The organism is Streptococcus sp. E29BA (assembly GCF_041807805.1).
Taxonomy (GTDB): Bacteria; Bacillota; Bacilli; order Lactobacillales; family Streptococcaceae; genus Streptococcus; species Streptococcus entericus.
Map to the genome: position 1 here is coordinate 1 of NZ_JBGTZA010000012.1, position 56,820 is coordinate 56,820.

General features: G+C 43.4%; 60 protein-coding genes and 2 pseudogenes (1 of these 62 only partly in view). 45 read left to right on the forward strand and 17 right to left on the reverse strand.

Annotated features, from left to right (window positions below):
* Nucleotides 1–137 precede the first annotated feature (137 nt).
* The 8 genes from ACERC8_RS04030 (at nt 138) to ACERC8_RS04065 (ending at nt 7,620) form a co-directional block, all read left to right on the forward strand.
* On the forward strand, nt 138–1,451 hold the full coding sequence (locus ACERC8_RS04030; protein WP_373658610.1) for an ABC transporter substrate-binding protein: 1,314 nt from the start codon (nt 138–140) through the stop codon (nt 1,449–1,451).
* Between the two features lie 104 nt (nt 1,452–1,555).
* A complete protein-coding gene (locus ACERC8_RS04035) occupies nt 1,556–2,422 on the forward strand; it encodes a carbohydrate ABC transporter permease (RefSeq protein WP_040798436.1) in 867 nt (288 codons plus the stop codon).
* Between the two features lie 10 nt (nt 2,423–2,432).
* Nucleotides 2,433–3,266: a carbohydrate ABC transporter permease gene (locus tag ACERC8_RS04040; RefSeq protein ID WP_373658611.1), complete on the forward strand. Its 834-nt coding sequence runs from the start codon at nt 2,433–2,435 to the stop codon at nt 3,264–3,266.
* An 89-nt stretch (nt 3,267–3,355) separates the two neighbouring features.
* Nucleotides 3,356–3,808: a YhcH/YjgK/YiaL family protein gene (locus ACERC8_RS04045; protein WP_373658612.1), complete on the forward strand. Its 453-nt coding sequence runs from the start codon at nt 3,356–3,358 to the stop codon at nt 3,806–3,808.
* 58 nt (nt 3,809–3,866) lie between these two features.
* Nucleotides 3,867–4,511 carry a DUF624 domain-containing protein gene (locus ACERC8_RS04050; RefSeq protein ID WP_373658613.1) on the forward strand — a complete coding sequence of 215 codons (645 nt, stop codon included), beginning with the start codon at nt 3,867–3,869 and terminating at the stop codon, nt 4,509–4,511.
* Between the two features lie 225 nt (nt 4,512–4,736).
* Nucleotides 4,737–5,651: a dihydrodipicolinate synthase family protein gene (locus ACERC8_RS04055; protein WP_373658614.1), complete on the forward strand. Its 915-nt coding sequence runs from the start codon at nt 4,737–4,739 to the stop codon at nt 5,649–5,651.
* 66 nt (nt 5,652–5,717) lie between these two features.
* Nucleotides 5,718–6,602, forward strand: coding sequence for an ROK family protein (locus ACERC8_RS04060; protein WP_373658615.1), 885 nt, complete (start codon nt 5,718–5,720; stop codon nt 6,600–6,602).
* Between the two features lie 49 nt (nt 6,603–6,651).
* Nucleotides 6,652–7,620, forward strand: a complete 969-nt coding sequence (locus ACERC8_RS04065) for an acetylxylan esterase (RefSeq protein WP_373658616.1) — start codon at nt 6,652–6,654, stop codon at nt 7,618–7,620.
* A 20-nt stretch (nt 7,621–7,640) separates the two neighbouring features.
* Here the strand turns inward: ACERC8_RS04065 and ACERC8_RS04070 are convergent, their stop codons facing one another.
* Nucleotides 7,641–8,459 (reverse strand): MurR/RpiR family transcriptional regulator, encoded by an 819-nt coding sequence (locus ACERC8_RS04070; protein WP_373658617.1) that lies wholly within the window; start codon nt 8,457–8,459, stop codon nt 7,641–7,643.
* A 108-nt stretch (nt 8,460–8,567) separates the two neighbouring features.
* On the opposite strand from ACERC8_RS04070, the gene ACERC8_RS04075 reads away from it, so the two are divergent.
* The 3 genes from ACERC8_RS04075 to ACERC8_RS04085 are packed head-to-tail and all read left to right on the forward strand — an operon-like array spanning nt 8,568 to nt 10,155.
* Complete coding sequence (locus ACERC8_RS04075) at nt 8,568–8,783, forward strand: YqgQ family protein (protein ID WP_373658618.1); 216 nt, start codon at nt 8,568–8,570, stop codon at nt 8,781–8,783.
* The gene (locus ACERC8_RS04080; RefSeq protein WP_373658619.1) at nt 8,776–9,747 is read left to right on the forward strand and encodes an ROK family glucokinase; all 972 of its coding nucleotides are present in this window, start codon (nt 8,776–8,778) and stop codon (nt 9,745–9,747) included. The genes ACERC8_RS04075 and ACERC8_RS04080 overlap by 8 nt, the downstream gene beginning before the upstream one ends.
* Nucleotides 9,748–9,768: 21 nt before the next feature.
* Nucleotides 9,769–10,155 (forward strand): rhodanese-like domain-containing protein, encoded by a 387-nt coding sequence (locus tag ACERC8_RS04085; protein ID WP_373658664.1) that lies wholly within the window; start codon nt 9,769–9,771, stop codon nt 10,153–10,155.
* Between the two features lie 53 nt (nt 10,156–10,208).
* Here ACERC8_RS04085 and ACERC8_RS04090 read toward each other — a convergent pair whose 3' ends face one another.
* Entirely contained in the window at nt 10,209–11,069 is an 861-nt protein-coding gene (locus tag ACERC8_RS04090) for a helix-turn-helix domain-containing protein (protein WP_373658620.1), read from the reverse strand.
* 190 nt (nt 11,070–11,259) lie between these two features.
* On the opposite strand from ACERC8_RS04090, the gene ACERC8_RS04095 reads away from it, so the two are divergent.
* The 10 genes and pseudogenes from ACERC8_RS04095 to ACERC8_RS04140 all read left to right on the forward strand — a co-directional run bounded on the left by ACERC8_RS04095 (nt 11,260) and on the right by ACERC8_RS04140 (nt 19,538).
* Entirely contained in the window at nt 11,260–11,427 is a 168-nt protein-coding gene (locus ACERC8_RS04095) for a hypothetical protein (RefSeq protein WP_373658621.1), read from the forward strand.
* 39 nt (nt 11,428–11,466) lie between these two features.
* Complete coding sequence (locus ACERC8_RS04100; protein WP_373658623.1) at nt 11,467–13,686, forward strand: peptidase domain-containing ABC transporter; 2,220 nt, start codon at nt 11,467–11,469, stop codon at nt 13,684–13,686.
* A complete protein-coding gene (locus ACERC8_RS04105) occupies nt 13,679–14,146 on the forward strand; it encodes an AraC family transcriptional regulator (RefSeq protein WP_373658624.1) in 468 nt (155 codons plus the stop codon). Before ACERC8_RS04100 ends, ACERC8_RS04105 begins: the two co-directional genes overlap by 8 nt.
* Nucleotides 14,143–14,937 (forward strand): hypothetical protein, encoded by a 795-nt coding sequence (locus ACERC8_RS04110; RefSeq protein ID WP_373658625.1) that lies wholly within the window; start codon nt 14,143–14,145, stop codon nt 14,935–14,937. The genes ACERC8_RS04105 and ACERC8_RS04110 overlap by 4 nt, the downstream gene beginning before the upstream one ends.
* A 99-nt stretch (nt 14,938–15,036) precedes the next feature.
* Complete coding sequence (locus ACERC8_RS04115) at nt 15,037–15,483, forward strand: hypothetical protein (RefSeq protein ID WP_373658626.1); 447 nt, start codon at nt 15,037–15,039, stop codon at nt 15,481–15,483.
* Between the two features lie 251 nt (nt 15,484–15,734).
* A complete protein-coding gene (locus ACERC8_RS04120; RefSeq protein WP_373658627.1) occupies nt 15,735–16,001 on the forward strand; it encodes a hypothetical protein in 267 nt (88 codons plus the stop codon).
* Between the two features lie 563 nt (nt 16,002–16,564).
* Nucleotides 16,565–16,633 (forward strand): annotated as a pseudogene (locus ACERC8_RS04125) (argininosuccinate lyase); the annotation flags it as partial.
* Nucleotides 16,616–16,834 (forward strand): hypothetical protein, encoded by a 219-nt coding sequence (locus ACERC8_RS04130; protein ID WP_373658665.1) that lies wholly within the window; start codon nt 16,616–16,618, stop codon nt 16,832–16,834. The pseudogene ACERC8_RS04125 and the gene ACERC8_RS04130, both read left to right, overlap by 18 nt.
* Before the next feature lie 595 nt (nt 16,835–17,429).
* A complete protein-coding gene (typA, locus tag ACERC8_RS04135; protein ID WP_373658628.1) occupies nt 17,430–19,274 on the forward strand; it encodes a translational GTPase TypA in 1,845 nt (614 codons plus the stop codon).
* Between the two features lie 15 nt (nt 19,275–19,289).
* Nucleotides 19,290–19,538, forward strand: a complete 249-nt coding sequence (locus ACERC8_RS04140; protein WP_373658629.1) for a DUF3165 family protein — start codon at nt 19,290–19,292, stop codon at nt 19,536–19,538.
* Between the two features lie 308 nt (nt 19,539–19,846).
* Here ACERC8_RS04140 and ACERC8_RS04145 read toward each other — a convergent pair whose 3' ends face one another.
* The 3 genes from ACERC8_RS04145 to ACERC8_RS04155 form a co-directional block, all read right to left on the reverse strand.
* On the reverse strand, nt 19,847–20,401 hold the full coding sequence (locus tag ACERC8_RS04145; protein WP_373658631.1) for a cysteine hydrolase family protein: 555 nt from the start codon (nt 20,399–20,401) through the stop codon (nt 19,847–19,849).
* A 5-nt stretch (nt 20,402–20,406) separates the two neighbouring features.
* Entirely contained in the window at nt 20,407–21,186 is a 780-nt protein-coding gene (codY, locus tag ACERC8_RS04150) for a GTP-sensing pleiotropic transcriptional regulator CodY (protein ID WP_373658666.1), read from the reverse strand.
* A 301-nt stretch (nt 21,187–21,487) separates the two neighbouring features.
* On the reverse strand, nt 21,488–22,702 hold the full coding sequence (locus ACERC8_RS04155; RefSeq protein ID WP_373658632.1) for a pyridoxal phosphate-dependent aminotransferase: 1,215 nt from the start codon (nt 22,700–22,702) through the stop codon (nt 21,488–21,490).
* 283 nt (nt 22,703–22,985) lie between these two features.
* Here ACERC8_RS04155 and ACERC8_RS04160 point away from each other — a divergent pair, with 283 nt between their 5' ends.
* Both ACERC8_RS04160 and ACERC8_RS04165 read left to right on the forward strand, forming a co-directional pair.
* Nucleotides 22,986–23,117, forward strand: a complete 132-nt coding sequence (locus ACERC8_RS04160; protein WP_373658633.1) for a hypothetical protein — start codon at nt 22,986–22,988, stop codon at nt 23,115–23,117.
* A gap of 10 nt (nt 23,118–23,127) precedes the next feature.
* Nucleotides 23,128–23,610, forward strand: a complete 483-nt coding sequence (locus ACERC8_RS04165; protein ID WP_373658634.1) for a hypothetical protein — start codon at nt 23,128–23,130, stop codon at nt 23,608–23,610.
* Between the two features lie 267 nt (nt 23,611–23,877).
* Here the strand turns inward: ACERC8_RS04165 and ACERC8_RS04170 are convergent, their stop codons facing one another.
* Nucleotides 23,878–25,626 (reverse strand): glycerophosphoryl diester phosphodiesterase membrane domain-containing protein, encoded by a 1,749-nt coding sequence (locus ACERC8_RS04170; RefSeq protein ID WP_373658635.1) that lies wholly within the window; start codon nt 25,624–25,626, stop codon nt 23,878–23,880.
* Nucleotides 25,627–25,779: 153 nt separating this feature from the next.
* Here ACERC8_RS04170 and ACERC8_RS04175 point away from each other — a divergent pair, with 153 nt between their 5' ends.
* Together ACERC8_RS04175 and ACERC8_RS04180 are read left to right on the forward strand one after the other, a co-directional pair.
* Complete coding sequence (locus tag ACERC8_RS04175; RefSeq protein ID WP_373658636.1) at nt 25,780–27,690, forward strand: DUF2207 domain-containing protein; 1,911 nt, start codon at nt 25,780–25,782, stop codon at nt 27,688–27,690.
* A gap of 34 nt (nt 27,691–27,724) precedes the next feature.
* Nucleotides 27,725–28,576, forward strand: coding sequence for an undecaprenyl-diphosphate phosphatase (locus ACERC8_RS04180; RefSeq protein ID WP_373658667.1), 852 nt, complete (start codon nt 27,725–27,727; stop codon nt 28,574–28,576).
* 57 nt (nt 28,577–28,633) lie between these two features.
* On the opposite strand, the pseudogene ACERC8_RS04185 reads toward ACERC8_RS04180, so the two are convergent.
* Nucleotides 28,634–29,151, reverse strand: a pseudogene (locus ACERC8_RS04185) (ECF transporter S component).
* A 71-nt stretch (nt 29,152–29,222) separates the two neighbouring features.
* The gene (gene cysK / locus ACERC8_RS04190; protein ID WP_373658638.1) at nt 29,223–30,152 is read right to left on the reverse strand and encodes a cysteine synthase A; all 930 of its coding nucleotides are present in this window, start codon (nt 30,150–30,152) and stop codon (nt 29,223–29,225) included.
* Nucleotides 30,153–30,702: 550 nt separating this feature from the next.
* Between cysK and ACERC8_RS04195 the strand changes: the two genes are divergently transcribed.
* Nucleotides 30,703–31,317 (forward strand): hypothetical protein, encoded by a 615-nt coding sequence (locus ACERC8_RS04195; RefSeq protein WP_373658639.1) that lies wholly within the window; start codon nt 30,703–30,705, stop codon nt 31,315–31,317.
* Between the two features lie 87 nt (nt 31,318–31,404).
* On the opposite strand, the gene ACERC8_RS04200 is transcribed toward ACERC8_RS04195, so the two are convergent.
* Nucleotides 31,405–32,034 carry a YigZ family protein gene (locus ACERC8_RS04200; protein ID WP_373658640.1) on the reverse strand — a complete coding sequence of 210 codons (630 nt, stop codon included), beginning with the start codon at nt 32,032–32,034 and terminating at the stop codon, nt 31,405–31,407.
* Between the two features lie 56 nt (nt 32,035–32,090).
* Here ACERC8_RS04200 and ACERC8_RS04205 point away from each other — a divergent pair, with 56 nt between their 5' ends.
* From ACERC8_RS04205 to tpiA, 8 genes are all read left to right on the forward strand, one after another.
* Nucleotides 32,091–33,386: a DEAD/DEAH box helicase gene (locus ACERC8_RS04205; protein ID WP_373658641.1), complete on the forward strand. Its 1,296-nt coding sequence runs from the start codon at nt 32,091–32,093 to the stop codon at nt 33,384–33,386.
* Nucleotides 33,383–34,045, forward strand: a complete 663-nt coding sequence (locus ACERC8_RS04210) for a ComF family protein (RefSeq protein WP_373658642.1) — start codon at nt 33,383–33,385, stop codon at nt 34,043–34,045. The genes ACERC8_RS04205 and ACERC8_RS04210 overlap by 4 nt, the downstream gene beginning before the upstream one ends.
* A gap of 80 nt (nt 34,046–34,125) precedes the next feature.
* Nucleotides 34,126–34,674 (forward strand): ribosome hibernation-promoting factor, HPF/YfiA family, encoded by a 549-nt coding sequence (hpf, locus tag ACERC8_RS04215; RefSeq protein ID WP_373658643.1) that lies wholly within the window; start codon nt 34,126–34,128, stop codon nt 34,672–34,674.
* Between the two features lie 449 nt (nt 34,675–35,123).
* Nucleotides 35,124–36,332 carry a cell division peptidoglycan polymerase FtsW gene (gene ftsW, locus ACERC8_RS04220; protein WP_373658644.1) on the forward strand — a complete coding sequence of 403 codons (1,209 nt, stop codon included), beginning with the start codon at nt 35,124–35,126 and terminating at the stop codon, nt 36,330–36,332.
* Between the two features lie 193 nt (nt 36,333–36,525).
* A complete protein-coding gene (locus ACERC8_RS04225; RefSeq protein WP_373658668.1) occupies nt 36,526–37,035 on the forward strand; it encodes an RNA polymerase sigma factor in 510 nt (169 codons plus the stop codon).
* Nucleotides 37,036–37,049: 14 nt separating this feature from the next.
* Nucleotides 37,050–38,126, forward strand: coding sequence for an anti sigma factor C-terminal domain-containing protein (locus ACERC8_RS04230; RefSeq protein WP_373658645.1), 1,077 nt, complete (start codon nt 37,050–37,052; stop codon nt 38,124–38,126).
* Between the two features lie 124 nt (nt 38,127–38,250).
* The gene (gene tuf, locus ACERC8_RS04235; protein WP_018367994.1) at nt 38,251–39,447 is read left to right on the forward strand and encodes an elongation factor Tu; all 1,197 of its coding nucleotides are present in this window, start codon (nt 38,251–38,253) and stop codon (nt 39,445–39,447) included.
* A gap of 182 nt (nt 39,448–39,629) precedes the next feature.
* On the forward strand, nt 39,630–40,394 hold the full coding sequence (tpiA, locus tag ACERC8_RS04240; protein ID WP_373658646.1) for a triose-phosphate isomerase: 765 nt from the start codon (nt 39,630–39,632) through the stop codon (nt 40,392–40,394).
* A 55-nt stretch (nt 40,395–40,449) separates the two neighbouring features.
* Here the strand turns inward: tpiA and yidA are convergent, their stop codons facing one another.
* The 6 genes from yidA to ACERC8_RS04270 all read right to left on the reverse strand — a co-directional run bounded on the left by yidA (nt 40,450) and on the right by ACERC8_RS04270 (nt 45,950).
* Nucleotides 40,450–41,262: a sugar-phosphatase gene (yidA, locus tag ACERC8_RS04245; protein ID WP_373658647.1), complete on the reverse strand. Its 813-nt coding sequence runs from the start codon at nt 41,260–41,262 to the stop codon at nt 40,450–40,452.
* Between the two features lie 41 nt (nt 41,263–41,303).
* The gene (locus ACERC8_RS04250; protein WP_018367997.1) at nt 41,304–41,609 is read right to left on the reverse strand and encodes a DUF1827 family protein; all 306 of its coding nucleotides are present in this window, start codon (nt 41,607–41,609) and stop codon (nt 41,304–41,306) included.
* A 79-nt stretch (nt 41,610–41,688) separates the two neighbouring features.
* Nucleotides 41,689–42,135 (reverse strand): NUDIX domain-containing protein, encoded by a 447-nt coding sequence (locus ACERC8_RS04255; protein ID WP_373658648.1) that lies wholly within the window; start codon nt 42,133–42,135, stop codon nt 41,689–41,691.
* 102 nt (nt 42,136–42,237) lie between these two features.
* Complete coding sequence (locus ACERC8_RS04260; RefSeq protein WP_373658649.1) at nt 42,238–44,493, reverse strand: AAA family ATPase; 2,256 nt, start codon at nt 44,491–44,493, stop codon at nt 42,238–42,240.
* A 198-nt stretch (nt 44,494–44,691) separates the two neighbouring features.
* A complete protein-coding gene (locus ACERC8_RS04265; protein WP_373658650.1) occupies nt 44,692–44,943 on the reverse strand; it encodes a hypothetical protein in 252 nt (83 codons plus the stop codon).
* Between the two features lie 29 nt (nt 44,944–44,972).
* Nucleotides 44,973–45,950: a beta-propeller fold lactonase family protein gene (locus ACERC8_RS04270; protein WP_373658651.1), complete on the reverse strand. Its 978-nt coding sequence runs from the start codon at nt 45,948–45,950 to the stop codon at nt 44,973–44,975.
* Between the two features lie 109 nt (nt 45,951–46,059).
* On the opposite strand from ACERC8_RS04270, the gene ACERC8_RS04275 reads away from it, so the two are divergent.
* The 11 genes from ACERC8_RS04275 to comGG all read left to right on the forward strand — a co-directional run bounded on the left by ACERC8_RS04275 (nt 46,060) and on the right by comGG (nt 53,208).
* Nucleotides 46,060–46,545, forward strand: a complete 486-nt coding sequence (locus ACERC8_RS04275; protein WP_373658652.1) for an NUDIX domain-containing protein — start codon at nt 46,060–46,062, stop codon at nt 46,543–46,545.
* A gap of 14 nt (nt 46,546–46,559) precedes the next feature.
* Nucleotides 46,560–47,717 carry an AI-2E family transporter gene (locus ACERC8_RS04280; protein WP_373658653.1) on the forward strand — a complete coding sequence of 386 codons (1,158 nt, stop codon included), beginning with the start codon at nt 46,560–46,562 and terminating at the stop codon, nt 47,715–47,717.
* Nucleotides 47,707–48,948 (forward strand): tetratricopeptide repeat protein, encoded by a 1,242-nt coding sequence (locus ACERC8_RS04285; protein WP_373658654.1) that lies wholly within the window; start codon nt 47,707–47,709, stop codon nt 48,946–48,948. Before ACERC8_RS04280 ends, ACERC8_RS04285 begins: the two co-directional genes overlap by 11 nt.
* A 101-nt stretch (nt 48,949–49,049) precedes the next feature.
* Nucleotides 49,050–49,421, forward strand: a complete 372-nt coding sequence (locus ACERC8_RS04290; protein ID WP_373658655.1) for a DUF1033 family protein — start codon at nt 49,050–49,052, stop codon at nt 49,419–49,421.
* Between the two features lie 47 nt (nt 49,422–49,468).
* Nucleotides 49,469–50,410: a competence type IV pilus ATPase ComGA gene (gene comGA, locus ACERC8_RS04295; RefSeq protein WP_373658656.1), complete on the forward strand. Its 942-nt coding sequence runs from the start codon at nt 49,469–49,471 to the stop codon at nt 50,408–50,410.
* On the forward strand, nt 50,346–51,374 hold the full coding sequence (gene comGB / locus ACERC8_RS04300) for a competence type IV pilus assembly protein ComGB (RefSeq protein WP_373658669.1): 1,029 nt from the start codon (nt 50,346–50,348) through the stop codon (nt 51,372–51,374). The genes comGA and comGB overlap by 65 nt, the downstream gene beginning before the upstream one ends.
* A 24-nt stretch (nt 51,375–51,398) precedes the next feature.
* Nucleotides 51,399–51,710, forward strand: a complete 312-nt coding sequence (comGC, locus tag ACERC8_RS04305; protein ID WP_373658670.1) for a competence type IV pilus major pilin ComGC — start codon at nt 51,399–51,401, stop codon at nt 51,708–51,710.
* A 37-nt stretch (nt 51,711–51,747) separates the two neighbouring features.
* Complete coding sequence (gene comGD / locus ACERC8_RS04310) at nt 51,748–52,113, forward strand: competence type IV pilus minor pilin ComGD (protein WP_373658657.1); 366 nt, start codon at nt 51,748–51,750, stop codon at nt 52,111–52,113.
* Nucleotides 52,070–52,360: a competence type IV pilus minor pilin ComGE gene (gene comGE, locus ACERC8_RS04315; protein WP_373658658.1), complete on the forward strand. Its 291-nt coding sequence runs from the start codon at nt 52,070–52,072 to the stop codon at nt 52,358–52,360. Before comGD ends, comGE begins: the two co-directional genes overlap by 44 nt.
* On the forward strand, nt 52,347–52,781 hold the full coding sequence (comGF, locus tag ACERC8_RS04320) for a competence type IV pilus minor pilin ComGF (protein WP_373658659.1): 435 nt from the start codon (nt 52,347–52,349) through the stop codon (nt 52,779–52,781). Before comGE ends, comGF begins: the two co-directional genes overlap by 14 nt.
* Nucleotides 52,759–53,208 (forward strand): competence type IV pilus minor pilin ComGG, encoded by a 450-nt coding sequence (gene comGG / locus ACERC8_RS04325; protein ID WP_373658660.1) that lies wholly within the window; start codon nt 52,759–52,761, stop codon nt 53,206–53,208. The genes comGF and comGG overlap by 23 nt, the downstream gene beginning before the upstream one ends.
* A 2-nt stretch (nt 53,209–53,210) precedes the next feature.
* Here comGG and tkt read toward each other — a convergent pair whose 3' ends face one another.
* Nucleotides 53,211–55,187, reverse strand: coding sequence for a transketolase (gene tkt / locus ACERC8_RS04330; RefSeq protein WP_373658661.1), 1,977 nt, complete (start codon nt 55,185–55,187; stop codon nt 53,211–53,213).
* A 125-nt stretch (nt 55,188–55,312) separates the two neighbouring features.
* A protein-coding gene (locus tag ACERC8_RS04335; RefSeq protein ID WP_373658662.1) for an LTA synthase family protein crosses the window boundary here: on the reverse strand, nt 55,313–56,820 show its 3' portion. Its footprint extends 673 nt past the window's final position; only the last 1,508 of its 2,181 coding nucleotides appear in the window; the start codon falls outside the window, past its right edge; it ends in the stop codon at nt 55,313–55,315.

The window sequence follows — 56,820 nt, forward strand, 5'->3', positions numbered from 1 at the left end:
CAGGCTCAACTGTCGAGTTAGCACTCAATGTGTCTAAGGGGCATTTCTTTGACCTTGAGACCGGCAAACGGATTAAACTATAATCCCTTATCATTATCGTTGTAAAAAAATAAAAAAATTTTTAAGGAGAATTTCTCATGAAAATGAAAAAATTGATGGCGTCATTGTTGACTGGTACTGCTGTTTTGGCTTTGGCTGCATGTGGTTCTAAGTCTGCAGAAACACCAGCTTCGTCTGAAGCAGCATCAGGTGGTGCAAAAACAGAAATCACTTGGTGGGCATTCCCAGTCTTTACTCAAGAAAATGCAAGCGATGGTGCTGGTACTTACGAGCAAAAAATCATTGATGCATTTGAAAAAGCTAACCCAGATATTGATGTGAAGTTGGAAACCATCGACTTTGCTTCAGGTCCAGAAAAAATCACAACAGCTATCGAAGCAGGTACTGCGCCTGATGTTCTCTTTGACGCACCAGGACGTATCATCACTTACGGAAAAAATGGTAAGTTGGCTGAATTGAACGACCTCTTTACAGCAGATTTTGAAAAAGACGTTGACCCTAACATTGTTAAAGCGTCTAAGGCTGGAGATACAGCTTACATGTACCCAATTTCATCTGCACCATTCTATATGGCCTTTAACAAGGCAATGTTAGAAGACGCTGGTGTAGCTGACTTGGTAAAAGATGGTTGGACAACAGCAGACTTTGAAAAAGTTATCAAAGCCCTCAAAGATAAAGGCTACAATGCTGGTTCACTCTTTGCCAATGGTCAAGGTGGTGACCAAGGAACACGTGCTTTCCTTGCTAACCTCTACAGTGGATCAATCACTGACCCTGAAGTCACTAAATACACAACTGACTCTGAACAATTCATCAAGGCTCTCTCTAGCGTGAAAGACTGGATGGATAAAGGTTACATCCTCAATGGTTCACAATACAACGGTGGTGATGATATCCAAAACTTTGCTAACGGACAAACATCATACACTATCCTTTGGGCACCAGCTCAAAATGGTTTGCAAGCTAAATTGCTTGAATCATCTAAGGTTGAAGTTGTAGAAGTACCGTTCCCATCAGAAGATGGTAAAGCAGACCTCGAGTACCTTGTAAATGGTTTTGCAATCTTTAACAATGACGATGCTAAAGTTGCTGCATCTAAGAAATTTATCCAATTCATCGCTGATGATGCTGAGTGGGGACCTAAGAACGTTGTTCGCACAGGAGCATTCCCTGTTCGTACATCATTTGGTAGCCTCTACAACGATGATCGTATGGCAAAAATCAGTGAGTGGACTAAGTACTACTCTCCATACTACAACACTATTGATGGCTTTGCAGAAATGAGAACATTGTGGTTCCCAACTCTTCAAGCTGTATCTAATGGTGATAAAGAGCCAGTAGCTGCTTTGAAAGAATTTACAGAGCAAGCTAATGCGACAATTAAGAAATAATTGAAATTGTAAATCCCCCGCTTTTTCAGCCCCAAAAGACAGAAAAAATGGGGGATTTTACAGTTCTTAGTAGAGGAGTTTCTATGCAAGTTAATAAATTAAAAATGCGAGAAACCATTGTATCCTATACCTTTCTCGCACCGATATTGGTCTTCTTTACAGTATTTGTGTTAGCTCCAATGATTATGGGCTTTGTGACGAGCTTTTTCCGTTATACACAAACTGAGTTTACCTTTATTGGTTTAGATAACTACATTCGTTTATTTAATGATGAAGTTTTTATTAAATCCTTGATCAACACGCTCATCATCGTGGTGGGGTCTGTACCAATTGTTGTCTTTTTCTCTCTCTTTGTGGCCTCACAGACTTATGAGAAAAATGTCATCTCTCGCTCATTCTATCGGTTTGTTTTCTTCTTGCCTGTCGTTACTGGTTCAGTAGCTGTAACGGTCGTTTGGAAATGGATTTACGACCCGCTATCAGGTATCCTAAACTTTGTTTTGAAGAGCGGTGGCATCATTGAACAGAACATCAGCTGGCTGGGTGATAAGCAGTGGGCCCTGTTGGCCATTATGATTATTTTGTTGACAACATCAGTTGGTCAACCAATCATTCTCTATATCGCTGCTATGGGTAACATTGATAACTCTTTAGTGGAAGCTGCTCGTATCGACGGAGCAAATGAGTTTCAGGTTTTCTGGCAGATTAAATGGCCAAGCCTCTTGCCGACTACCCTATATATTACAGTTATCACAACGATTAACTCCTTCCAGATTTTTGCGCTGATTCAGCTGTTGACATCTGGTGGACCGAACTACTCAACCAGTACCTTGATGTACTACCTTTACGAGAAAGCCTTCAAGCTGACTGAGTTTGGCTATGCCAACACCATCGGTGTCTTCTTGGCGGTCTTGATTGCCATCATCAGTTTTGCTCAGTTCAAGTTCTTGGGTAATGATGTGGAATATTAGGAGGTCAAGTATGAAACAGAAAAAAGCATTCACACCTTTTGGTATTATTTCAAGTATTATCTTGTTGCTCTTGACGGTTCTGTTTATTTTCCCATTTTACTGGATTATGACAGGGGCGTTCAAGTCACAACCTGATACCATCGTTATTCCGCCGCAATGGTGGCCAGCTGCGCCAACTTTTGAAAACTTTGAGAAACTGATCGTTCAAAACCCTGCCTTGCAATGGCTATGGAACTCTGTGTTCATCTCTTTGGTAACCATGATTTTGGTCTGTGTGACCTCGTCTTTAGCAGGTTATGTACTGGCGAAAAAACGTTTCTATGGACAAAAGCTACTCTTCTCTCTCTTTGTAGCAGCCATGGCTTTGCCGAAACAAGTTGTCTTGGTGCCTTTGGTTCGTATCATCAACTTTATGGGGATTCACGATACGCCAGCTGCTGTCATCTTGCCGCTTGTTGGTTGGCCGTTCGGTGTCTTCTTGATGAAGCAGTTTAGTGAAAATATCCCAACTGAGCTCTTAGAATCTGCCAAAATTGATGGCTGTGGTGAGATCAGAACCTTCGTCAGCGTCGCTTTCCCAATTGTAAAACCAGGTTTTGCAGCGCTAGCAATTTTCACCTTTATCAACTCATGGAACGATTACTTCATGCAGTTGGTTATGCTGACCTCTCGTCAGAATTTGACCATTTCACTCGGTGTTGCCACATTGCAAGCAGAACTGGCAACCAACTATGGTTTAATCATGGCTGGTGCTGCTCTGGCTGCAGTGCCGATTGTGGCGGTCTTCCTCATCTTCCAGAAATCCTTCACTCAGGGGATTACCATGGGAGCTGTTAAAGGTTAAACCTAATGAGTTATGGCTGGTTTGGACGCTTTGCATAATAGCAGAGCGGCTAGCCAGCTTTCATTCTGTCAAAAAGCGAGGAATTTGAAATGATTTATGATGATTTGAGCAAGCTAGACCGCTATAAAGGCTTGCATACTAATATTGATACGGCGATTGACTATTTGCTTAAAACCGACCTCAGCCAGTTGGAAATTGGTCGCCATACCATTGATGGGGACAAGGTATTCTTGCTCTTGCAAGACAACACACTGAACAGCGAGCCTAGCGAGAGTTTTGAGTACCACGCCAAGTATATGGACTTGCAATTACTGGTCTCAGGAAATGAGAACTTCCGTTACACTCGGACGATCGACGCAGATCTTCAACCATTTAATGAAGCAGACGATTTTGGTTTGATTCGCTCATCAGTGGGTCTTGACTTTGAATTAGATGGGCAAACCTTTATTATGGTTTATCCTGGCGAGTACCATCAGCCTAGTCAATTAGGTAAGGCTGGTTACCAGGTCAAAAAAGGCGTGATTAAAATTTTGATTGACTAATCACTGAGTTTGTTGCATGGACATCGAACAAAAAATAGTAGCAATGTAGGAGGAAAACATGAGTAAATCTAGGGAAATGATGAAAGCTGTTTTTGGCTTGGATAATGGGTTTATGCGAGCGGCAGAACGTCTCTTCGATTTACTCTTGTTGAACATTCTTTTTGTCTTGACCTGTTTACCTATCGTTACACTAGGAATTGGAAAACTGGCTCTTTATGCCACTGCAACAGAACTAAGGGAAAGAGGGCGCTTGTCACTTCTGTCTAGTTATTGGAAGCATGTCCGTCAAAACTGGAAACAAGGGCTGTTCCTTGGTCTAGTCGAAATTTTGGTGACAAGTATGGCACTTGTGGATTTGTGGCTCATTCAAGGGTTCGAAGGCTTTCCGGTTACCCTGATGACCATTGTTGCCTATGCGGTACTTTTTCTATCAGTGATGCTCCATCTATACGTCTATCCCGTGGCAGCCCAGTATGAACTTAGGATGAAAGACCTTTACATCAAAAGTTTCCTGCTAGCGGGTATCAATGGCCAGTGGAGTCTACTCCTCTTGGTGGTACTTGGGCTACTAGGACTTCTGATGACAAGTTCAGCCTATGGCTTGGTATTTGGGTGTGCTTTCCTTCTTATTATTGGTTGCTCTAGTCTGGTTTACGGGCACATGTTAATCATGACAAAGATTTTTGAGCGCTCAGTTCGTTAGATGATATGAAATTCTTTTCAGAAACTGATGAAATGGCTTAAATCGAGAAACTATAATCTAAATAGGGAAATACTCTTGAAAAACCTCCTAAAAGGGATAAAATGAAAGTAAGCTGGTTAACAGCCTGATTATTAAACAACATATTTGAATTGCTACCCAGAGTAGTAGAATAACACTAAATTTGGTTGTGGCTCTGCCATGACCTGAAAAGAAAAGGAGACAGTTATGTCAGATTTGAGCAAATACTACGGTATTATTCCTGCATTCTACGCCGCTTACGATGAAGCTGGTGAGGTCAGTCCCGAGGGTGTGCGTGCTTTGACCCAGTACTTTATTGACAAGGGTGTCAAAGGACTGTACGTGAACGGTTCATCTGGCGAATGTATCTACCAAAGTGTGGCCGATCGTAAGCTGGTGCTGGAAAATGTAATGGCTGTTGCAAAAGGCAAGCTGACCATCATCAACCATGTGGCTTGCAATAGTACTAAAGATTCTATTGAATTAGCTAAGCATTCAGAAGAATTGGGGGTTGATGCCATTGCAGCTATTCCACCGATTTATTTCCGTTTGCCGGATCATGCTATCGCTGCTTATTGGAATGCCATTAGTGATGCAGCGCCTAACACAGACTTCATCATCTACAATATTCCACAACTGGCTGGTGTAGCTTTGATGCCAACCTTGTACCGTACCATGCTTGACAATCCTCGTGTCATCGGTGTGAAGAACTCTTCTATGCCTGTTCAAGATATTGAAATCTTTAACAGCTTAGCTCCAGGTAAATTGGTCTTTAACGGTCCAGATGAGCAGTTCCTTGGCGGTCGTCTGATGGGTGCTGCTGGTGGTATTGGCGGTACCTACGGTGCTATGCCAGAACTTTTCTTGAAACTTGATGAGTTAATTGCTCAAGGCGACCTTGAAACAGCTAAGTCATTGCAGTATGAGATTAACAATATTATCGGTCATTTAGTTGTCGGACGTGGTAGCATGTATGCTGTTATTAAAGCTGTTCTGAAAGAACTTGAGGGTCTAGAGCTGGGTTCAGTACGCTCACCGCTAGCTCCTGTTGTTGAAGAGGACAAAGATCTTGTTCACAAAGCAGCCGAGTTAATTCGTGCTGCGAAGGCAAAATTTTGTTAAGATAAGGTAATAAAGCAGGGTCGGAGGTCGGTAGCATCTTCGTCCCTTTTTAGATGGAGGGATATTATGGCAAAATATGTAGCCATTGATATTGGTGGCACTCAGATAAAGTATGGGCTAGTTGATGATATCGGAACGATTTTGGAACAACACAAGATTGATACCGAAGCTCATTTAGGTGGGCCAGCTATTCTTGATAAGGTCAGACAGATTGTCGCCACTTATCAAGCGGAACACCAATTGGTAGGTGTTGGGATTTCGTCAGCTGGCATGATTGACCCTGATAAGGGAGAGGTGTTCTATGCAGGACCTCAGATTCCAAACTATGCTGGCACAGCCTTTAAAGCGACAATTGAACGTGAATTTGGCCTACCATGCGAAGCAGAAAATGATGTTAACTGTGCCGGTTTGGCAGAGGCCAATAGCGGAGCTGCTAAGGGCGCAAAGATTGCTGCTTGCCTGACGATTGGAACAGGTATTGGGGGAAGTTTGCTGATTGATGGCAAAATTTTCCACGGCTTTAGCAATTCTGCCTGTGAGATTGGTTACCTACATATCTCTGATGGTGCTTTTCAAGATTTAGCATCAACGACAGCCTTGATTGCGGACGTCGCAAAGTCCACAGGAGATGATATTAGCCAGTGGAACGGTCTTCGTATCTTTGAAGAAGCTAAAAGTGGTCACCCGATCTGCCTTGCAGCCATTGATCGATTAGTTGACTATTTGGGTCAAGGCATTGCTAATCTCTGCTATGTGGTTAATCCAGAGGTCGTTGTTCTGGGTGGGGGCATTATGGCTCAGAGAGCGTTTTTACAAGACAAAATTGCTGCTGCCTTGAAGAAACATCTTGTGCCAAGTATTGCAGATAAGACCAGACTGGCTTTTGCAGAACATGAAAATGCTGCAGGCATGTTAGGTGCTTACTATCATTTTAGGCAAAAACAAGGGTAAGATTGCTTTCTCTACCCAATAACAAAATGAACGATACAGGAGAGACAACATGATTGATAATATGAGTTTGCAGGAAATGCAGACTTATCGTGGTCGCCATGAGGTGCCAAGTGATTTTGATGAGTTTTGGCAAGCTGAGTTAGATAGATTACCAGAGTTGCCTAACTACCGATTGGTGGAGCAGGATTTTGCCTTGCCGTCTGCTACCTGCTATGAACTCTGGTTTGATGGGACAAATGGTGGTCAGGTCTTTGCCAAATGTATTTTTCCAAAGACAGATAAAAAAGTGCCTATCCTCTTTTACTTCCACGGCTATCAGGGACAAAGTCCTGACTGGACAGAAAGTTTGAAATTTGTTGCTGCTGGTTATGGTGTGGTCTATATGGACGTCCGCGGGCAAGCTGGACGGTCTGTTGACTATGGTCAATTCGACGGCATGACGGTCAAAGGTCAGGTGATTCGAGGAGCTTTGGAAGGACCGCACAAACTCTTTTATAAAGACATCTACCTGGATGTTTACCAACTGGTCAACATCATTGCGGCTCAGGAATTTGTTGATGACTCAACTCTTGTTAGCTATGGAGCGTCTCAGGGTGGGGCATTGGCGCTTGTTGCAGCAGCTCTCAATCCTAAAATCACAAAAACAGCCTCAATTTACCCATTCTTATCTGATTTTAAACGGATTTTAGAGTTAGGTGATAACAGCGAACCTTACAATGAACTTTTCCGTTACTTCAAGTTTTCAGATCCATTCCATGAGACAGAGCATGATTTCTTAGCTAACTTATCTTACATCGACATCAAAAACTTAGCTCATCGAATCACCTGCCCAGTAGCCTTTGTTGTTGGTTTGGAAGATGAAATCTGCCCACCATCCACCCAATTTGCGATTTATAATCGGTTGCCTTGCCAAAAAGAGATGAAAATCTTGCCTGAGTATGGTCACGAAGCTTTGAACGTCAAAGTTAACGATTACATCTATGATTTTATCTTTGGCTCAAGGATTATTCGGCGATAAAATAAGTCTCCGCTAGAAAACTAGCGGAGATTGTTATCGTCTACCAAAGTATCCTTAAAGATAGTCTCTTTGGTTGTCTTATCAATAGACAGGTAGTAAGCATAGATGATGTCGATCATCATCAGTAGAGGCAACTGCGGTGAAATACGGTTGCCGTAGTTAAGGTGTCGTACAGAAGCAACGGCAACGTGTTCGTCAAAGACAAAACCATCAGGATTTTGTGTGGAAATGAGCACAGTCTTAGCTCCCTTTTTGGCAGCAATCTCCAAAGAATTGAGGATAGACTGAGTTTGTCCGGTCAAGGACAGGGCAAAGACTAGACACGTTTCATCTAAGATGCTGTTCGTCCAGACCATGTTATCGGCATCCGTTATCGCATCGCAGACGAGTCCTAGACGAGTGAACCGTAGTTTGGTCTCGCGCGCTACTAAACCAGAGCTACCGATGCCGTAAAAATAAACACGGCTAGCCTTGTCCAAAAGATGAGCTACTCGTTCCAACTTATCCTCGTCAACCAAGGCATTTGTCATGTCGACAATCTCTTTGTAGTCGACCAGCACGCGTTTGGTTAAGTCACGGTGAATATGTTGGAACTGGCTATCCAGATGCTTTTGCGAATTTTCGTATTCAAAAATAAATTCACGATAGCCCTTAAAGCCACACTTTTGAGCAAATCTGGTGAGAGCTGCAGGAGAGACGTGGAGCTGCTGACTAACAGCAGCTGAGCTAAGGTCGTAATGTTTGTTTTGAGCATCTAAAAAATAAGAGGCAATGTCTTGTTCGAGACGAGTCATGTCATCGAGACAAGATTCGATTTGAGCGATGATATGCTGTGGCATGATGTGTCCTTTAACTCCTTTTTTCTATTGTACCATAAAATGGCAGAATAGGTTGTAAACTCCTTATCTACTCTTGAAAAATAGCCGTATTTTTGCTACAATAGCCCTATGAAAACACTCTACGATGTGCAGCAATTGCTCAAACGTTTTGGGCTGATTATCTACATGGGTAAACGTCTTTATGACATTGAGGTCATGCAGATTGAGCTCAAACGGCTTTATGATCAGGAGTTAGTGGCGCGTGAGGAGTATCTGCTGGCTCAGTTGATTTTACGACGAGAACACAAGATCGAGATAGAACGTGAGGAGAACAAACATGGCTAAGAAATTGATTGGGATTGACCTTGGTGGTACAACGGTGAAGTTTGGTATTCTGACCTTAGACGGTCAGGTACAGGAAAAATGGGCCATTGAGACCAATATTCTGGAGGAAGGGCGCCATATTGTCCCTGACATTATCGCGTCTATCAAGCACCGTTTGGAACTGTACGGGATGAAACCCTCAGACATCGCAGGCATTGGCATGGGATCCCCAGGTGCAGTGGATCGTGAACAAAAAACGGTGACAGGAGCCTTTAACCTCAACTGGGCTAAAACTCAGGCGGTGGGGGCTGCTATTGCCCAAGAACTGGGTATCCCCTTTGCCATCGACAATGATGCCAATGTGGCGGCCTTGGGCGAGCGCTGGGTTGGTGCGGGAGATAATAAGCCAGATGTGGTTTTTGTGACGCTGGGAACTGGTGTTGGCGGTGGGATTATTGCTGATGGCAACCTGATTCACGGTGTGGCTGGTGCTGGTGGCGAGATTGGGCACATCATTGTTGAACCGGACGGAGGCTTTGCTTGTACTTGTGGCAATAGTGGCTGTCTGGAAACGGTGGCTTCAGCGACAGGAGTTGTTCGGGTCGCTCGTCTTTTGGCAGAGAGTTATGAGGGTGACTCCAGTATTAAAGCGGCGATTGACAACGGAGACGAGGTAACCAGCAAGGATATTTTTGTGGCAGCTGAGGCTGGAGATGCTTTCGCAGATAGCGTGGTGGAGCAGGTCGGCTTCTATCTAGGGCTGGCAGCGGCCAACATCTCTAACATTTTAAACCCTGATGCCGTGGTCTTCGGTGGTGGGGTATCTGCTGCTGGTGAGTTCTTGCGCGCTCGGATTGAGAAGTATTTTGTGTGCTTTACCTTCCCACAGGTACGTCAGTCAACTGTTTTGAAAATAGCAGAGCTGGGTAACGATGCGGGCATTATCGGGGCAGCCAGCTTGGCTAGTCAGTTTGTAACAGCATAAGGAGGAGCTATGTCTGATGTTATGATAACGGTAGCTGCATGGTTACTTGTTCTTGTCTTGATTGCCTACATTATTTGGAACTACTTCCGACTAAAAAAGGCAGCTAACTATGTATCGAATGCTACCTTTCAGGAGCTGATTCGTGCAGGCGGGCAACTGATTGATATACGTGACCCAAAACTTTTCCAACAAAAGCATATTTTAGGGGCGAGAAATTTTCCAATGCTGCCAAAAGCTCAGTTTGAAGCTTCTTTACCAGCTCTTCGTAAAAACAAGCCTGTCCTCATCTATGAGGGGGCCAGAGGGCAAGCGGCAGGTCGTGCGGTTCTTATCCTTAAAAAATCAGGCTTCACAGATATTTATGTGCTCAGCGAAGGCTTTGAGAGCTGGGAGGGGAAAGTGAAATAGATTTTTTTGAAGAGGGATTAAGTTAAAAGGAGAAGGAATAGTTTCCCCTCCTTTTACTTATTCTGTTGATTGAGATAGGTTTCAATTGTCATCAGTAGTTGAGGGTGATCATATATTTTGCAGAGCTCCCTGGCTTGGAGATAGTAGTGGTGAGCTTGTTCTTTATCTAAGAAACTGAGCCCAGCATTTCCCACAAGAATTAGCAGGGGTGCCAGTTGATAGCTGGTTTGTTTTTCTTTGCAAAGGGCAATGGTTTCTAAAGCCTCATTAACTGCTTCTAGGTTTTTATCCTTTTCTAGGAGATGATAAACATGATTGTGCCTGGCTCGGATATAGCCCCAAAGCAATTCTTGATGATTTAAATCTTTTCCTTGGTAAGCAGCTAGTAATTTTTTGTAGTTATCTTCATAATCTTGATTTTTTCCGACTGTGGAGTAGAAATTACAGAGAGTGTTGAGAACTTTTAGGTAGAGGGCTGTTTTAGGCGATATGAAGGGCAAAATTCTTTCGACTGCCTCGATAGCTAACTCTTGTTTGTCGTAGAGGTAAAAATCTAATAATGCCTGTATCCAGTCAAGATAGGTCCTATCTTCGGTGGAGAGAAAGGCTTTTTTTTGTTTTTCTAAATCAAGGATGTAGGCCAAATCTTTGTAGTTGCGATTGTCTAGGAAACGCTGGGCTACCTGTTTAAACTGGCTGAGGCTAGAACTAACTTCAAACTGGTCATTAAAAAAATAGTCTAACGGGACTTTTAATCGTTGAGCGATTTTATAAAGCAAGTCAGCGGAAGGCATATAGTTACCTCGTTCAATTTTGCTAATTTGACTTTGTTCACAGATATTTTCAGCCAACTGTTTTTGTGACAAACCTCTTTCTTTTCGCTTGCTTTTTAGTTTTTCTGAAATGCTGTTCATTCTTAACTTGTCTTTCTAGAAGTTTTGATGTGATGAACTTTATTATATCAGTTTTATGGATAAAAGGCAAAAACAAACCAAGGTATATTCTTTTTAGAATTTTTTTTTTAAAAAAATCAAATAACACTTAAAAATAATTGACAGTTTCACAGGTATATGATAGAATCAACTCAGAAAGGGGTTACAATTTATGAAGAAAAAAGTGTCTTTTTGGAAACTTACAGCAGTGTTACTGGCAAGTTTTCTTGTTTGGGGAATGAAACCAACGGGATCTTCTAAGCCCGATAGAGGCGTGGATTATGAAACCGTCAAAACAACATCAAGTGACAAGGGAATTGATGTTGGGAGGGCTAACTAGCAATTCATCTCCCTAATCCTTGTTTTTTGAGAGGTCACTATGTTTAAAAATTATTCGTGTACTATGCAACACGATCAGTCTGATTGTGCAGCGGCGGTGGTTTCTACCATCTTGCGAACTTATAAAAAAGAGTTGTCCCTTATGAAAATCCGTGAAGTTATCGGAACAGATATGTACGGAACAACTGTTAGTGGTATTGTGACAGGACTGGAAAAGCTTAATTTCACTGTGAGAGCTGTTAGGGTAGCTCAATCTGACTTGACGACTGGTGTGACTTTTCCAGCTATCTTGCAAGTTAAGAATGAACAAGGTCAAAATCATTTTGTTGTCTTACACGCTCTAAAAAAAGGAGGACGATACTTGGTTGCCGATCCTGCTAGGGGTTTAAATACCCTGAGTGAGGAAGAGTTAGAAAAGATTTATCAAGGCATTGCTCTTTTTATGGTACCAAATTCAGAATTTGAGAAGGGACGATTAAAAAATCAGGGCTTGTGGCGATTATTTGCGAGGCTGATTGTCAGTCAAAAGAGCTTGGTGTTGACGGTTATCTTGGCATCATTTCTCCTGAGTGTTCTTGGTATTCTATCTAGTCTCTTTTCTAAGGTTATCATGGATGAGGTCATTCCCTATGGTTTAAAGAACAGTCTTTATCTATTTTTACTTGTTTTTGGCGTCGTGTCTTTTTTACAGAGTCTGTTATCAGCTTTTAGGCAACATATTCTTCTCTTTCTGTCCAGAAAGATTGATATTCCTGTCTTGTTAGGCTATTATGACCACATCATTCATCTGCCTTATAGTTTTTTTGGAAGTCGTCGGGTCGGGGACGTTTTGACTAGATTTCAAGATGCTATGACCATCAAAAGTGTCTTTACATCGGCATCTATTTCACTTGTGATGGATATTAGCTTGTCTCTTATTAGTGCTGTGGTTTTATGGACGATTAATTCTTCTTTGTTTTTGATTTTAGTTCTGATGGTTATGGTCAACATTGTTTTGATTTATTGTTTTAAAAAGCCCTACAAAACCATTAATCAGGAGCAGATGGAGGCGGGGAGCCTTTTGAACTCTCAATTGATTGAGTCAATCCGAAACATTGATACCATAAAATCCCAACACGATGAGCGGCAACGCCTTGATAAGATTGAAGAGAAATTTGTCCATACTCTGGAAATTGGTTATAAGGAAGGGGTCTTACAAAATCTTCAATCAACTATTTCCTCTGTAGTGGCTACCTTAGGTGGTCTGGTCTTTATGGGGATGGGTGCTTTATTTATCATTGATGGTAAGATGACGGTCGGGGATTTACTGGTGTTTCAGACGCTTAGTCAGTATTTTACAGAGCCCGTTCAGAACCTGGTGAGCTTGCAATTAACCTTTCAAGAAGTTCAAGTAGCGGTTAGTCGCTTGGAAGAATTGATGTCCGTTGACCGAGAAGATCAAGCGGAGGACTATAGTGTCTTCGACTTTGATTTACTCGGAGACATTATATTTTCCAATGTGACCTATGCCTATGGTTCACGACCACCGATTTTGAAGGATTTTAATTTGGAAATTAAACAAGGAGAGAAGATTGCTTTTGTCGGAGAAAGTGGTGCGGGCAAGAGTACCTTGGTGCGCTTGTTGCTTCGCTTTATAGATCCTAATAGTGGACAGATTCGAATTGGTTCACATGACTTGGTTGACCTAAATTATGGACGCTTACGTCAAAAAATTGCCTACATTCCTCAAAATGTGGAACTCTTTTCAGGAACCATCATTGACAACCTCAAAGTTGGTCATCCAGATGCAACTTATGAAGATATGGTCAGGGTCTGTCGTTTGGTGGGGGTTCACGATACTATCCAGCGTTTGCAGAACCGCTACGGCTCTTTTGTTGAAGAAGGAGGTCAAAATTTTTCTGGTGGTGAAAAACAGCGTCTAGCCATTGCAAGGGCTTTGCTCGGTCAAGCAGATTTATACATTTTTGATGAAGCGACATCTAACTTGGATTCCTTTAGTGAGCATATTATCCAGGAGTTGATGTTTAACAGGATTATGGGGAAGACAACGATTATTGTTGCCCATCGCTTATCTACGATTTTACGTTGTGACAAGATTTGTCTCTTGGAGAATGGAGCCATTGTTGAATATGGCACACATGAGCAACTGATGGCTCAAAAGGGCAAATATGCCCAGATGATTGGTTTGCAACATATTTCTTTACAGCAAACCAGTCAGCAAACACTAATCATGGAGACAGAGGAGGTTAGTTATGGCTAAATTAGAGATTAAGGAGCAGAAAAAACTCGTTCTAAAACAGGTTATTTGCCAAAAGTTATCAAGTGTGCAACTAGATGCCGTTGATGAAGCGATTGACAAGTTTCAGAAACATCTAGCTCTCTTGAAGGTACAGGTTTTTGGACCTCTAGTTGTTAAAAGTGGAGGTACTCAGATTCACGATGACGGTCAGTTGACAACGGATTTTGAGCTCTATGTTCAGGCGCATGATTATAGACAATACGATAAATTTTATGAGGTCTATGAGATGCTGACAGTTCCTAATTGCCTTTACCTTCGGTTTGAGGATAGCCCAGAGTATTTACAGTTGGCATATTCCAAGTTAGAGTGTCATATTTACGAAAATGATATTCAGACGGACGGTACGAATTACACCGTTTATGTGGCATCTTCCCCTGAGCGTCTGACGGTTGATATTTTTAGACCTGTGATGAGCCTATGAAACTATATCAAAAATCAGACTTACGTTATTCTAGGGTTTTCTTTGATAAGAGACCGCCAGCCTACGCTTTTATCTTGATTTTTTCGACGGCTCTAATGTTGTTTTCTGGTTTGTTTGTGGCTGCTCATCTGCCTAAGAACTATATCGTCAAGGCGAGAGGGAGTGCTGTGATTACAGGAACAGAGTTTCTATCTGCTGTTGCTCCTGGAAAAATCGTGACCATGCACAAGGCAGAAGGAGAGATGGTAACAGTAGGAGAGGTTATCTTATCTCTCTCTAGTGGTCAGGAAGGGCTACAGGCCGAGTCTTTGAACAAACAGTTGGATAAGTTGAAAGCTAAGGAAGCTATTTTCCAAAAATATGAGCAGTCGCTCAATGAGAAAATCAACTATATGACCAATACGGGGGAGGAGCAGGAGTATTATGGCAAGGTGGAATATTACTTGTCTCAGCTAAAATCTGAAAGTTATAGCAACGGCAGTCAGTATGATAAGTTGCAAGATGAGTATGCCAAGTTAAATAAGCTTTGGGGAGAGAAAAATCAATTGGAACTTGATTTGCAGACCCAGCAGAATGAACTGGTACAGTTACAAACTCTAACAGTCTTAGAGCCAGAGCCTATAGCAGAAATAGAACAGCCAGCAGAACAAGAATCAGAAGTGTCAACTACTGTTCAAGAGGAGCAAAATAAGACCAGACAGACCGAGTTAACCTCAAAAATAGAAACAACAAAATCGAGTTTGACTGCTAAGGTCACGGAAATCGAGGGTCAGCAATCAAGTGTTAAATAACTCGAACGTTCCTACAATGACCCTACCTCGCAATCTTATAGTACCTATGCCCAGCTCATCAGTGAATTAGGAACAGCACGAACGGCAAATAATAAGGCTATGATGGAATTAGATGCTAACTTAGGTGTGGCAACAGGTCAGGATAAGGCCTATCATTTAACTGCTCAAAGTGACGGGATTCTTCACTACCTAACCCCTCTCAAGCAAGGGATGAGTGTTCAGACCAACCAAACAGTTGCCGAAATTTCTAGCAGTCAAAGAGAAGCTTATGTTGAGGCTTTCGTGATGGCCAATGACATCTCAAGAGTTAGTTTAGGTAGTCGGGTTGATGTGGCCATCACAGGGGTCAACAGTCAAAAATACGGCACTCTAAAGGGTCGTGTGACCCAGCTTGACTCAGGGACGATCACCCAGGAAACCAAGGAGGGGACAGTGAGCCTTTATAAAGTGCTTATTGAGCTAGAGACCGTGAGCTTAAAACATGATCACGAGGTTATCGTCCTCCAAAAAGACATGCCTGTTGAAGCAAGGATTGTCTATGATTAGGAGACCTATCTGGACTGGCTGTTGGAACTCCTGAGCTTTAAACAATAAGGATGGTTTTAAGCTTCATTTTTAGATAAATTCCTCCTCGTTAAGGGAAAGGCTAGCGAGCATATCTAGGATGGGATGTAAAACAATGTTGTCTTTCAGTTTGTTAGACCTTGGTCTAACCACGCTAAATTAAAGGAGAAAATTTATGGAACTCGTATTACCAAACAACTATATTGCCCTTGAACAAGAGGAGATGATGTATCTTGATGGGGGGGTGGTCAAAAGAATTAGCTATTTCTAATTTGAAAGCACTTTTAGGTGTCTCAGCAATAGCTTTTGCTGCGAAAGCTCTTTGGAATTTCATGACTAGTAGAAATGGCGAAACTATAACTTATGCTACAACTATGGCAAAAATGGCCTGGACAGGTGTGAAAATGGCTTGGATGCTTCCAGTGTGGGCTTGGGTCACGGGTTTAGCAGCAGGTGGGGCCTTTATCTATGCGATTGGAACATGGAGTTTATTTGGGTGAAGAACAGTTATTTTTTAGAATTTAAATCGCTAAAACCTTATCAGAGAGTAATTGTTTTGTTACTAACATTTCTTTTAGGGTATGCTCTAGGGACATTGAGTTTATTAAAATGATTTCTTTTATTTATACGTTATTAGTTACTTTGTTCATGCTGTATTTTAGCACAAACTACTATGTTGGTTTTTTACTGCTGAGTTTTGGAATACTGTTCTATAGAAATAGTTTAGGATTAAAATCGTACATTTTTGGATATATTTTTTTATTTCAAAAGAGAAAATTACAGAATGAAATTCTGAATATCATTTCTAGTTCACTCTTTGTACTCACTTATTTTTATGAAGAACTAGTAACTCTTCATTTAGCAAATATTATCAGTGTCTTTACTTTAAATGTTGTGCTCTATTTTTGGCTATTTCAGGGACTACCAATCACTCGGAAAATTGTATTTGATGGTAAGAGTAAAGGGAAATGTTAGCAAGCCTATTCGGAATGATACGTAAAACAATGTCGCTAACCACTTTGTTAGATCTTGGTCTAACCACGCTAAATAAAGGAGAAAATTTATGGAACTCGTATTACCAAACACCTATGTTGTCCTTGAGCAAGAAGAGATGATGTACCTTGAGGGGGGAGAACCAATGTCAGTTGCTGCTATTGTGTCATTGGCTATAGCAATTGGTGGTGCGTCATATAGTACAGGGTATGTACTAGGAGAAAGAGTCTATTATTCAGGATATAAAAATTCTGATTATCAACGAAACAAGTGGGCTATTAGAGGTGCTATGATAGTTGCATTTGGATCGGTAGGTGCGACAATTATGCTTGGTTTTTAAAATAGATACTATGCCTTAGTTACTGGTCGAGGATGATATGCTGAGAATAATAGGAATCGTGCAAGCTTTAGTGCTTATAATGCTTTCAGTTGCTTTTTTCTTATCACGGGAAAAATTTGATTCGTTAAATATTGTACTTATCATGATAGTACTATCTCAGTTATTCTTGTTAATATCTATTTTGAAAGGTGGCTATAAGTAATTAACTGTGATTTGAATTAAGCGATTTGTTACCGTTAGAAATTTGTAATAAAACGTGGTAGTTCCATATGAATCTTTTAAAGCGGAGGTTAATCGCTTTAATTATGAATCATATGGAAGTTTTTTACGTTTCAAAGGCTCTATAATCAAATTTCTAAAGTGAACTTATACTCTTTGAAAATCAGACGTCGTCAACTCGCCTAGCCGTACCATCAGTACAGCCGTCGACTCGTTTCCTGGTCTGATGGTGATTTTCTTTGAGTATTACTTCTAATAGAGAGGAATAGATTTTTTAGCTAGGTTACAAATGAAAACATTTACACCATCATCAGCTCTGCTATTTCCCAAAAAGTATGCTATAATGGTTCAGTTAAACTAGAAAAAAGAGGAAATTATGACCACTTTACGTACAGATATTAGAAACATTGCCATCATCGCCCACGTTGACCACGGAAAGACAACCTTGGTAGATGAGTTGCTCAAGCAATCCCAGACCCTCGATGCGCGGACAGAGTTGTCGGAGCGGGCTATGGATTCAAATGACATCGAAAAAGAGCGTGGCATCACTATTTTGGCAAAAAACACAGCTGTTGCTTATAATGATGTGCGTATCAATATCATGGACACCCCAGGTCACGCGGACTTCGGCGGTGAGGTTGAGCGGATCATGAAAATGGTTGATGGTGTTGTGCTGGTTGTTGATGCTTACGAGGGTACCATGCCTCAGACTCGTTTTGTGTTGAAGAAAGCTCTGGAACAAGATTTGACACCGATTGTGGTGGTTAACAAGATTGACAAACCATCTGCTCGTCCAGCAGAAGTTGTCGATGAAGTCTTGGAACTCTTCATCGAACTTGGCGCTGACGATGATCAGCTGGAATTTCCAGTTGTCTATGCGTCAGCCATCAACGGGACAACATCCTTATCAGATGATCCTGCGGATCAAGAAAAGACCATGAGCCACCTCTTTGATACTATCATCGAGCATATCCCAGCACCAGTGGATAATTCTGACGAGCCACTCCAGTTCCAAGTATCGCTCCTTGATTACAACGACTTTGTTGGTCGTATCGGTATCGGTCGTGTCTTCCGTGGTACGGTTAAGGTCGGTGACCAAGTGACCCTGTCTAAGCTCGATGGCACGACCAAGAACTTCCGTGTGACCAAGCTCTTTGGTTTCTTCGGCTTAGAGCGCAAGGAAATCCAAGAAGCTAAAGCGGGGGATTTGATTGCTGTTTCAGGGATGGAGGACATCTTTGTCGGAGAAACAGTGACGCCGACAGATGCAGTTGAAGCCCTGCCAGTGCTTCGTATCGATGAGCCGACCCTCCAGATGACCTTCCTTGTCAACAATTCCCCATTTGCAGGTCGTGAAGGTAAGTGGGTGACCTCTCGTAAATTGGAAGAACGCCTCTTGGCTGAGCTTCAAACCGATGTTTCCCTGCGCGTGGAGCCAACCGACTCACCTGACAAGTGGACGGTGTCTGGACGTGGTGAGTTGCACCTTTCTATCATCATCGAAACCATGCGCCGTGAGGGTTATGAACTTCAAGTCTCTCGACCAGAAGTGATTATCAAGGAGATTGACGGTGTCAAATGCGAACCCTTTGAACGCGTACAAATCGACACCCCAGAAGAGTATCAAGGCGCTATTATCCAAGCCCTGTCTGAGCGCAAAGGGGATATGTTGGACATGCAGATGGTCGGTAACGGTCAGACGCGTCTGATTTTCCTCATTCCAGCTCGTGGCTTGATTGGTTTTTCAACCGAGTTCCTATCCATGACCCGTGGTTACGGGATTATGAACCACACCTTTGACCAATACCTGCCGATGGTTGCTGGTGAGATTGGCGGTCGCCACCGTGGTGCTCTCGTCTCTATCGACCAAGGGAAGGCAACGACCTACTCCATCATGAGGATTGAGGAGCGCGGAACAATCTTTGTTAACCCAGGCACGGAAGTCTACGAAGGTATGATTATCGGGGAAAATTCACGCGACAACGATTTGACGGTGAACATCACCACAGCCAAACAGATGACCAACGTCCGTTCAGCAACCAAAGACCAGACAGCTGTGATTAAAACCCCACGTATTTTGACCTTGGAAGAATCTCTTGAATTCCTCAACGACGACGAGTACATGGAAGTTACCCCTGAGTCTATTCGCCTACGTAAACAAGTGCTCAACAAAGCAGAGCGTGATAAGGCAGCGAAAAAGAAAAAATTAGCAGCTGAGTAAGCTAGGGAGGTCGCGGTGTTTTATCTCATTGTTGGCGTATTACTAGCTATCTACTATATTTTTGCTGCACCGAAGACGATTAAGGGAACGCTAAATACCGTACTGGTTGTCGGTGTGCTAGCCCTCTGCTTGGTTTTAGGAGTTTTAGGGCTTATAAAAGTGATGCAGTCGCCACCAGAAATTTTTGTCGGCTTGCTCATGACAATTCTTGGGGTGTTCACCTTGAGAGACGTCGAAAAACTATCTCCTAAAAACAAAGGTTAACATCAGGATCTAATCCAGTTGAACAACTAGATGACAAATGAAAACTGACCAAGGGTAGTATGCCTTCAAACGCTACCTTTGGTCAGTTATTTTTGATGGTCTTTTATTTAACATGAGTCCTATCTATATGTATGGCGCTCCCAACTGTTGACCAAAATTAAAAATAGCTAGTTGCTATTTTTAATAGATATTTACTTTTAATTATTTAGCTGTTCATCTAAGCACCAACTGGTGTTATTTGATACAAGGATAGAGAAGTATCAGAACCTTAGTCAGTTGATTTGCAATAGAGATTCAGAGATAGGCGTTTATAAGGTTGTCACAGTTGTCCCAAGAACGGTCTCGAAATGAGCCAATGCCCATTCTTGTCGATTTTGGTCAAGTGTGGCAACAGCGTCAGCGATAATTTCGATCTGATAACCAAGATTATAGGCTGAGATTGCCGTATGAAGGACACAAATATCAGTTAAGACACCTGTTAGAATGACAGTTGTCACGCCCCGCTCCCTTAGCCGAATATCTAAGTCCGTGCCGGAAAATGCAGAGTAGTGACGTTTGTCTAACCAGAAGACACGGTCGGAGGTTTTGATAGTTTGAAAAACGTCATGTAACTGACCGTAGAGACGACGCCCCGCAGTCCCCTTGATGCTATGTGGGGGAAAAAGTCTTGATTCAGGGTGAAAGTGATCGTTGTCATCATGACCGTCAATCGCAAAGAAAACATAATCTCCCCGATTATAGGCGGTTTGAACGGAGCGAGAAATCGCCTGCTCAATAGCTTGGGCAGGCTTTCCTGCAGTTAACTTCCCCTCATCAGCTACAAAATCAACGGTATAATCAATGCAAATCAAAGCTTTAGCCATTTTGCTTAATTCTCCAAATGATCAAAAATACCGGTATTGAGAACTTTAATGTAGGTTCCTTTCATGCCGAGAGAGCGACTTTCGATAATCCCTGCGCTTTCTAGCTTACGAAGAGCATTAACAATCACACTGCGGGTAATGCCGATACGATCAGCGATAACAGAAGCAGTTAAGCGCCCTTCTGTGCCACCTAGTTCAGTCAAAATAGCTGAAACAGCTTTTGTTTCGGAGTAAGACAGAGTGTTGACCGCCATGGTAACAGCAGTTTCTTGACGAATGGTTTCCTCCATCTTTTCGTTTTGTAGGTTCAGTAGCTGTGTCCCAACAACAGTCGCCGCTAGTTCCGCTAAAATTAAATCCTCATCGGTAAACGGTTTATCATTTCTCCAGATAAAGAGGGTTCCTAATCGGCTCCCGCCACCATAAATCGGAGATAGGGTAGTTAGACCGTCAGGATAGACATCTTGGGCATCCATAGGAAAGATGGTTAATTCATCAGAAACAGGGACATTGGCCAAGGTCTCATAGACACGAGATACTGCTCTAATATAAATTTCTGGCAGTTGATTGGTTTCAAAAAATTCCTCAACTCGGTCATTAGTTGCCTTATAATTAAGACGGTAACCTAGAAAATGTCCTTTACTATCAATAATCGCTGCATTACAGTCAATGATGTCAGCTAATTGACCAGCCATTGCAGTGTAGGGCAGGTCATTGTCTAGTTGTTCGACAGTTCGTTGAAGAATGGCTGTTATTTTTCGAGTTTTCGTTAATAAGTTCACGATAGGTCTCTTTCTATTTTTTTGTCATTTCTATTATAGCAAAGCCGTTAAAGAATAGCAAACAATTATCTGAAAATTTTTTACTGTTTTGACGATTTTGATAATTGCCCTTAACTCAGGCAGTGAGATGTTGTCGGATATTTACCAGTCAAGACGTCTAGATAGCAAGCAGTAGGAGATGGCACAAGGAAAAAACCAGGAGGCGGTTTCAAAGAGAACCTAGAACGGATAATACACCAAGAATTGTGTTTTGGTGAAATGATATTAGCAAAATGAAAAGACTAGGACCTTTGTCCCAGTCTTATTAACGTTTGTAGCGATTCAGATGGCGAGCGAGTTTTTCTTGCAAGTCACCGAGTTCTTCGACGGTAGGCAAGTAGACAATGCGGAAGTGGTCTGGGTCTTTCCAGTTGAAGCCCCGACCATGCACAAGCATGACTTTTTCTTGCTTCAAAAACTCTAGGACAAATTGTTCATCGTCCTCAATCCGGTACATGTCTCGGTCAATCTTTGGAAAGACATAGAGTCCTGCCTTTGGCTTAACGGTAGACAGTCCAGGAATAGCATTGATAGCCCTGGTGATGAATTCACGTTGCTCGTAAAGGCGACCGCCAGGCTTTAGCAACTCATCCACTGATTGGTAGCCACCCAGAGAGGTTTGCACTACCTGCTGAGCAAGGACGTTGGAGCAAAGTCGCATGTTAGACATCATATTGAGCCCTTCAATGTAGCCCTTGACGTGGTCCTTGCGACCAGATAGAACCATCCAACCCACACGGAAGCCGCAGATACGGTGGGATTTGGAGAGACCATTCATGGTCACGACAAAGACATCTGGTGCCAGACTGGCAATCGGTGTGTGCTCCAGACCGTCAAAGACCATACGATCGTAAATCTCGTCTGAGAAGATAATCAGCTCGTGCTGGCGCGCGATTTCCACAATCTCTTCAAGAAGTTCCTTGGGATACAAGGCTCCTGTTGGGTTATTGGGATTGATGAGGACGATGGCCTTGGTGCGGTCAGAAATCTTGCTCTTGATGTCGTCAATGTCAGGGTTCCACTCGGCCTGTTCGTCGCAAATATAGTGAACGGCATGTCCTCCTGCCAGACTGACAGAAGCTGTCCACAGAGGGTAATCTGGCATCGGCACCAATACCTCATCCCCATTGTCCAAGAGCGCGTGCATGGACATGGTGATGAGCTCAGAGACCCCGTTTCCGATATAGATATCATCCACGTCAATATTTGGGAAATGCTTGAGCTGGCAATACTGCATGATTGCCTTGCGGGCAGAGAAAATCCCCTTGGAATTGGAATAGCCTTCTGACTGACGGGCATTGCGAATGAGGTCACGAATGACCTCATCAGGAGCGGTGAAGCCGAATTCGGCTGGATTACCAGTATTCAACCGTAAAATTCGCTCACCATTAGCCCGCATACGGTTGGCCTCATCAAGGACAGGACCACGAATGTCGTAAGCGACATGTTCTAATTTAGATGATTTGTTGTATTGTTTCATAAACTTACCTCGCTTAAAAATTATACTCCTATTTTTGTAAAATGTAAAAGAGAAGATGACGCATTTTGTTGATAGCGGTTTCTTTTTATGGTATAATAAATTTGTAAATCAGTTTGAAGGCAATGCTTCTAACTATAAAAATAAAGACAAAGAGGTACTTTCAGAGCAATAGAGCAATAGAGCAATAGAGCAATAGAGCAATAGAGCAATAGAGCAATAGAGCAATAGAGCAGAGCAAACGCCTTGCGACCGTCGAGATGTTCAGCAAACAGGAGGGATTCGTATGAAGAAACATATTGATGCACTCATTATTTCAGTAGCGATTCTTATAGGTGCTATCATTATCGCTCAAGCCATTCATGTGGCTGGTGAGATGATTACAGATGCCATTTTTATACTTAATAGCAACTGGTAAGGAGGTCGCGATGAAGAAACGATTCCCCCTAAAACTCCTTTTTATGCTACTTTTGTTTCTACTGCCATCAGTCAGTTTTGCTCACCAAATCGACAAACCAGGTAAGGTCAGTCCGATGAGCTTGACGAGTCATCATGACTTTGGTTCGGCACAGTTGATGGTGGTTGTACCTGCCGAGGTTTATCAACATGGTTCTTTTCGTCAGATAAACCGAGCCTTTGAGCCCAACTTACTCCTTGTCACCACGTTTGGTCAGTCAAACACCCAGTTAAAAGACGTCAAAATCGAGGTCTTAGCTGATGATTATTGGCCAAAAACAGCAGTCTCTTACCATTTCACGGGTAAGCTGTTGGTCAAGATTGATAAGAAAAGAGAAGCAGCGCTAAAAGAAGAGTTGGCACAAGCAGGTTTTGAGCGTTATAAGGCGAGCGGTAGTGTCGTTTATTACTTTAGACGACTAGATGAACGAGGCAGTAACGCTGTTTATCCGTAGAAAATGAGGCTAGGACAACTGTTCCTGGCCTTTTGCATTGGTCTTCAAGACACGGTGGTTTCAGTAACTAGAGAAACAAAATGGTCTGTCAATTTTGAACTTGTCTCAGGCGGTATTCATGAGATTTGCTGGTGTTAGGAGGTGTTAGCCTCCTCATATCATCAACAGAGCAACGACTTCTGCTTGCACCGAACGGTAACAATGAGAAAAGAAGACCAATCAAGCACCTGCAGGTTCTTGACTGAGTCTTCTCCTCGTGTTAAGCCTTTAGTTTAAGAGTCGCAATAAGCGATCAACAAATTGGTTATTTTTTTCCAGATCTTTCTTGGTATCATTGACCAATTCAGGATGGTCTGTAATCATTCCAGCAATCGGTGTCTGGAGGTAATGCTGCATCTGGGCTTCGCGATTGATGGTCCAAACGTAGAGTTCTTGCTGTCGCCATCGGGCTTCCCAAACTAGTTTATCTCGGTAGGAAAAATCTTCAATTAAGAGGAAATCAACTCCCTCTCCAGCTAAGTAACCAAATTGCAAGGGAATGATGTAGCCTGTTTCAATCTCAGGCGCCAGGATTTCAATGGAGCGAATCAAGTCCCAATCCAAAGACATGAGTTTATAGTCTTTGGTGATGCCGAGGCGTTTAAACGTTTCAACGACGAGCTGGGCATAGTCTGCTTGCTCTTTGCCATGGGGTTTGAGCTCGACCATCAGTTTGGTGTTTAGCTCCTTGGCTTTAGCAACATAGGTGTCAAAATCAACTAACTGGCTCTTAAAGTCGTCTTGTGAAATTGGCAAACCAACCAACTCTTTAGCTGTGCTATCGCTAATACTGATTGACTGACCGGTTAGACGGCGTAAATCATTGTCGTGACTGACGATAAATTGTTTATCCTTGCTTAGGATAATATCCATTTCCACATAGTCCACTTGAGCTTCAGCCGCACCGACCAGGGCTTCAATAGAATTTTCAACGCCTTTATTGACATCGCCCCGGTGAGCAATAGTTTCTATCGCTTTGTTGTAGGGATTATAAGACAGGCGGTCATAGTTAACAACAAATTGACTGAGGCCGATGAGAAAAATTAGCGTTAGGGCTACCCAGCGTCTGCGACGTGGGATTTTTGGCAGGTCTTCGTAAGATGTATGCAGATGATGCTTTTCAAGTTGGGTGAGTAAATAAGATAAAATGGTGAGTTTTGACATCATGGTCAAAGCCAAGCTAGCTCCCCAGATAAAGGTGACAAGTAGCCATTGCAGGCTTTTAGATAGCAGTCCTGTTCCTGTGAGTTCGATAAAGAAAAAGAACAAGGTTAAAATAAGAGCGGCTAGAAAAGCTAATGGAAGGGCTAGGAGGCTGAGTGTTATAAGCAATTGCCAGCTTTTGCCCTTAGTTAACTGCCAACTGGCCGTCAGATTATCCCAGAAACGTGTCTGGAAACGGACGATAGTCAGCGGCAAGGTGTAAATTAGTCTCAAATTGATGTAATAAAGACCAATTCCGCCGATGATGAGGGGCAGGGCGGTTTTGGGCTGTTTGAGCAATTCGTCAGTGATAAAGTAAGGAATACGGACACCATCTAGTAAGGTTGATGAAAGCAACCACTGGACAAGTGGCATAGTTAAGATGATATAACCTAGAAAAAAGAGTATTTGGAAACCAGAGATGGTTTTCAAAAAATCGCGGCAACGTCTCATAAATCGCCTGAAAGACCAGCTGATAGCACGATCTTTCCGCCGGATGATGTCCACAAGAAGAGAATATTCAATATAAATAAGAGCAGATAAGAGCAAGAGGTATCCGATACAGCCAAGCACAGCCCAAGGACTTTTCAGCAAACTGAGAAGATTCGTCTGGGTGAGTTGGTCTTCCCTTGCCAAAAGTAGAACGAGATAAAAGACTTCCGACAGGAGGTAGCCTCCAACTGTACCGACTAAAATCTGTAGGATAAGTCCTCGCAGCAGATAGACCCATTGGTAGCGATACAAATCTTTGAATACTTTTTTAATGTCTGTCATCTATATAACCTCCGTGCGTTATCGTCCTTTTATTATAACACAAAATTTCAAGTGAAAATTCGCTTAGCAATAGATTTTTTGGCAAAAATTAGCTGAAGATATGTTATAATAAACGTAACACTGATTTAATACAGAATATAAGGAATTGAGAGAATGATGATGAAGAAACAGTTATGGTTAGGTCTGATGCTCTTGTTCGGTTGGCTGATACTGTTTAGGGTAGAGGCAGATGATGTGGACTACCGTATCCCCTCCTATGAGGCTGAAGTCACCTTTTTTGCAGATAATACAGCTGACTTGGTTCAAACCATCACCTTTGACTACCAGTCGTCCTTCAGAGGTCAATACATTACTCTTGGAACAGCTGGTGCACTCCCTGAAGGTGCAACTATTGTCGGAACACCAGAAGTGCTGGCCTATAAAAATGACACCCTAGTTCCCGTGACCATTGAAGAAGAAAACTGGTCGGACGGTCGTAAACTCAAAATTTATAACGCCGGAGAGAGTGGTGATAAGGTGCGGTTGGTTGTTCACTGGCGACTAGAAAATTTTCTCACCCTATACCCTGACATTGCGCGTCTAAACTGGGTACCAATTAGCGATTGGGAGGTACCGTTAGAGCAGGTTCGTTTTACCATCAAAACTGCCAAAAGTAGCCAGATGAGTCAATTAGCTGTCCACCGAGGCTATTTTCGACCGAGAGCCGAGATTCGTCAAGTTGATCAGGCTTATGACATAACAGCGACAGATGTTTCTGGTGAGCTTCATCTGCATGCCTACTGGGACAAAGGAATTATAGACGCACCCGCTCAGTTAACGCAAGCAGGACTGCCACTTTATCAGGAGGTTGAAACTCAGATTGCAAGGAAGCAAAAATCCCTATCATTTCGCTTAGAGATTTTATTTGTTGCTTTGGCGGGAGGTGGTTTGATTCTTGGGCTAGTGACCTTGGTCTTCTTTCGCCGACTGGTTCGGCAGCAAGGTCGCCTGCCACATCGGGTTTACGAGCTGCCAGATGACCTCCCCCCTCTCTTGGTAGCGCAGTCTATCTTTAACCAGTCACTTAGGGATACTGCCCCTACTACTCCAGGTTACAAAGGGGAATTAGGGTTTGAAAACATGCTTCAGGCCAGTTTGCTGGACTTGATTGACCGCCGATACCTTCGTGTTGACGGAACAGGTGAGCAAGCTAGTTTGTCGATTGTACACCTAGAGGGTCTAGCAGATTTTGAACTTGCCTTACTTGATATGGCTTTTGGGACGAAAACCTCCTGCCCTGTGACAGCATTATTTAGTGCCTATGCCTACGATGATGAGGAAGAAGAAGCCCTAAAAAAACACTATCGTGGCACTCAACTGGAGAAACGAATACAGGGTTTGGCACAGAGCCATTTGAGTCGCTATCGCAGTGGACTGAAACTTATCAGCTCACGTGTTTCAGCACTAGAGAAAGAGCTGGGCACGGGGAACAACTATCGTCCTTTGAATGCTAGAGAGAAAGGGACTTATCGTGCTGGAATGGGCCTAGTGACAGTTAGCTTGTTGTTGTCCATTTATAGCATTCTTGCACTTCTTGTGCACGCGTTCAGACCTGCAGTTCTTAGCTATTTGCTGATTGCTGGGCTGGCGATTGGTCTCTTGATTTGGGGAACGAAGATGCATCAGCCATTTGCACAAAAAGGGGTATTGACAACCGATGGAAAGACCAAGGTAGAGCCTTGGCTTGGTTTCTGGCAAATGCTCAAGGATATTAAATCCTTTGACCGCGTTGAATTAGAAGGCCTTGTGGTTTGGAATCGCCTGCTGGTTTATGCCACTTTATTTGGTGAAGCCAAGCGCGTTGAACAATACTTACGATTGCATCAAATTGAGTTACCGGAGGATACTGGCTTGACCTTGACACATGGTCATTATGGCTTTCTCCATCATAGCCTCCAGCAAAACATGGTTACCTCTAGCCAATTGGCGACCACTGCTAGTCATTTCAGTGTCTCTTCAGGCAGTTCCGGCATTAGCGGTGGATTTTCAGGCGGCGGTGGCGGTGGTGGCGGAGGCTCTTTCTAAGCCAAGCTAACCAAGAAAAAATAAAAAGGAGCAGATTGTGTTTATTGAATTATTGAAAGCCATTTTATTTGGTTTTGTTGAAGGAGTAACCGAATGGCTGCCTGTATCGTCGACAGGTCACCTGATTTTAGTGCAGGAATTTGTCCAATTCAAAGGACAGAACGAAGCCTTTATGAACATGTTTAATATCGTGATTCAGCTAGGGGCCATCTTAGCGGTCATGGTTATCTATTTTGAACGGCTCAACCCCTTTCAAAAAGGGAAGTCAGCCCAAGATATTCGCCTAACTTGGCAACTATGGCTCAAGGTCGTCATTGCTATCTTGCCTGCCTTGGTCTTAGGTTTACCGTTTGATGATTTTTTGGAAAAACACCTCTACCACTTTGTACCTGTGGCACTAATGTTGATCCTTTATGGTGTCATCTTTACTTGGTTGGAAAATCGTCAGGCAACATTAAACACCCAGCCACAAGTAACGAGTTTGGCAAAGATGTCTTATAAAACAGCCTTTCTTATCGGCTGCTTTCAGGTATTGAGTTTGATTCCGGGAACAAGTCGCTCTGGTGCCACCATTATCGGTGGGATGCTTGTGGGGGCGAGTCGCTCAGTTGCCACAGAGTTTACCTTCTTTCTCGGCATTCCTGTCATGTTTGGTTACAGTGGTTTAAAAATTCTAAAATTCTTCCTTGAAGGCAATGGCTTGACTTTCTCACAACTAGGGATTTTATTAACAGCTATGCTGACGGCTTTTGGGGTTAGTATGGTCGCCATTCGATTTTTGACCGCTTACGTCAGAACACATGATTTCAAGGTATTCGGCTACTACCGTATCGCTCTTGGCATCTTACTTTTAATGTATTGGGTTGGTAGCTTTTTCATCGCTTAGTTTAACGGTTCATCAAAAAGAGGCAAGACGATAGATGATGTCTTTGCCTCTTTTTGATTAACTCTTGGTTCTGATACCAAGAAACTGTTTGAATAGCCTTAAAAAGCTAGTGTGATAATAGACGTAGTAAACAATACTGATGGCCATGATTGTTGCTACCAGGTCAAAAGGGATTTTGATGATGGCGTATGCCATGGTACGGTAGACAAAGGCTCGTCCGAGAAAATAGCCGATATTATCGATAATTGCCCTAGCCAAGAGGGCTGGGATAACCAGCTGTTTGGGGGCTGGAAGTCCTCTCCCCTTAACGAATAAGGCAATCGCCAATACCCGCAGGCTGTGGGTGATCAGGGTCACAAACATGGGTCCTGGATAGAAAAAGAAATCACCCAAAAAGACCCAAAACCAGCAATGATTACTGCTTCTTTTGGCTTAAAAAGTAAAGCTGTTAAAAAAATAATGATGCCGTTAAAATAAAAGTGTCCTCCAGGCACAGGAATTGATAGGAAACTAGCACTGAGCAAGATGGTTAGCCCCATAAAGAGTGATGCTAAGGTCAGGCGTTTTGCCGTCATGAGACAGTCCTTTCTAAAGATATAAAATGAGAGAAAGCCTTTATTCAGACTTTCTCCAAATGATACACGATTTAATTTTCAAAATCAAATGCCGGTAAGGACAGGTAGCGTTCTCCGTTATCTGCTAGGATGGCGAGAACTTTTTTGCCAGCACCCAGCTCTTTAGCGACCTCGATGGCAGCGTGAATGGCTGCGCCTGATGAGATACCGACCAGGAAGCCTTCTGACCCACCTACAGTACGCGTTGTCGCAATGGCATCATCGGAAGTCACACGGACAATACCATCGTAGCTGGTCGTGTCAAGCGTCTCAGGAATAAAGCCAGCTGAGATGCCCTGAATTTTGTGCGGACCAGGTTTTTCTCCTGATAAGATAGCTGATTCATCAGCCTCTACGGCATAAATCTTGATGTCAGGATTAGCAGCCTTGAGCACCCTAGAAACGCCGGTCACTGTCCCTCCTGTTCCGACACCAGAGACAAAGGCGTCAAGACCGGTTTCACCAAAGGCTTCTAAGATTTCAGAACCAGTTGTTGCTTCGTGAACAGCTGGATTAGCAGCATTTTGGAACTGCATGGGGATAAAGCCTTGACGTTCTTTAGCCAGTTCTTCAGCTTTAGCGATGGCTCCTCTCATGCCTTCTGCCCCTGGGATTAAGACCAGCTCTGCCCCATAAGCCTGAATCAGTTTCCGACGCTCCAAGCTCATGGTCTCAGGCATGACAATCACGACCTTATACCCCTTAGAAGCACCAACCCAAGCCAGACCGATGCCTGTGTTTCCAGATGTCGGTTCAATGATGGTGTCACCCGGTTTAATCAATCCATCACGCTCCGCAGTCTCAATCATGTTGAGGGCGATACGGTCTTTGACAGATGACCCAGGGTTAAAGTACTCCAGCTTGACATAGACATCAGCTGCACCTTCAGGGACTAAACGATTGAGTTTCACGATTGGGGTTTGCCCAACTAGCTCACGGATGTTGTTGAAAATCTTTGCCATAAGACACCTCTATTACTTTTTTCTTTATTATAAGAAATAGCAGAGCAGAAGTAAAATACCAGTTTTTTATCAGGGTGATAGGCTTTCATTATAGTCCTTGTCCTTAACAATGGGCTAGGTTCAAAAATTGTGATAATTGGCGAAGTTTATCTAATATTATTAACTGATCGAATAATTGATTTACATTATTAGATGTAGACATGGGTAATAAAATTTAACAGACAAAATAGTTGACAATAGTTGACAATAGTTGACAATAGTTGACAATAGTTGACAATAGTTGACAATAGTTGACACAAACAAAGAAAACGATTACAATAAAAATAAGGGAAACGGTTTCGATTTGGAGGTGTTTATCTATGAGAACAGAGAGTTTTATTAGTTTATTAACATTACTGCTGTCATTACTTGCTGCTTTCTTATTTGTCGACGGTCGTTTTATTCTCTATGAGCCTTGGGCAACCTATGCTGTTTGTACGGCCTATACTTTACTTGTCAGCTTAATCTTTTTCTTAATTATTTACCAAATGTATCTAAGGAGGAACAAACGATGACAACTATTCAAAAATTTTTCAGCATAGTATTCACTATTGCCTTAGCTTCATTTACATTGGGAACAACTACTGTTTTTGCCAGCAATCTAGAGGAGCAAGCAACGCCTGCCGTGATTCAGCTAACCAGTCCGTTCTCAGTAACTGACCGAAATGGTGATACTTACTTTTTTGTTTCTGCTCAAGATAAGCTAGCTTTTGAACAACTGCAATATCAACGAGAACTGAGATATTATAATCCAATTCAGCCACGAGAGAGGTTTGTTCGGAATATTTCCATTGGAAGAAAATTTGTTGGCTATAATCCATTGACACCTTACTGGAGTAAAGCTAGTTCTTATAACCTAACATTGACTAATACAATTACGGTGAATAGTTCGTTCAATTACAATGGCGTCACATACGGCATATCAGGCTCTTTAGGAAGAGGGGTAAGTATTGATACGCCAGCTAACCCCAATCGTAACTCACGATTGGCCATTGAGGTGGACGTCCAATTGAGAGAATACCGAATTGATTATGTTGATACTTCTAGAGGAAATCAAGTTGTTAGAAGCATTACTACCTATCGTCCTATTGTTATTGAAACCTATAATGTTGTTGCCTATCAATAATAAGAGTCAATACTTATTTTAAACGTATCATAGAAAAAGATTAAGTTAATTCCATCTAATTTTTAGGTGGAATTTTCTATATTAAACTTAATGCAGATTCACTTCAATAATCTGACTGCCAGAAGGCGTCGCGACCACCTTGCCCTGATAATAGTCTGTCAGACGGTTAACAAAATCAGGAATGGCTTCCTTATCCAGATAAACCCTGGTTGTGATGTCGGCTTGAAAATCAGTCTCCATCTCCTCTAAACCTTCACTAGCTAAGAAATTGGCGTAAGTCTGGTACTGGGGATAAGTCAGAGTAATCGCTAGTCCCTCCAAGCGTTTGACCTCAACGCGACCCAGCTCTGCTATGGTGCCAGCCACACTTCCCGCGTAAGCTCGAATAAGTCCGCCAGCGCCCAGCTTAATCCCGCCAAAATAGCGGGTCACGACTGCCACCACGTTGGTCAGCTCCTGTTTCTCAAGCACCGTCAACATGGGAACACCAGCCGTTCCTGAGGGTTCGCCGTCATCACTCGAACGTTTAATCTCACTTTTTTTGCCAATAATCATAGCAGAGCAGGAATGGTTGGCCTTGTGGTGTTGTTTTTTGATACTAGCAATGTAGTCTCTGGCGTCGTCCTCTGTTTCTACTCGCTTGAGGTGGCAGATGAAGCGAGACTTTTTGATGTCTTGCTCGACGATACCGTCGGTTTTGATGGTCTTATAGTTCATAGGTTTATTTTACCGATTTTTAATGGTTTTGGCAAAGGTTTTACGAATAGCTAGATATGACGATACCAGAAGATTATCTAGGGCGGTGCTTCACCTTTCATCAACTCAGTCCACAAGAACGTGAATTGGCGACATACTTGCCATCAACACAAGAGCACAAGAAACAATTATCATGTGCTCGGTGTCTAGGTAGTATGGCCTATCAACTCCCATCAGGAGCTCGTTACTGCAGGGACTGTATTACCATGGGTCGGGTGACCAGTGTTCAGCCCCTCTATACCTTTAAACAACAAGACTTTTCAACAGGGTCTGTTCTAAACTGGACAGGGACGTTGACTCCTTATCAGGAGGAAGTGTCTAACCAGTTGATAAAGGCTCAAGCAGCCAAAGAAAATATCCTCGTCCATGCTGTCACAGGCGCTGGCAAGACCGAAATGATTTATCCTGTCTTGGAACAAGTCCTATCCCAAGGGCAGGCAGTGGCGGTTGTCAGTCCGAGGATTGATGTCTGTAAGGAATTATATAGTCGATTGAAGAGAGATGTTACCTGTTCCACGGTGCTCTTGCATGGGGATAGTGATCCGTACACTAGGGCGCCTTTAGTCATTGCCACAGTCCATCAGCTGTACAAGTTCTATCAAGCTTTTGAGTTGGTTATCATTGATGAGGTTGATGCTTTCCCTTTTGTGGATAATGCCAGCCTCTATCATGCGGTCGAGCGTGCCTTGAAACCATCAGGCAGCAAAATTTACCTGACGGCAACATCAACTGAACAGTTAGACAGGCAGGTGCGTGCTAAACAGCTCAAAAAAGTTCATTTAGCAAGGCGTTTTCATGGGAATCCTTTGGTTATTCCGACGCCTGTCTGGCTGGCAGGTTTACTGGACAGTATGACCAAAGGCAGGTTGCCTAAAAAACTGCTTAACTATTTAACAAGACAAGCAAAAATAGGCTACCCGCTCTTGATTTTCTTTCCTCATATTGCCTTGGGGCAAGAATTTCACCGGCTTCTGTCATTGTATTTCCCAGAAGAGACGATTGGATTTGTTTCCAGTCAGACACAAGAAAGAGCCGACCAGGTGGAGGATTTTAGGCAAGGGCGCTTACGTATTTTGGTTACCACAACGATCTTAGAAAGGGGGGTCACCTTTCCGTGTGTTGATGTTTTTGTCCTCTGGAGTAATCATAAACTTTACACGGCATCGAGTTTAATTCAGATTTCAGGTCGAGTGGGTCGCAGTAAAGAGCGTCCAACTGGAGAGTTAATCTTTTTCCACGATGGGGTAACAGTACACATCAACCGCGTGATAACAGAAATAAAAGAGATGAATAAAAAAGGGGGACTAGCATGACTTGCTTGCTATGCCGTCAAGACCTAGACCAGTCAACGACTTTCTGGGCCATCCTGTGCCTCTACCAAGACAGGCAGATGATTTGCCAGTCTTGCAGGGAGCAGTTTGTCCGTATCGGGGCATCCCATTGTCCGACTTGTTACAAGGAGCTGACCAACGGAAGCTGTGCGGATTGTCTTTATTGGCAAGAGCGTGGGGTTAACATCAATCATTTTGCGCTTTACCGTTACAACGAGGCGATGAAGAGTTACTTTTCTCTCTATAAGTTTTTTGGTGACTATGTGTTAGCTCAGCTATTTGCCAAAGACGTCAAAGAAGCCTTGAAACCTTACCGTGATTATCAGGTCGTGCCTGTTCCAGTCAGTCCCCAAACGCGAGAAGAGCGGGGCTTCAATCAAGTCGAGGGTCTCCTTGAGGCGGCTGGGGTAAGTTATCACAACATCTTGGCAAAGGGTGAAGGTCTTAAACAATCAAGCAAGAGCCGCAAGGAACGTTTGGAGAGTCAGCCAAAATATGAGTTGTTGGTTGGATGCAATCTGTCTAAAAAAATTATTTTGGTCGATGATATTTACACAACTGGGGCTACAATCGCAGTCATTACAAGGCTTTTACTTGAAAATGGGGTGGAAGAAGTGAAAACTTTTTCACTAGCAAGGTAGAAAACGGTTGCATTTTCTTTTGACGTGTGCTATAATAAAAATAAAGAAAGACGCCTAGCGTTTAGAAAAGAGGAATCTATATGATTAAATTTAGTATTCGTGGTGAAAACATCGAAGTCACCGAAGCCTTGCGTGATTATGTTGAAACCAAGGTTGCCAAGATAGAGAAATATTTCCATGAAGATCAAGACTTGGATGCTCGTGTTAACCTCAAAGTCTACCGCGAAAAAACAGCAAAAGTGGAAGTGACCATTCCTCTCGGCAATCTGACCCTTCGTGCTGAAGATGTCTCTCAGGATATGTACGGCTCTATTGACCTTGTTGTGGATAAAATTGAACGTCAGATTCGTAAAAACAAGACAAAAATTGCCCGCAAACACCGTGAAAAATTACCAACAGCCCAAGTCTTTGCACCTGAATTCGAAGAGACTGCCGATGATGACTTGTTGCCAATTAACGTGGTTCGGACCAAAAACCTCACACCGTATGAGATGGATATTGATGAAGCCCTCCTTCAAATGGACTTGCTCGGTCATGACTTCTTTGTCTTTACTGATACCGAAGACAAGAGAACCAATATTCTCTACCGTCGTGAAGAAGGTGGTGTAGGTCTCCTACGGATTAACTAATAAGCTCCTTTCATTTTTCTAGGCGCGTGGATTGCGCCTAGTTTTTTTGTTTTTGGCATTTTTAGACAAAAGCTGTTATAATGGTGGTAGGACTAGAAAAACACCGCTAAGTCACCTGATTTCGATGAGGTGTTAATTTAACTCTGTCGGCTTAAACAGTCTTAAGCTAACTGGTTGAGCAAGCAAAGCTGGCTACAGCTGTCAGGATTTTTCAGCTGATAGTTTTAGCCTGTTGTGGGGAAAGTCGTTTTGCAACTCATGATTTCTCTCCTTCAGGGTCAATTACTCAACCCAAGTTTATGGAAGCTAAAGTGCTCGTGAATGGATAGGGAAAACTCTAGAGCTTACAAAATTAGTCAAGAGTTTTCCACTTCACTTTACTTAATGACAGAAAATAAAGAGCCTAGACATCTTGTCCCAGGCTCAATGCTAAGAAATGATATGAAGCAATGAAGATAAAAAAAAGACTTTTACTAAATTATTCTATTTTTGTCCCTTACCTGATTTTGTCAGTGCTTGGTTTGATTGTGGTTTACTCGTCAACCAGTGCGGATTTGGTCTATTGGGAGGCATCTCCCTTTGCACTCGTTCGGAACCAGACCATTTTTTGGCTGGTTAGTCTCGCTGCGATTTGGTTTATTTACCACTTGCGCTTAAAATTTTTGAGAAATTCTCATCTTCTCTTTCTTGCTGTTTTAGTCGAACTGGTACTTTTAGTATTGACTTTGTTTTCAGGGGAAGAAACTAATGGTGCTAATGGCTGGTTGCAATTTGCTGGTAAAAGTATTCAGGCTGCTGAATATCTCAAACTTATCGTGGTCTGGTTGCTGGCGTTCGCTTTTGCCAAGCGACAAAAATCAATTACTAATTATGATTACAGGGCTCTTACTCGTGATACGATTTTACCGAGGCACTTTTTTGACTGGCGGACTTATCTGTTGATATTGATTGCCTTGGTTGTTGTCCAACCAGACCTTGGAAATGCGACCATTATTGTGTTGACGTCAGTTATCATGTATGTCCTCAGTGGGATAGCTCACCGCTGGTTTACAGGTTTATTGGGCTTGATTGCAACAGCCTCGACGGTCTTTTTAGGATTAATCGGGCTGATAGGGGTGGAGCTGGTCGCAAAAATCCCGCTATTTGGTCACGTGGCCAAGCGATTTGCAGCCTTTTTCAACCCTTTCAAAGATTTGACAGACTCAGGCTTGCAGATGGCGCATTCCTACTACGCCATGTCTAATGGTGGCTGGTTTGGTCGTGGCTTAGGAAATTCTATTGAAAAAAATGGCTACTTACCTGAAGCGCACACCGACTTTGTCTTTTCCATCGTCATTGAGGAATTTGGCTTAATCGGTGCTGGTCTGATTTTAGCTTTAGTGTTTTTCCTAATTTTACGAATACTCAATGTTGGTCTAAAAGCAAAAGATGACTTTAACAGTATGCTGGCTTTGGGTATCGGGGCGATGTTGCTGGTGCAGGTCTTTGTCAATGTCGGCGGTATCTCTGGCTTAATTCCATCAACAGGAGTGACCTTCCCTTTTCTCTCGCAAGGAGGCAATAGTTTGTTAACGATTTCTGTTGCCATTGGTATTGTGCTCAATATCGATGCCAATGAAAAACGAGCCAGTATCCTAAGAGAGTTAAATCAGCAGTAAAATTCGCTACGGCGAATTTTTTTGTAACCAACAGAACTTCTTATTTGTTATCTTAGTGAAGAGGAGCTAGCGAAGGATCGAAGGATTGCCAGAAATTAAAACCTAGCGCTACTTGATGTTAGAGCTCGCATCAGTAGAGATAAATCTGGTAAATCATGTAGCTACTTTCAACCATCAGGAAGGAGGTGAGCCTATCCGCTTAGATGATTATGAAGAAGCTATTCTTGTGATTGCACAAGAAATTAGCTTTTATCTCCAAAAATCAGGTGCCAGCCAGGCAGACAGTCAGGACATTGCCCAAGACGTTTTGGTTAAAATCCTTGAGACGGACATTGTTCTGCCTTATGACAAGCTACGGGCTTGGTTGTACCGCTCAGCTATTCGCACCTATATCGATAAATACCGTAGAGATAAGCGTTATCATGAGATCTTGCAGACCGAGTTTTTTAAGCCCGACCAGCTGACCGTCTATGATGGAGAAGACTATGATTACCTTTATCAGGCCATATCTAGCCTACCAGAGAAGTTTGGACTGGTGCTTGATGCTTATTATTTTCAGGATTTGTCCGTCAAGGAAACGGCTCATCTACTGGGTATCAGTCAAGCACAGGTCAAGGTTTCCCTTTACCGTGCCAGAAAGGCCCTAAGGGTTCACTTAGAAGCTCAAGGACTTGATGGTAGCCTCCTTAACTTACCCCATTAACGAAAGGAAATATCATGAAAACATTTGAAATTAATACTAAGAAAAATAAACGCAAACACCTGCTAAAAACGGCAGTTTTAGCGACACTAGGCAGTAGCGCTGCCCTTCTAGCACTTAACTTTGGACTTAGCGAATTAACTGCTCGAAATGGTCAGCACGTTCGTGACTACTATCAGTTCATGGCAGAAGTCAGCCAGCCTAACATTGACTATAAAACCGCTTATTTTAACCCAACCTCCCAGTACACAGGGACCTTTCATGTCGACCAGACTAAGGATATTGCAGGGATAGAAGTGCCCTATGAGACCTTGGAACTTCCTTACAGCCTTAGACCCTTGTTCGGGGGGGGGGGGCAATCGTCTGGTGGCTATTCAGATAAAAAAGGCACTGCCACCTACACTTATGGCGGAGGTTACAAGATGCCTCATTTCTTTAACACTGCTTACCAGTATAAGGGAGAAAGCTATCACCAACTGACTCAGGACATCAGTTTGCTTCCTCAGATGAGCGGTCAGGCTGTTGAGATGGCGGTCACCTTTGATAAGCCTTATACTTTTGAGGAAATAGCAGAGCTGGTTCCTAATAACCTCAAAATCAACTGGTATTGGATCGGCACCCAGTCTAATAATAATACCGCAGGACTAAACCGTGATTTGTTTGGGTTTGAAGGCGACCCCGATACGCCTAGCTCTTATCAACAGCAACAAGAGGATGAGAAGAATACTAAAGGCATGACGGCAGAAGAGATTGAGACCTACTACAAGGACCGTGTCGGTCAAAAAACCACTTCAGCTCGAGAAGGCTTTGCCAACAGTTATAGTTTCTTTGTCGCCTATCTTAACCAAGTTCTCAATAAAGGTTGGCTAGGGTCAACCTATGGCGGACCTGACGGTGAGCAGATGAGTACATCGAAAGACGTAGAGACTTACCTCAAGGCAAATCCAGATGCTCAAACAGCTAAATTTGCAGGTGTCATCCTAACTGGTCGAGCAGAAAACTTTTCCTCCCTTGAGAAAGCTGACTGGATTTTTGGCTCAAACATCGGTCACCATGTTCAAATTCAACCTTACCATACGCTTGATGTAGAATAATTTCGGAAAAGAACACAAAACACTTGCAATTTCTAGCTAATCTGGTAGAATAGTAAAGTAAGGTTAGACTGTATTGCCTACGGTCTATCTATAAAATATATTTTATATGGAGGCTTTTCCTACAATGGCAAAAGAAAAATACGATCGTAGCAAACCCCACGTTAACGTCGGTACTATCGGACACGTTGACCACGGTAAAACTACTTTGACTGCAGCTATCACAACTGTATTGGCACGTCGCTTGCCGTCATCAGTTAACCAACCAAAAGACTATGCGTCTATCGATGCTGCTCCAGAAGAGCGCGAGCGCGGTATCACTATCAACACTGCACACGTTGAGTACGAAACTGAATCACGCCACTACGCTCACATCGACGCTCCAGGACACGCGGACTACGTTAAAAACATGATCACTGGTGCTGCTCAGATGGATGGTGCGATCCTCGTAGTAGCTTCTACTGATGGTCCTATGCCACAAACTCGTGAGCACATCTTGCTTTCTCGTCAGGTAGGTGTTAAACACCTTATCGTTTTCATGAACAAGATTGACCTTGTTGATGACGAAGAGCTTCTTGAGTTGGTTGAAATGGAAATCCGTGACCTTCTTTCAGAATACGACTTCCCAGGTGATGATCTTCCAGTTATCCAAGGTTCAGCTCTTAAAGCCCTTGAAGGTGATGAGAAGTACGAAGACATCGTTATGGAATTGATGGCTACAGTTGACAGCTACATTCCAGAACCAGAGCGTGACACTGACAAGCCACTCTTGTTGCCAGTTGAGGACGTGTTCTCAATCACTGGTCGTGGTACAGTAGCTTCAGGTCGTATCGACCGTGGTACTGTTCGTGTCAACGACGAAATCGAAATCGTTGGTATCACTGAAGAAACTCGTAAAGCTATCGTAACAGGTGTTGAAATGTTCCGTAAGCAACTTGACGAAGGTCTTGCTGGTGATAACGTTGGTATCCTTCTTCGTGGTGTACAACGTGATGAAATCGAGCGTGGACAAGTTATCGCTAAACCAGGATCAATCAAGCCACACACTAAATTCAAAGGTGAGGTTTATATCCTTACTAAAGAAGAAGGTGGTCGTCATACACCATTCTTCAACAACTACCGTCCACAGTTCTACTTCCGTACAACTGACGTGACAGGTTCAATCGAATTGCCTGCTGGTACTGAAATGGTAATGCCTGGTGATAACGTGACAATCGACGTTGAGTTGATCCACCCAATCGCCGTTGAGCAAGGTACTACATTCTCTATCCGTGAGGGTGGCCGTACTGTTGGTTCAGGTATCGTTTCTTCAATCGAAGCCTAATCGATTTGCGAATAAATTAAGTCAGACCTTGAAAAAGACCCAAATGGGTCTTTTTCTTGTCTATTACCTCACAAAAAACTTTCTTGCTTGAGAGAAATATGGTAAAATAGAAGGGTAATATTCTGTGAAAAATGATTAGAACATCTCATGGAATAAAGAAAAATAAGAAAGAGGTATGTGACATGTCACGTAAACCCATTATCGCCGGAAACTGGAAGATGAACAAGGTGCCTGCAGAAGCGCGCGAATTTATCTCACAAGTTGAGTTGGCTATCCCATCAAACAACCTGGTTGATGCTGTTATCGGTGCGCCAGCTATTTTCCTTGAAGGGATGAAAAAAGGCTTAAGCAAAGCTAACTCTCAGTTGCAAGTTGCTGCGCAAAACTGTCATTTTGAGGATGCTGGTGCCTTTACTGGTGAAAATAGCCCGAAAACTATCGCTGCTCTCGGTGTTGAGTATGTCATTATTGGTCACTCTGAGCGTCGTGATTACTTCCATGAGACAGATGAGGACATCAACAAAAAAGCGCATGCTATTTTCCGTAATGATATGACCCCAATCATCTGCTGTGGTGAGAGCCTTGAGACTTATGAATCAGGTCAGGCAGTTGACTTTGTCGGTGCTCAAGTATCAGCAGCGCTCAAAGGCTTGTCAGCTGAACAAGTAGCTTCACTCGTTATTGCCTACGAGCCAATCTGGGCAATCGGTACAGGTAAATCAGCAACCAAAGATGATGCGCAAAACATGTGTAAAGCCGTTCGTGATGTGGTTGCTCGTGACTTCGGTCAAGAAGTTGCTGACAAAGTTCGTGTGCAATACGGTGGTTCTGTTAACCCAGCTAACATCGCAGAGTACATGGCTTGTCCAGATGTCGACGGTGCCCTTGTTGGTGGTGCATCGCTTGAACCAGCTAGCTTCTTGGCGCTTCTTGAAGCAGTGAAATAATCTGAAAAACTCTGGGCATGTCGTCCAGAGTTTTCTGATATCAGTTATTCTTTACCTAACACCCTAACACCCAAGTTTTGATCGCATGAGCGACGCCACTCTCATCGTTGGAGAGGGTGATGTGCTTAGCAATTTTTTTGAGTTCAGGATTACCGTTTGCCATGACAACAGGGACAGCAACCACTTCCAGCATGGATCGGTCATTTTCTTCGTCACCGATAGCCATCGTCTGGCTCATGTCAATGCCTAGCTTGTTTGCTAGATGCTTGATGGCATTGCCCTTGCTGCCTGCTTTATTGACAATTTCTAGGTAAAAGGGTTGAGATTTGACAAGGCCGAAACGGTCATGATAGTCAGCTGGGATTCTCGCAATGGCCTCATCTAAGATTTCTGGCTCATCGATGAACATGATTTTAACGATTTCTTTGTCTGCCATTTCTTCTGGTGTGCGATAAAAAACAGGCATGGAAACTAGCTGAGCCTCGTGGACAGTGTATTTGCCGATGTTACGATTGGCAGTATAGATACCATCCTTAGTGATGGCATGCATGTGAACACCTAGTTTACGCGCCAGCAATTCAATATCCAAGTAATCGTCGTAGCTGACGGTCTCCTTGACCAATTCCTGACCAGAAGAGGTGTCTTGTACTAGACCGCCGTTAAAGGTAATAACATAGTCCCCCTCGTCTTGTAGGTTGAGATCGGACAGCAGTTCTGTCACCCCAGCAATTGGGCGCCCAGTTGTAATCACAATCTTGACACCGGCCGCTTTGGCTTCTTGCACTGCCTGGTAGACTTGAGGGGTAACGGTGCGGTTGCTGGTCAGTAAGGTGCCGTCAATGTCGACTGCAACGAGTTTGATGGTCATAATTTCTCCTTCATAAATAGTAAGAAGGCTGAGGAAGAACCTCAGACTTGGCGAATAGGAATAGAAATTTCAATGAGTTTATCCATGTGAACAGTTTTGACTAACTCCATCATCGCTTTGTTAGGGTGGATTTTACGCTTAAAGAAAAATTCTCGAATTTTATCTAACTCGGCTGACTTGATGGCACGATATTTGTTGGTGATGAGAAGCTCGTAGTGTGTTGGTGCTTCTGAGAAAACCACATCGGTGTTGCCTGCCGAATAAACCTCTACCAAAAAGGCATCGGTATATTTGAGTTGATTCTTGACCAATTCAGGATGGCTACCGGTCACATTAATCAGCCGCATGGGCATATCCTCTTTTCATTTAGGATTCCTTTTTTATTATATCACGAAAGGTCTTAAAAAGGACAAAAATGCCTTAAATTTAATTATTTTTTTGCCACTGCTCAATACCCCAGCGATGGCTACCTCGCTTGAGCTTGGTTTTGGCCTCCTCAATTGGAAACCAAGCTAGCGTATTAAAGTCTTCCAAGGGTTTGCTGACCTCTGAAAAAGACTCTACTGCATAGAGATAGGCGGGATGATAGTAGTGAGTGTCTCTGTGTCGAGAGTAGAAGTACTCATCTGCCTGACCAAGGTCTTGCCCTAGACGAGCTGAGAACCCAAGTTCTTCAAGCAATTCACGCTCTAGAGCCATCTGATGGTTTTCTCCCGCTTCAATCTCGCCACCAGGCAGAAACCAAGCCCCGTTAGGTGCCTGAACGAGGATGAGATGGGTCTTTTCCTCATTTGGGATAATCGCATAGACACCGTAGCGATTTTGGTATGTGGCACTAGCCACCTTATCGCCAAAAGTTGGGATGTTTGTCATCTGATGTTCTCCTGTTTTTATAGCCATTATAACACGATTTAAGCAGAATTGCTTTACTCAAGTTCAAAAACCACCAGACTTTAACGTTTGGCGGTTCTTATCTTATTCAGCAGTTTCTGTTGTCGGTTCAGCAACGGCCTTCACCGCTTTTATAGTGATATCCCCTTTACTGTTGAGCACTGCCTTGAGGTGTTTCTCAGTTGGGTGCTCTAGATAAAAGTCAGTGATGGCATCCTCGATATGGTCTTGGATGGTTCGGCGTAATGGCCGAGCGCCCATCTTTGGATCGTAGCCTAAATCGACTAGTTTTTCCTTGACCTTGTCAGTGATATCTAGCTGAATGTCATTCCGTGCTAAGCATTCCTTAACGGTTGCCAACATCAGGTCAACGATTCTGAGGAGATTGTCCTTGCTAAGGGACTGGAATTCGATGATACCGTCAAATCGGTTCATGAATTCTGGACTGAAAAAGTTCCCCAACTGACCAAGGACAGATTGGCTCCGCCCTTCGCGCGCAGCACCAAAACCAACAGAAGCCTCAACTTTACCTGTGCCAGCGTTTGAGGTCATGATGATGATGGTATCCTTGAAACTAACGGTCCGTCCTTGCCCATCGGTTAAACGTCCATCGTCTAATACCTGTAAGAACATGTGCATGACGTCTGGATGAGCCTTTTCGACCTCATCAAGGAGAATGAGAGAGTAGGGGTTGCGACGGACTTTTTCCGTCAGTTGCCCAGCCTCCTCATAGCCGACATAGCCTGGAGGGGCTCCGACGAGCTTGGCGACTGCGTGTTTTTCCATATACTCACTCATGTCAAAGCGAATCATGCTATCAGCTGAGCCAAAGAGTTCGATAGCTAGTTGTTTGGACAGCTCGGTCTTGCCGACACCGGTAGGTCCGACAAAGAGGAAGGAGCCGATGGGACGGTTTGGGGAGCCCAGACCAACGCGATTCCGACGGATAGCCTTGGCAATCTTATCCACAGCATCGTCCTGACCGATGACCACACTTTTGAGGTCGCTAGCGAGATTAACCAGTTGGGTTTGCTCTTTTTCCTTGAGGTCACCAACAGGAATATTGGTTTTTTGCTCGATGATGCTTTCGATGACTTTTTCAGTAATGATTGGCGTGTCTTGTTCATCCAGTTTTTGTTGCTGAAGTTCTTTATACTTGGCAATCTGGTCACGGAAGTAAGCCGCACGTTCATAGTCCTCATCCCTCGTCGCCTGAGCCTTGAGGTTTTCAGCCTCAATCAGGCGCTTATCAATGTCTTTAGGATCGATAAATTTGAGGGTCAAGTTGAGCTTAGAACCTGCCTCATCTAAAAGGTCAATAGCCTTGTCAGGTAAGAAGCGGTCTTGAATGTAACGATTAGACAGGACAGCCGCTGCTTCAATGGCCTCATCTGTGTAGCGGACATGGTGATAGTCTTCGTATTTTTTCTGAATGCCCTTGAGGATAATTAAGGTTTCCTCAACGCTTGGCTCATCGACCTTAACCGGCTGCATCCGGCGCTCTAGGGCAGCATCTTTTTCAATCACGCGGTATTCATTGAGCGTTGTTGCACCGACCAGCTGGAGCTCACCGCGTGCCAGAGCTGGTTTCAAAATATTACCAGCATCCATGTTGCCATCGCCAGCAGCACCAGCACCAACAATTTCATGGATTTCGTCGATGAAGAGAATCACATCATCACGGTTGCGGAGTTCGTCCATGAGTTTTTGCATGCGTTCTTCAAATTGCCCACGGATACCTGTCCCTTGCACCAAGCTGACGACATCAAGTCGGATGACTTGTTTGCCTTGAAGTTTTTGGGGAACAGAACCATCGATGATTTTCTGAGCTAGTCCTTCAACCACAGCGGTTTTTCCGACCCCAGGCTCACCGATGAGAACAGGATTGTTCTTGGTACGACGATTGAGAATCTCAATCACACGGATGATTTCCTCGTCACGCCCAATCACAGGGTCAATCCCACCTCGTCGAGCAATATCAGTGATATTGGTGCCAAATTCTTCCAATAAACCTTTGGCTTGCTCCTGTTGTGGAGACTGACCAGGGTGATTTGGTCGGCGATTGTTACCGTTATTGCCGCCACGCCCTCCAGATTGGGTTGGTGGCGTATTGGGAAGATTGCCACTAAAGGCGCGGAAGTTGTTCAAATCAGAGAAGAAGTCATCAAAGAAGGGATCAAGACCCTGCGCTAAGTTCCGAGGGCGATCATCACCTTGTTTAGGTTCAGACTTGATAATTTTATAGCAGTTTTGGCAGAGATCAATCTGCCCCTGCTTGCCATTCATGTTGGTATAGAGATGAATGGTCGCGTCGTTTAATTTACAATTGTGACACAACATAAAAACCTCCTAATCAATTGACCAATTCGATAAAGGTCAGTATTGGTCAAAGTTTATAAGTCTATTATAGCACGATTTTATAAAAAAGCAAAAATAAAGCACGTCTTTCTTACAAATTTTACTAATATGGGTGCATTAGGACTGTTTATAGACAAAAGCTCCCCTTACTTAAGAAGAGGAGCTTTGGTATTAACCTGTTTATTTGCTAAACAAACCTTTGGCTTTATCAATGAGACCCGCACCTTTATCTGTATCAAGTCCCAGGTCTTTGGCCTTATCAAGTACACCATCAAGACCTTTACTCAAATCCAGACCGTCAAGCAAACCTTTTGCTTGCTCGAGATAGTCACCGAGGCTATCTTTGTTTTCATTGATAAATTCTTTTGCAGCATTGATGTCGCCTTTAGCGATGAGCTCTTTGATTTTTTCGAGCAATTCAGTTGTGTTCATTGTTGTCCTCTTTCTTTTTGTTGTTTTTATTACACCATAAATTCTAGCATAAAGCAAGTCGCTTGTTTGGGAATATGAATCTGATCGCAATGTCTGAGCTGTCCTGTTTCTGAGTTAATCGCAAAGCTAGTTGCTTGAGTACCGTTTTGATCAATCAAAATAAGGAATGAACAAGCTGGTGTCACCGTTAAACTCAGCGCTTCTTGGTTAATAGAGATGGGAGCGAGTTTTTGTAAGGACCCGTCACCTAGAATCTCGAAAACACTCAAGTAAGGACAAGTTGGACGAGTGTGATAGAGATGGGCAGCAGTTGCTCCGACAGATGGGGCGAGGAGAGAAGTCGAATGGATTGATGAATCAGTTTGGCTAGTGTGGTACTCAAAAGCACCGTAACCATCATAAAATAATGTATGGATGATCTGGTGTTCACTGATCAAATAGCAGACTTTGGTCGCTTGGTGAAAAATCAGTTGATAAGGGATGCGCTCGTCAGGACTGCTGAATTGATTAACGAAACTCAGTCTATCGTTTGCTACCTCATAGATGAGTAATCTCTGGCGATGTTTGTCACCAATGGCCAGAAGTTTATCTGGTGTGAGGGTGATAAAGGTTGGGTCAACATCATCTAGAGGTAAGCTACCCAAGGGTTTCAGCTCTTTTTCAGTCGTGATGGCATAAGCTGATAAAAGTTTGCCTTTGTCAGTTAGAGTGTAGGCAATATGCCTATCGGCATCATAGCAGAGCTGATCAGCTTGATTAGTAGGTTGAAGTTCTGAGAGGAGCTGCTCATCTTTTGGTAAAAAAACAAGCTGGTCTTGCCCGTCAAGGTGGGTCAGGGCTAGAAATTTTCCATCTCCTTCAGGGATAACTGCCTTCAGTTGCGTTCTAATCAAAGGTTTTAACTCTCCAAATCGACCGTTTTGTTCATCAAAGGAACAATAGTAAACGAATTGCTCTTCTTCCTGATATGATTGATTGGACCAAATAGTTTGTAAGTGTTTTCTCATAGTAAAATTATATCATATCTATCAGTCGAGAACAACAGAACGGTAAAATTCAGCTAATTCCATCAGAACATGCTATAATAAAGAGAAACTAAGATGAAAGAGAGCTGTTATGGTAAAATTAGCAACTATTTGTTATATTGACAACGGCAAAGAACTCTTACTCATGCACCGCAATAAAAAGCCCAATGATGTTCACGAGGGCAAATGGATTAGTGTTGGAGGTAAGTTAGAAAAAGGGGAAAGTCCAGAAGATTGTGCCATTCGTGAAATCTATGAAGAAACTGGTTTGGTTGTCAAAGAGATGAAGCTGGCTGGTCTAATCACATTTCCAGAGTTCACACCAGGTCACGACTGGTATACTTATGTATTTAGGGTTACAGCTGTTGATGGCGAATTGGTTGAGGACTGTGTTGAAGGCACCTTAGAATGGGTCCCCTACGACCAGGTGCTAACCAAACCAACTTGGGAAGGAGACTATGAGATGTTCCAATGGATTATCGACAATCGCCCCTTCTTTTCAGCCAAGTTGACTTATGACAACGAACAGTTAGTTGGCAAAGAAGTCACTTTTTATGGTGATAATGAGCCAAGATAGAGAAAGGAGTTATGATGAAGTCTGATAAACAATCGTTTACCCTCAGTTGGTTTTTCAAGTGGTTTTTGAACCGTAAGAGTGTGACCATTCTTTTAGTCAGCCTCTTGTTTTTTCTGAATTTATTGGTTTTCACCAAAATTAGTTTTTTATTTGAGCCGGTTATTGGCTTTTTGACCATTGTCATGTTGCCGCTGGTGATTTCTGCTCTGATTTACTATTTGCTGGATCCGATTGTCTTGTGGTTAGAAAAGCAGGGACTATCGAAAGTTTGGGCAATTACCATCACCTTTATCGGTGTGATTATCTTAATGATTTTAGGTATTGCTAGTATCATTCCGATGATCCAGACACAGTTGGGCGCTTTTTTCAGTAATTTACCGAGCTATATTGAAACCGTTGAGAGTCAGGTGACCAGTCTGTTACAAGACAATCGTTTTGAAGCCTTACGACCTCAACTAGCAGATATCGTTGACACCGTCGGTCAAAAAGCTATTGAGTATGTCCAGACCTTCTCAAAGAATGCTGTCGACTGGGCCAGCAATTTTGCTTCTGCAATTGCTAAAGTAACGGTTGCTGTCCTCATTGCACCATTTATCATTTTTTACCTCTTGCGTGATGGCAAGCAACTAAAAGACAAGATTGCCGCTTTTTTACCGACAAAGATGCGGCAACCAGCTCGCCGTGTTCTGTCGGATATTAACAAACAGTTGGCGGGTTATGTACAAGGGCAAGTAACGGTTGCCATCGTTGTTGGTCTGATGTTTTCAGTCATGTTTAGCCTTATCGGGTTACCTTATGCCATCACCTTTGGGATTCTAGCTGGCATACTTAATATGATTCCTTATCTAGGGAGTTTCCTAGCCATGGTTCCTGTTGTGATTCTTGGTTTGGTTGAAGGCCCCTTTATGCTGATAAAAGTGCTTCTGGTTTTTGTGATTGAGCAAACCATTGAGGGGCGCTTTGTGACACCTTTGGTCTTGGGGAATAAGCTGAGCATCCATCCGATCACCATTCTTTTCGTGTTGTTAACAGCAGGGTCTATGTTTGGTCTTTGGGGTGTGTTGCTTGGGATTCCGCTCTATGCTTCCGTTAAGGTAATACTCACTGAGGTGTTCAACTGGTACAAGATTGTTAGTGGGCTTTATCAGGAAGAGGTAACAGATGACCAATAGTGAAAAAATGATTGCCTGTCTAGATCAGCAGGACTTGCGTAAAGCAGATAAGTATTTTCAACGTGCCTTGGCAGATGACAGTGACGATGTGCTGCTAGAGTTGGGTGAGTATCTAGAAGCGATAGGGTTTTATCCACAGGCCAGACAGGTTTATGAGCAGTTATCAGAACAATACCCACATGTTAACTTGAGCCTAGCCCAGATTGCCTACGAAGATGGGGATAAAGTTCTGGCCTTTGACTACCTCACTCGTATAGAGGAAGATAGTGACGACTATATCAGTGCTTTGCTAGTTCTGGCAGACCTCTATGACAGCGAAGGGCTAACGGATGTGGCAAGGGACAAGCTTGTCTTGGCTAGTCAATTAACTGATGAGCCCTTGGTGATTTTTGGCTTGGCAGAGCTAGAATTTGCACTTGAAGATTACAGCTCTGCGATTTCCCATTACGCTAAACTTGATAATCGCCTCTTGTTAGAACAGACAGGGATTTCGACTTATGAACGAATCGGTCGTTCCTATGCCAGTTTGGGACAGTTTGAGGCGGCGATTGAGTTTTTGGAAAAGGCTTTGGAGATTGAATACGATGGGCAGACCAATCTTGAGCTGGCAACGCTTTATTACGAGACTAATCACACGCAAAGAGCCTGTCTTTTATTCAAGCAATTAGAAACCCTTAGCCCAGAGATAGAAGGCTACGAATACCCCTATGCACTCTCTTTAGAAGCAGAAGATCAATTTTCTGAGGCGCTTAGACTGGTGCAACAAGCCCTGCGTAAAAACGCTTTTGACACACAGCTTTTACTTTTAGCATCGCAATTGTCTTATGAGTTAGCAGACGCGGTGCAGTCTGAAACTTACCTCAAAGAGGTGCTGGCTCTTGATGAGGACAATGAGGAGGCAAAACTCCGCTTATCAAATCTTTATTTGGAGCAGGAAAGGCATGAAGAGGTTATTGGCTTAGGCTTAGAGATAAGTGACCACCCATTGACCTTATGGCAGTTAGCACAAGCCTATGTGGCTTTAGATCGAGAAGATGAGGCTTTGGTGCTTTATGACCAGACTTTTGCTGATCTTTCTGATAATCCAGATTTTCTCTTGGCTTATGCTTATCTTTTACGTCGTCTAGGAGACTTGGAAAAAGCTAAAACAATCTTGCAGACTTACCTTAGGTTGATTCCTGATGATTTGGCAGTTGAGGAGTTGTTGAGCGATTTGTCCTACGGAGACTAGGAAAATTTGCTGGTGACTGGACTAAAAATATTTCACAAATGAGCATATTCTTTTTCTTATTGGCCATATTTCGCTATAATAGAATCGAAAAGAGGAAGAGTATGTATCAAGTTGTAGAGCTTTATGGGGCATTTGAACCCTGGTGGTTTTTAGATGATTGGAAAGATGATATTATCAAGGTTCAGCATTATGATACCTTTGATGAGGCCATGAGTGCTTTTAAAAAGCAATGGACCCATCTGCGGGTCAGTCACCCATTTTATAAGAGTCGAGCAAGTCTTTTGGCGGCTTTTTGGGATACCAAGCATCAAACGTGGTGTGATGATTGTGAAGAATCATTACAAGAATATCACTCCCTAGCCCTCTTAAAAAACTGGGAAGAGCTACCAGAAGACGAGCATCAACAGCAATTTGAACGCCGAAACGATCCCGTACGCCCTCTATCAGCATGTCAATTAAAAAAGATTGGTTAAGGCCAATCTTTTTTTGCTTGCTTACGAATAACTAGTCAGGAGGCCTTATGGTACAGGATATAGCAAAACGCCTCATTGAAGAGGGGAGAGAACGGCAAGCACAGGATATTTACCTGATTCCGAGACAAGATGATTACGATATTTTTATGAGGATCGGAGATGAGCGACAGTTTTTTGGACAAGAAAAAGCAGCTCTGATGGCGAGTGTCATTAGCCACTTTAAATTCGTCGCTGGGATGAATGTCGGAGAGAAACGTCGAAGTCAACTTGGTTCTTGTGATTATGATATTGGAGAGGGCAAAGTAGTTTCTCTACGATTGTCAAGTGTTGGTGATTATAGAGGTCTAGAAAGCCTAGTTATCCGCCTGCTCTTTGATGGTAAACAAGAGTTAGCTTATTGGTTTGATGGTCTGGAACAGGTTAAGTCTGTTGTCGGTCGTCGAGGGCTCTACCTCTTTGCAGGACCGGTTGGTTCTGGAAAAACAACGCTCATGCATCAGCTCGTCAGTGAAAAGTTCGCAGGGCAACAGGTTATTTCTATTGAAGACCCTGTCGAAATTAAGGAAGACCGTTTTTTACAGCTGCAACTTAATGAGAGCATTGGGATGACCTATGATAATTTGATAAAATTGTCACTACGCCACCGTCCAGATGTGCTCATTATCGGTGAAATCAGGGACACAGAGACCGCTCGAGCAGTGGTGAGGGCTAGTCTAACAGGCGCTGTTGTTTTATCAACTGTTCACGCTAAGAGTCTCTCAGGTGTCTATGAACGCCTGTTGGAGCTGGGGGTTAGTCCCCAGGAAATGAACAATTGCTTGGCTGGGGTTTGCTACCAACGCCTAATCGGGAAAGGAGGTTTAATTGACATTGCAACAGAAAACATTGCCAACCACGACCCAAGTCGTTGGAACCAGAAAATTGATGACTTGGTTAACCAAGGATATCTCACTGAGCAACAAGGACGGGTCGAAAAAATTATCACTTAGACAGCAAAAAAAGTTGATTCAGCTCTTTCACAACCTCTTATCTAGCGGGTTTACCTTGACCGAGATGGTTAATTTTTTAGAACGGAGCAGGTTACTAACGTCGGTGTATACTGACCAGATGCGGCAATCGCTACTGGAAGGAAAATCAATGGCCCAGTTGCTGGCTGATTTGGGATTTTCAGATGGTCTGGTGACCCAGCTGGCCTTAGCCGATGTCCACGGCAACACACAAAAGAGTCTAGCAGGATTGGAAGATTATCTGGAGCAAGTGCTCATCGTTCGTAAAAAACTCATCGAAGTAGCGACTTACCCACTCATGCTCCTGGCTTTTCTCGTCCTTATCATGTTGGGCTTAAAGAACTACCTCTTGCCACAGCTGGAGGGAGAAAACCTAGCGACAACACTGATCAACCATTTTCCTCTTATTTTTCTAGGGATAATGGCAGGGCTGGCGTTTAGCGGGCTACTGCTCAGCTATTTTGCCAAAAAAATAGACAAAATAAGTCTCTACAGCAAGTTATGTAAGATACCCTATCTGGGGCAGTTTATCAGCCTTTACCTGACCGCCTACTACGCCAGGGAATGGGGGAACCTTATCGGACAAGGATTGGATTTGGCGCAGGTGGTTCAGATCATGCAAGATCAAAAATCTCAGCTTTTTCAAGAGATTGGTCTGGATATGCAGCGGGCTTTATTAGCTGGACAAGCCTTTCATGACAAGGTTTTAAGCTATCCCTTTTTTAAGCGAGAATTGAGCTTGATGATAGCCTACGGTGAGGTAAAATCGCGCTTGGGTCAAGAACTTGAACTTTATGCTAAGGAAACTTGGAAGACTTTTTTTCACAAACTCAATCAAGCTAGTCAGCTGATTCAACCTCTGGTCTTTCTATTTGTTGCCCTAATGATTGTCATGATTTATGCGGCCATGCTCTTACCGATTTATCAAAATATGCCAAATTTTTAAGGAGAATATACCATGAAAAAATTATTGAAAACCATTCATAAAAAATCCGTTAAAGGATTTACATTAGTTGAAATGCTTATTGTTTTGCTTATTGTGAGCGTATTACTGCTTCTTTTTGTGCCTAACCTCAGCAAGCAAAAAGAAAAAATCGAAGCATCTGGGGGACGTGCGCTCGTTAAGGTTGTTGAAAGTCAGGCTGAAATGTATGAAATGGGCTCTGCTAATAAGGCTAGCTTATCAGCTTTAGTCGCAGAAGAATTTATCACTCAGGATCAGGCGGACAACTATGTTAAATATGTGTCAGAACATCAAGTGGCTCAAAACGTGCCGAACTAAAGGATTTACTCTTCTTGAAAGTTTACTGGTCCTGTTTATGATTAGTTTATTGGTGCTTAGCCTATCAGGCGCGGTCAATCAGACCTTTCAAGCAGTGCAGACAAAATTATTTTTTATGCATTTTGAGCATCTTTATCAGGATAGCCAACAGCTGAGCCTGAGTCAGCAAGCTACGGTTCAGTTAAACTTAAGTGGTCGACAAATCACCAATGGCTATCAAACCTTATCGTTACCTGAGGAAGTGACCTTGGTCACGGAGCGGCAAATTGAATTTTCGACAGCGGGTGGAAACTCGTCTCTAGCGAAAATAGTTTTTCAAACAAAACAGCAGCAGGTGACCTATCAACTGTATATAGGGAGTGGTAAATATAAAAAAACAATTACAAGCTTACATTCTCCTTGAGAGCTTAATAGCACTCGGGGTGTTGGTTACAATCGCTAGTCTTATTGTCGGTCAGCTGGGGCAGCATCAGGCTGCGGTTGCCCAACGTCTACACCAACAAGAGGTACTAAATGTCGCTACTATGGCTGTCCAGACAGGACAATCCAGTTTAAGCTTGAATGGCATCAGTGTACAGGTGTCACGAACGAGCAGTAGTATTACCGTTTATAGTGAGGGCAAGGAGGTGATGAGTCTTGCTAAAAACTAGGGTTAAAGGGTTTACGCTTTTAGAGTGTTTAATCGCTTTATTAGTGATTGCAGGGAGTTTATCCGTTTATCAGGGATTGACCAAATTGCTAAGCAGTCACACCAGCTACTTAACCGTCAATCATCAGGACAATTGGCTTCTCTTTTGCCAGCACTTGCGTGTAGAATGGCAAGGTGCAACTTTTGATAAGCTGGAAGGCAACCGACTTTATCTGACTAAGGAGGGGCAAGCGCTTAGTTTTGGAAAATTTCGCTCAGACGACTTTCGGAAAAGCAACGCCGACGGTCGGGGTTATCAGCCTATGCTTTTTGGTGTCAGCTCGGCAGACTTCAGCCAGTCAGGAGAAGTCGTCACTTTGCAGGTGACTTTTGATAAGGGTTTAGAAAGGATCTTTGTTTATGCTTTTGACAAAACGCCTTAAAGCTGGCATTTTGCTTTACGCTCTCTTTATGGCTGCTGTCTTTGCCTTGTTGTTACAGTTTTACATCAACCGTGTGCAGGTCACTGCTCAACTGCAGTCCCAGCAATACCAGCAAGCACAAGCCAGCTTAATGGCAGAGCTGACTAAGGAATTGGCAGATAGAGCCTCGGGCTCTTATCAGTTTGCTCAAGGGAGTACCAGCTACACTCATCAGAGTAATTACCTCGTTGTTAGTGTCAATTTATCTCAAGGGAATACCTATCATTACCGATTTTTCAAACTAGAGTTGCCAGACAAAAAAGATAGCAAAGAAACCCCTAAAGAAAATGATAAAGAAATAACAGCTGTTCTCAACGACTCAGACCAAAGTATTGACAAAGTAGAATCAATAAAAGAAACAGAAGTTGACGCGTCAACTTCTGTTTAAGTCTATTTTAGCTCTGCAATGGTTTTAAGGACATGCTCGACGGTAAAGCCGTAGTTGTCGATAACTGTTTGAGCTGGCGCTGAGGCACCAAATTTGTCGATACCGATGACTGCGCCATCTAAGCCGACATACTTGTACCAGCCTTGGGTAGCTGCCATCTCGATCGCCACACGGCGGCGAATGGCGTTTGGCAGAACAGATTCTTTATAGGCGGCATCTTGAGCGTCAAAGAGTTCAGTCGATGGTACGGATACCACACGCACCTTGCCACCTTCTTCTGCCAAGACCTTGGCCGCTTTGACCGCCAGATTGACCTCTGAACCAGAAGCTATCAAGATCGTATCAAAGTCACTGCCTGTCTCATAAACCACATACGCTCCTTTAGACACTTTGCCAAAGTCTGTGCCCTCTTCCACAGTCAAGTTTTGACGGGTCAAGACAAGGGCAGTCGGTGTCTTGGTGCTGGTCAGGGCATGGTGCCAAGCTGCCTGCGTCTCACGGGCATCTGCTGGGCGAAGCACAGTCAGGTTTGGAATGGCACGCAGACCTGCCAAGTGCTCAATCGGCTCATGGGTTGGACCATCTTCGCCGACAGCAATCGAATCGTGCGTAAAGACATAGGTCACTGGCAATTCTTGGATAGCAGACAGGCGGATAGCAGCCTTGACATAGTCAGAGAAGACAAAGAAGGTGCCACCGTAGACCCGCAGACCGCCATGAAGCGCCATACCGTTCAAGATTGTCCCCATAGCAAACTCACGCACCCCAAACTGAATGTTGCGGTTGAGCGGATGGTTCTTATCCTGCAAGCCATCTGCTTTGATATAGGTCATGTTGGAATGTGCCAAGTCAGCTGAACCACCGAGGAAGGTTGGCAAGACCGCAGCTGCGGCGTTGAGAGCATCTTGTGATGAGTTACGAGTGGCTTGAGAGAAGCCGTTCTCATAGACAGGGAAGTCTTTTTCTGTGATGGTCACAGGCGCTTGACCTGCGACCATCGCATCAATCTCTGCTGCTACTTCTGGGTAGGCTGCCTTGTAGTCTGCGACCAATTTTTCCCAAGCGTCATAAGCCGCTTGACCACGCTCAGCGACATTGGTCTTGAAGTCCGCATAGACATCTGCTGGCACTTCAAATGGTGCATAGTCCCAGCCGAGGTTGGCACGGGTCGCAGCCGTTTCATCTGCCCCTAGAGGTGCGCCATGGACAGCATTGGAGCCACCCTTGGTTGGCGCACCATGACCGATAATGGTCTTCACCTCGATCAAAGATGGCTTGCCTGCTGTTTTTGCTTGGTCAATAGCAGAGCTAATCGCTTTGAGGTCTGTACCGTCTTCGACGAGAGTTGTATGCCAGCCATAAGCCTCATAGCGGGCACGGATATTTTCAGAGAAGGCATCCTTGGTCTCACCGTCCAAGCAGATGTCGTTTGAATCATAGAGGACAATCAGCTTGTCCAAGCCTTGGTGACCAGCATAAGACGCTGCCTCAGCCGACACCCCTTCCATGAAGTCGCCATCACCTGCGATGACATAGGTATAGTGGTCAAAGAGTGGGAAGCCGTCTTTGTTGTACTTAGCAGCAAGGAAACGCTCCGCTTGAGCAAAACCAACCGCTGTCGAAATTCCTTGACCAAGAGGTCCAGAGGTGGCATCCACACCTGCGGTATGAGTGACTTCTGGGTGACCAGGGGTCTTTGAACCCCACTGACGGAAGTTTTGCAGCTCTTCGATAGACAAGTCTGCATAGCCTGACAAATGCAAGAGCGCATACAACAGCATAGAGCCATGACCAGCTGATAAAACAAAGCGGTCACGGTTGATCCAGTTTGGCTGGTTTGGTGTGATGCGCAAGTGCTGGGTAAAGAGGCTGTAAGCCATCGGTGCTGCCCCCATCACTACTCCAGGGTGACCAGAGTTGGCCTTGTTAATGGCATCAATACCTAAAAAACGAATCGCATTGACTGATTGAATTGACATAGATTCCTCCATTTTTTCTTAATTGAAAACAGTTTCTCTTCATTATACCACAAAAGTGGATTTTAGGGAAAATACCCGCACATGGTGCGACATGGGCGGGTAGAAACTATTCGTCTGCAAGTCATCTAATCAGAAGGTGTTGAACTGCTTTCTGACGTTTCGGCGTCACTGGCTTTAGTGGTTGGTTCTGACGGAGGTGGTGGATTTAATTCCAAATAAGTTGGAGCTTGGAAGAGGCTTTGCGTTGATTTCTGGCCTAACTGGCTGTAGAGGCTCTTCGATTGTTTCCCCAGCTCTTGCTCGATAGCAATCAAGCGCTCAAAACTGTCGATGTAAGAAATAGCGGAAATATCCACTTTTGGTAAGTCGTTTCCCGTATAAAAACGCAACAAATCACCTGTCTGTACCTTATCACTCATGCTTAATTGTTGCTTAGCCGCATCGCGAATCTCCTGAACGCGCACGGAAGTAGTGTCGTCAGGATTGGTGATTTCTTCACCGGTCTCTGTTTTATAAATTTTCCCAGCGTAGCTCGTGTAATCAGGTGCAATCACATGGTTAGATGTCCTGAAGGCAACAATCTGCTGGTTGTCTTTAGAGAGCAGGTCTTGTCCAAGCTGGATAAAGGCTTGGTTATCAATGCCCATCAGGTGCATCAAGGTCGGCAATGCGTCAACTTCCCCACCGAAAGTCTGGCTAATAAAGCCCTTATCCATGCCAGGAATGTGAATCATGAATGGGACACGTTGCAGCATGGCGTTATCATAATCTGTCCAGGTCTCAGGGTTCTTACCAATGAGGCTAGCTAGTTCTGTGTTGCGTGAATTTGAAATACCGTAGTGATCCCCGTACATCACGATAATCGAGTTGTCATAGAGCCCTGAAGCCTTGAGGTAATCAAAGAAGGCCTTGATTGACGCATCGAGGTAGTTAGCTGTCGCAAAATAACCATTGATGGTGTCGTCTTTTGTTTTGGCTAAAGGAAATCCAAGCTCATCTCCTGAGAGGTTTTGATAAGGGTAATGATTGGATACAGTAATAAATTTGGTGTAGAACGGTTGTTGAAGCCGTTCTAAGTATTTAATGGAATCCGCAAACATGACCTTGTCATTGAGACCGTATTGGAAGGAATTTTCCTGGGTTGCCTTGGACATGTAGGATTGGTCAAACCAATAATCGTAACCCCACTGTTTATACACACTGTTGCGGTTCCAAAATGTACCGATATTACCATGAAACACGGCGCTGGTATAATTGCCCAGTTCCCCTAAAATATGAGGGGCAGCCTGCTGGGTATTGTCGCCACCGTATTGGACAAAGTAAGAACCCTGATTTAGCCCGAACAGAGATAACTCCATTAGGGTCTCAGAATCAGAGGTTTTACCAGCCTTAACCTGATGGAAAAAATTAGCAAAGGAGAAGGTTTGCTGGTCATGATAGAGGCTGTTGAGAAAGGGAGCAACTTCGTGTTCAACACCGTCAATAGGTAGTTTGTAATCAATCAAAAACTGCTGGAAACTCTCCAGATGAAGGACGATGACATTTTTGCCTTTAGCCAGCCCAAAGTAGTCAGGGTTTGGTTTTACCTGATGCTGTGCCACATAGTCAGCCACTATAGCCATGTCTGCTGAAT

Bases quoted from the DNA above. Each gene is read 5' to 3' on its own strand.
- ACERC8_RS04030 (WP_373658610.1), top strand. From the start codon at position 138: ATGAAAATGAAAAAATTGATGGCGTCATTGTTGACTGGTACTGCTGTT.
- ACERC8_RS04035 (WP_040798436.1), top strand. From the start codon at position 1,556: ATGCGAGAAACCATTGTATCCTATACCTTTCTCGCACCGATATTGGTC.
- ACERC8_RS04040 (WP_373658611.1), top strand. From the start codon at position 2,433: ATGAAACAGAAAAAAGCATTCACACCTTTTGGTATTATTTCAAGTATT.
- ACERC8_RS04045 (WP_373658612.1), top strand. From the start codon at position 3,356: ATGATTTATGATGATTTGAGCAAGCTAGACCGCTATAAAGGCTTGCAT.
- ACERC8_RS04050 (WP_373658613.1), top strand. From the start codon at position 3,867: ATGAGTAAATCTAGGGAAATGATGAAAGCTGTTTTTGGCTTGGATAAT.
- ACERC8_RS04055 (WP_373658614.1), top strand. From the start codon at position 4,737: ATGTCAGATTTGAGCAAATACTACGGTATTATTCCTGCATTCTACGCC.
- ACERC8_RS04060 (WP_373658615.1), top strand. From the start codon at position 5,718: ATGGCAAAATATGTAGCCATTGATATTGGTGGCACTCAGATAAAGTAT.
- ACERC8_RS04065 (WP_373658616.1), top strand. From the start codon at position 6,652: ATGATTGATAATATGAGTTTGCAGGAAATGCAGACTTATCGTGGTCGC.
- ACERC8_RS04070 (WP_373658617.1), bottom strand. From the start codon at position 8,459: ATGCCACAGCATATCATCGCTCAAATCGAATCTTGTCTCGATGACATG.
- ACERC8_RS04075 (WP_373658618.1), top strand. From the start codon at position 8,568: ATGAAAACACTCTACGATGTGCAGCAATTGCTCAAACGTTTTGGGCTG.
- ACERC8_RS04080 (WP_373658619.1), top strand. From the start codon at position 8,776: ATGGCTAAGAAATTGATTGGGATTGACCTTGGTGGTACAACGGTGAAG.
- ACERC8_RS04085 (WP_373658664.1), top strand. From the start codon at position 9,769: ATGATAACGGTAGCTGCATGGTTACTTGTTCTTGTCTTGATTGCCTAC.
- ACERC8_RS04090 (WP_373658620.1), bottom strand. From the start codon at position 11,069: ATGAACAGCATTTCAGAAAAACTAAAAAGCAAGCGAAAAGAAAGAGGT.
- ACERC8_RS04095 (WP_373658621.1), top strand. From the start codon at position 11,260: ATGAAGAAAAAAGTGTCTTTTTGGAAACTTACAGCAGTGTTACTGGCA.
- ACERC8_RS04100 (WP_373658623.1), top strand. From the start codon at position 11,467: ATGTTTAAAAATTATTCGTGTACTATGCAACACGATCAGTCTGATTGT.
- ACERC8_RS04105 (WP_373658624.1), top strand. From the start codon at position 13,679: ATGGCTAAATTAGAGATTAAGGAGCAGAAAAAACTCGTTCTAAAACAG.
- ACERC8_RS04110 (WP_373658625.1), top strand. From the start codon at position 14,143: ATGAAACTATATCAAAAATCAGACTTACGTTATTCTAGGGTTTTCTTT.
- ACERC8_RS04115 (WP_373658626.1), top strand. From the start codon at position 15,037: ATGATGGAATTAGATGCTAACTTAGGTGTGGCAACAGGTCAGGATAAG.
- ACERC8_RS04130 (WP_373658665.1), top strand. From the start codon at position 16,616: ATGTACCTTGAGGGGGGAGAACCAATGTCAGTTGCTGCTATTGTGTCA.
- typA (WP_373658628.1), top strand. From the start codon at position 17,430: ATGACCACTTTACGTACAGATATTAGAAACATTGCCATCATCGCCCAC.
- ACERC8_RS04145 (WP_373658631.1), bottom strand. From the start codon at position 20,401: ATGGCTAAAGCTTTGATTTGCATTGATTATACCGTTGATTTTGTAGCT.
- ACERC8_RS04155 (WP_373658632.1), bottom strand. From the start codon at position 22,702: ATGAAACAATACAACAAATCATCTAAATTAGAACATGTCGCTTACGAC.
- ACERC8_RS04160 (WP_373658633.1), top strand. From the start codon at position 22,986: ATGAAGAAACATATTGATGCACTCATTATTTCAGTAGCGATTCTTATA.
- ACERC8_RS04165 (WP_373658634.1), top strand. From the start codon at position 23,128: ATGAAGAAACGATTCCCCCTAAAACTCCTTTTTATGCTACTTTTGTTT.
- ACERC8_RS04170 (WP_373658635.1), bottom strand. From the start codon at position 25,626: ATGACAGACATTAAAAAAGTATTCAAAGATTTGTATCGCTACCAATGG.
- ACERC8_RS04175 (WP_373658636.1), top strand. From the start codon at position 25,780: ATGATGATGAAGAAACAGTTATGGTTAGGTCTGATGCTCTTGTTCGGT.
- cysK (WP_373658638.1), bottom strand. From the start codon at position 30,152: ATGGCAAAGATTTTCAACAACATCCGTGAGCTAGTTGGGCAAACCCCA.
- ACERC8_RS04195 (WP_373658639.1), top strand. From the start codon at position 30,703: ATGACAACTATTCAAAAATTTTTCAGCATAGTATTCACTATTGCCTTA.
- ACERC8_RS04200 (WP_373658640.1), bottom strand. From the start codon at position 32,034: ATGAACTATAAGACCATCAAAACCGACGGTATCGTCGAGCAAGACATC.
- ACERC8_RS04205 (WP_373658641.1), top strand. From the start codon at position 32,091: ATGACGATACCAGAAGATTATCTAGGGCGGTGCTTCACCTTTCATCAA.
- ACERC8_RS04210 (WP_373658642.1), top strand. From the start codon at position 33,383: ATGACTTGCTTGCTATGCCGTCAAGACCTAGACCAGTCAACGACTTTC.
- hpf (WP_373658643.1), top strand. From the start codon at position 34,126: ATGATTAAATTTAGTATTCGTGGTGAAAACATCGAAGTCACCGAAGCC.
- ftsW (WP_373658644.1), top strand. From the start codon at position 35,124: ATGAAGATAAAAAAAAGACTTTTACTAAATTATTCTATTTTTGTCCCT.
- ACERC8_RS04230 (WP_373658645.1), top strand. From the start codon at position 37,050: ATGAAAACATTTGAAATTAATACTAAGAAAAATAAACGCAAACACCTG.
- tuf (WP_018367994.1), top strand. From the start codon at position 38,251: ATGGCAAAAGAAAAATACGATCGTAGCAAACCCCACGTTAACGTCGGT.
- tpiA (WP_373658646.1), top strand. From the start codon at position 39,630: ATGTCACGTAAACCCATTATCGCCGGAAACTGGAAGATGAACAAGGTG.
- yidA (WP_373658647.1), bottom strand. From the start codon at position 41,262: ATGACCATCAAACTCGTTGCAGTCGACATTGACGGCACCTTACTGACC.
- ACERC8_RS04250 (WP_018367997.1), bottom strand. From the start codon at position 41,609: ATGCGGCTGATTAATGTGACCGGTAGCCATCCTGAATTGGTCAAGAAT.
- ACERC8_RS04255 (WP_373658648.1), bottom strand. From the start codon at position 42,135: ATGACAAACATCCCAACTTTTGGCGATAAGGTGGCTAGTGCCACATAC.
- ACERC8_RS04260 (WP_373658649.1), bottom strand. From the start codon at position 44,493: ATGTTGTGTCACAATTGTAAATTAAACGACGCGACCATTCATCTCTAT.
- ACERC8_RS04265 (WP_373658650.1), bottom strand. From the start codon at position 44,943: ATGAACACAACTGAATTGCTCGAAAAAATCAAAGAGCTCATCGCTAAA.
- ACERC8_RS04270 (WP_373658651.1), bottom strand. From the start codon at position 45,950: ATGAGAAAACACTTACAAACTATTTGGTCCAATCAATCATATCAGGAA.
- ACERC8_RS04275 (WP_373658652.1), top strand. From the start codon at position 46,060: ATGGTAAAATTAGCAACTATTTGTTATATTGACAACGGCAAAGAACTC.
- ACERC8_RS04280 (WP_373658653.1), top strand. From the start codon at position 46,560: ATGAAGTCTGATAAACAATCGTTTACCCTCAGTTGGTTTTTCAAGTGG.
- ACERC8_RS04285 (WP_373658654.1), top strand. From the start codon at position 47,707: ATGACCAATAGTGAAAAAATGATTGCCTGTCTAGATCAGCAGGACTTG.
- ACERC8_RS04290 (WP_373658655.1), top strand. From the start codon at position 49,050: ATGTATCAAGTTGTAGAGCTTTATGGGGCATTTGAACCCTGGTGGTTT.
- comGA (WP_373658656.1), top strand. From the start codon at position 49,469: ATGGTACAGGATATAGCAAAACGCCTCATTGAAGAGGGGAGAGAACGG.
- comGB (WP_373658669.1), top strand. From the start codon at position 50,346: ATGACTTGGTTAACCAAGGATATCTCACTGAGCAACAAGGACGGGTCG.
- comGD (WP_373658657.1), top strand. From the start codon at position 51,748: ATGATTAGTTTATTGGTGCTTAGCCTATCAGGCGCGGTCAATCAGACC.
- comGG (WP_373658660.1), top strand. From the start codon at position 52,759: ATGCTTTTGACAAAACGCCTTAAAGCTGGCATTTTGCTTTACGCTCTC.
- tkt (WP_373658661.1), bottom strand. From the start codon at position 55,187: ATGTCAATTCAATCAGTCAATGCGATTCGTTTTTTAGGTATTGATGCC.